At 37.7% G+C, this 52,452-nt stretch carries 44 protein-coding genes (1 of these 44 running past the window's edge); 28 read left to right on the forward strand and 16 right to left on the reverse strand.

Features of this window, described 5'->3' with window-relative positions:
• The 14 genes from recR to ftsZ all read left to right on the forward strand — a co-directional run.
• Positions 1–87: the final stretch of a recombination mediator RecR gene (recR, locus tag LC115_02535; GenBank protein ID MCZ2355558.1), read on the forward strand. The gene continues 540 nt to the left of window position 1, outside the view; 87 of the gene's 627 nt are visible here — the last part of the coding sequence; its start codon lies beyond the left edge, outside the window; the stop codon is at positions 85–87.
• Position 88: 1 nt separating this feature from the next.
• Positions 89–2,053, forward strand: a complete 1,965-nt coding sequence (locus LC115_02540; protein MCZ2355559.1) for a glycosyltransferase family 2 protein — start codon at positions 89–91, stop codon at positions 2,051–2,053.
• Positions 2,050–2,682 (forward strand): hypothetical protein, encoded by a 633-nt coding sequence (locus LC115_02545; protein ID MCZ2355560.1) that lies wholly within the window; start codon positions 2,050–2,052, stop codon positions 2,680–2,682. Before LC115_02540 ends, LC115_02545 begins: the two co-directional genes overlap by 4 nt.
• Positions 2,683–2,690: 8 nt before the next feature.
• Positions 2,691–3,395, forward strand: a complete 705-nt coding sequence (locus tag LC115_02550; protein ID MCZ2355561.1) for an SMUG2 DNA glycosylase family protein — start codon at positions 2,691–2,693, stop codon at positions 3,393–3,395.
• Between the two features lie 337 nt (positions 3,396–3,732).
• The gene (gene nirK, locus LC115_02555; GenBank protein ID MCZ2355562.1) at positions 3,733–5,139 is read left to right on the forward strand and encodes a copper-containing nitrite reductase; all 1,407 of its coding nucleotides are present in this window, start codon (positions 3,733–3,735) and stop codon (positions 5,137–5,139) included.
• 42 nt (positions 5,140–5,181) lie between these two features.
• Positions 5,182–5,958: a formylglycine-generating enzyme family protein gene (locus tag LC115_02560; GenBank protein ID MCZ2355563.1), complete on the forward strand. Its 777-nt coding sequence runs from the start codon at positions 5,182–5,184 to the stop codon at positions 5,956–5,958.
• A 20-nt stretch (positions 5,959–5,978) separates the two neighbouring features.
• A complete protein-coding gene (locus tag LC115_02565; GenBank protein ID MCZ2355564.1) occupies positions 5,979–6,569 on the forward strand; it encodes an SCO family protein in 591 nt (196 codons plus the stop codon).
• Between the two features lie 244 nt (positions 6,570–6,813).
• A complete protein-coding gene (gene clpB, locus LC115_02570) occupies positions 6,814–9,435 on the forward strand; it encodes an ATP-dependent chaperone ClpB (GenBank protein ID MCZ2355565.1) in 2,622 nt (873 codons plus the stop codon).
• 77 nt (positions 9,436–9,512) lie between these two features.
• The gene (locus LC115_02575) at positions 9,513–10,583 is read left to right on the forward strand and encodes a zinc dependent phospholipase C family protein (protein ID MCZ2355566.1); all 1,071 of its coding nucleotides are present in this window, start codon (positions 9,513–9,515) and stop codon (positions 10,581–10,583) included.
• A complete protein-coding gene (locus LC115_02580) occupies positions 10,584–11,222 on the forward strand; it encodes a thiamine phosphate synthase (protein MCZ2355567.1) in 639 nt (212 codons plus the stop codon).
• Between the two features lie 233 nt (positions 11,223–11,455).
• Positions 11,456–12,832, forward strand: a complete 1,377-nt coding sequence (gene murC, locus LC115_02585) for a UDP-N-acetylmuramate--L-alanine ligase (protein ID MCZ2355568.1) — start codon at positions 11,456–11,458, stop codon at positions 12,830–12,832.
• Positions 12,829–13,596 carry a hypothetical protein gene (locus LC115_02590; protein MCZ2355569.1) on the forward strand — a complete coding sequence of 256 codons (768 nt, stop codon included), beginning with the start codon at positions 12,829–12,831 and terminating at the stop codon, positions 13,594–13,596. The genes murC and LC115_02590 overlap by 4 nt, the downstream gene beginning before the upstream one ends.
• 29 nt (positions 13,597–13,625) lie before the next feature.
• Positions 13,626–14,999 (forward strand): cell division protein FtsA, encoded by a 1,374-nt coding sequence (gene ftsA, locus LC115_02595; GenBank protein MCZ2355570.1) that lies wholly within the window; start codon positions 13,626–13,628, stop codon positions 14,997–14,999.
• A gap of 3 nt (positions 15,000–15,002) precedes the next feature.
• The gene (gene ftsZ / locus LC115_02600; protein MCZ2355571.1) at positions 15,003–16,574 is read left to right on the forward strand and encodes a cell division protein FtsZ; all 1,572 of its coding nucleotides are present in this window, start codon (positions 15,003–15,005) and stop codon (positions 16,572–16,574) included.
• A 36-nt stretch (positions 16,575–16,610) separates the two neighbouring features.
• Here the strand turns inward: ftsZ and LC115_02605 are convergent, their stop codons facing one another.
• Positions 16,611–17,198 (reverse strand): DUF3365 domain-containing protein, encoded by a 588-nt coding sequence (locus LC115_02605; GenBank protein ID MCZ2355572.1) that lies wholly within the window; start codon positions 17,196–17,198, stop codon positions 16,611–16,613.
• Between the two features lie 186 nt (positions 17,199–17,384).
• On the opposite strand from LC115_02605, the gene LC115_02610 reads away from it, so the two are divergent.
• The 6 genes from LC115_02610 (at position 17,385) to LC115_02635 (ending at position 23,885) form a co-directional block, all read left to right on the forward strand.
• Positions 17,385–19,730, forward strand: a complete 2,346-nt coding sequence (locus LC115_02610) for a TonB-dependent receptor (GenBank protein MCZ2355573.1) — start codon at positions 17,385–17,387, stop codon at positions 19,728–19,730.
• Between the two features lie 5 nt (positions 19,731–19,735).
• The gene (locus LC115_02615; GenBank protein MCZ2355574.1) at positions 19,736–20,563 is read left to right on the forward strand and encodes a DUF4249 domain-containing protein; all 828 of its coding nucleotides are present in this window, start codon (positions 19,736–19,738) and stop codon (positions 20,561–20,563) included.
• A gap of 122 nt (positions 20,564–20,685) precedes the next feature.
• Positions 20,686–21,135: a hypothetical protein gene (locus LC115_02620; protein ID MCZ2355575.1), complete on the forward strand. Its 450-nt coding sequence runs from the start codon at positions 20,686–20,688 to the stop codon at positions 21,133–21,135.
• Positions 21,136–21,607: 472 nt separating this feature from the next.
• Positions 21,608–21,901 (forward strand): helix-turn-helix domain-containing protein, encoded by a 294-nt coding sequence (locus tag LC115_02625; GenBank protein ID MCZ2355576.1) that lies wholly within the window; start codon positions 21,608–21,610, stop codon positions 21,899–21,901.
• 38 nt (positions 21,902–21,939) lie between these two features.
• Entirely contained in the window at positions 21,940–23,265 is a 1,326-nt protein-coding gene (locus tag LC115_02630) for an oligosaccharide flippase family protein (protein MCZ2355577.1), read from the forward strand.
• A 107-nt stretch (positions 23,266–23,372) separates the two neighbouring features.
• Positions 23,373–23,885, forward strand: coding sequence for an acyltransferase (locus tag LC115_02635; protein ID MCZ2355578.1), 513 nt, complete (start codon positions 23,373–23,375; stop codon positions 23,883–23,885).
• A gap of 123 nt (positions 23,886–24,008) precedes the next feature.
• Here the strand turns inward: LC115_02635 and rsmH are convergent, their stop codons facing one another.
• From rsmH to LC115_02655, 4 genes are read right to left on the reverse strand one after another with little or no spacing between them, the layout of a single operon-like run.
• The gene (gene rsmH, locus LC115_02640; protein MCZ2355579.1) at positions 24,009–24,908 is read right to left on the reverse strand and encodes a 16S rRNA (cytosine(1402)-N(4))-methyltransferase RsmH; all 900 of its coding nucleotides are present in this window, start codon (positions 24,906–24,908) and stop codon (positions 24,009–24,011) included.
• Positions 24,909–24,916: 8 nt separating this feature from the next.
• Positions 24,917–25,519 carry a Holliday junction branch migration protein RuvA gene (gene ruvA, locus LC115_02645; GenBank protein MCZ2355580.1) on the reverse strand — a complete coding sequence of 201 codons (603 nt, stop codon included), beginning with the start codon at positions 25,517–25,519 and terminating at the stop codon, positions 24,917–24,919.
• Positions 25,516–28,065: a GAF domain-containing protein gene (locus LC115_02650; GenBank protein MCZ2355581.1), complete on the reverse strand. Its 2,550-nt coding sequence runs from the start codon at positions 28,063–28,065 to the stop codon at positions 25,516–25,518. The genes ruvA and LC115_02650 overlap by 4 nt, the downstream gene beginning before the upstream one ends.
• 12 nt (positions 28,066–28,077) lie before the next feature.
• Complete coding sequence (locus LC115_02655; protein MCZ2355582.1) at positions 28,078–28,857, reverse strand: enoyl-CoA hydratase/isomerase family protein; 780 nt, start codon at positions 28,855–28,857, stop codon at positions 28,078–28,080.
• Between the two features lie 267 nt (positions 28,858–29,124).
• On the opposite strand from LC115_02655, the gene LC115_02660 reads away from it, so the two are divergent.
• Entirely contained in the window at positions 29,125–31,833 is a 2,709-nt protein-coding gene (locus LC115_02660; GenBank protein MCZ2355583.1) for a tetratricopeptide repeat protein, read from the forward strand.
• 21 nt (positions 31,834–31,854) lie between these two features.
• Here LC115_02660 and LC115_02665 read toward each other — a convergent pair whose 3' ends face one another.
• Positions 31,855–32,586: a rhomboid family intramembrane serine protease gene (locus tag LC115_02665; protein ID MCZ2355584.1), complete on the reverse strand. Its 732-nt coding sequence runs from the start codon at positions 32,584–32,586 to the stop codon at positions 31,855–31,857.
• Between the two features lie 339 nt (positions 32,587–32,925).
• On the opposite strand from LC115_02665, the gene LC115_02670 reads away from it, so the two are divergent.
• Positions 32,926–33,171, forward strand: coding sequence for a hypothetical protein (locus tag LC115_02670; protein ID MCZ2355585.1), 246 nt, complete (start codon positions 32,926–32,928; stop codon positions 33,169–33,171).
• A 53-nt stretch (positions 33,172–33,224) separates the two neighbouring features.
• Here LC115_02670 and LC115_02675 read toward each other — a convergent pair whose 3' ends face one another.
• Positions 33,225–34,067, reverse strand: coding sequence for an alpha/beta hydrolase (locus LC115_02675; GenBank protein ID MCZ2355586.1), 843 nt, complete (start codon positions 34,065–34,067; stop codon positions 33,225–33,227).
• A 182-nt stretch (positions 34,068–34,249) separates the two neighbouring features.
• Between LC115_02675 and LC115_02680 the strand changes: the two genes are divergently transcribed.
• The 6 genes from LC115_02680 (at position 34,250) to glmS (ending at position 41,398) form a co-directional block, all read left to right on the forward strand.
• Complete coding sequence (locus tag LC115_02680; protein MCZ2355587.1) at positions 34,250–35,746, forward strand: metal ABC transporter permease; 1,497 nt, start codon at positions 34,250–34,252, stop codon at positions 35,744–35,746.
• Between the two features lie 17 nt (positions 35,747–35,763).
• The gene (locus LC115_02685) at positions 35,764–36,936 is read left to right on the forward strand and encodes a glycosyltransferase (GenBank protein ID MCZ2355588.1); all 1,173 of its coding nucleotides are present in this window, start codon (positions 35,764–35,766) and stop codon (positions 36,934–36,936) included.
• A gap of 175 nt (positions 36,937–37,111) precedes the next feature.
• Positions 37,112–37,753, forward strand: coding sequence for a DUF697 domain-containing protein (locus tag LC115_02690; GenBank protein MCZ2355589.1), 642 nt, complete (start codon positions 37,112–37,114; stop codon positions 37,751–37,753).
• Between the two features lie 90 nt (positions 37,754–37,843).
• A complete protein-coding gene (locus tag LC115_02695) occupies positions 37,844–38,665 on the forward strand; it encodes a hypothetical protein (protein ID MCZ2355590.1) in 822 nt (273 codons plus the stop codon).
• On the forward strand, positions 38,665–39,504 hold the full coding sequence (gene bamD / locus LC115_02700) for an outer membrane protein assembly factor BamD (GenBank protein MCZ2355591.1): 840 nt from the start codon (positions 38,665–38,667) through the stop codon (positions 39,502–39,504). Before LC115_02695 ends, bamD begins: the two co-directional genes overlap by 1 nt.
• 49 nt (positions 39,505–39,553) lie before the next feature.
• Complete coding sequence (gene glmS / locus LC115_02705; protein ID MCZ2355592.1) at positions 39,554–41,398, forward strand: glutamine--fructose-6-phosphate transaminase (isomerizing); 1,845 nt, start codon at positions 39,554–39,556, stop codon at positions 41,396–41,398.
• A gap of 47 nt (positions 41,399–41,445) precedes the next feature.
• On the opposite strand, the gene LC115_02710 is transcribed toward glmS, so the two are convergent.
• From LC115_02710 to LC115_02750, 9 genes are all read right to left on the reverse strand, one after another.
• Entirely contained in the window at positions 41,446–42,099 is a 654-nt protein-coding gene (locus LC115_02710) for a methyltransferase domain-containing protein (GenBank protein ID MCZ2355593.1), read from the reverse strand.
• Positions 42,100–42,396 (reverse strand): Asp-tRNA(Asn)/Glu-tRNA(Gln) amidotransferase subunit GatC, encoded by a 297-nt coding sequence (gene gatC / locus LC115_02715; protein ID MCZ2355594.1) that lies wholly within the window; start codon positions 42,394–42,396, stop codon positions 42,100–42,102.
• Positions 42,386–43,177 carry a 1-acyl-sn-glycerol-3-phosphate acyltransferase gene (locus tag LC115_02720; GenBank protein MCZ2355595.1) on the reverse strand — a complete coding sequence of 264 codons (792 nt, stop codon included), beginning with the start codon at positions 43,175–43,177 and terminating at the stop codon, positions 42,386–42,388. Before LC115_02720 ends, gatC begins: the two co-directional genes overlap by 11 nt.
• A 30-nt stretch (positions 43,178–43,207) precedes the next feature.
• A complete protein-coding gene (locus tag LC115_02725) occupies positions 43,208–44,071 on the reverse strand; it encodes a permease-like cell division protein FtsX (protein ID MCZ2355596.1) in 864 nt (287 codons plus the stop codon).
• Between the two features lie 12 nt (positions 44,072–44,083).
• Positions 44,084–44,824: an ATP-binding cassette domain-containing protein gene (locus LC115_02730; GenBank protein MCZ2355597.1), complete on the reverse strand. Its 741-nt coding sequence runs from the start codon at positions 44,822–44,824 to the stop codon at positions 44,084–44,086.
• Positions 44,821–45,867: a tRNA preQ1(34) S-adenosylmethionine ribosyltransferase-isomerase QueA gene (gene queA / locus LC115_02735; protein ID MCZ2355598.1), complete on the reverse strand. Its 1,047-nt coding sequence runs from the start codon at positions 45,865–45,867 to the stop codon at positions 44,821–44,823. Before queA ends, LC115_02730 begins: the two co-directional genes overlap by 4 nt.
• Before the next feature lie 209 nt (positions 45,868–46,076).
• Positions 46,077–47,120: a T9SS type A sorting domain-containing protein gene (locus LC115_02740; protein ID MCZ2355599.1), complete on the reverse strand. Its 1,044-nt coding sequence runs from the start codon at positions 47,118–47,120 to the stop codon at positions 46,077–46,079.
• Between the two features lie 284 nt (positions 47,121–47,404).
• Positions 47,405–48,790 carry a SusD/RagB family nutrient-binding outer membrane lipoprotein gene (locus tag LC115_02745; protein MCZ2355600.1) on the reverse strand — a complete coding sequence of 462 codons (1,386 nt, stop codon included), beginning with the start codon at positions 48,788–48,790 and terminating at the stop codon, positions 47,405–47,407.
• 11 nt (positions 48,791–48,801) lie between these two features.
• On the reverse strand, positions 48,802–51,978 hold the full coding sequence (locus tag LC115_02750; protein ID MCZ2355601.1) for a SusC/RagA family TonB-linked outer membrane protein: 3,177 nt from the start codon (positions 51,976–51,978) through the stop codon (positions 48,802–48,804).
• Between the last annotated feature and the right edge of the window lie 474 nt (positions 51,979–52,452).

A 52,452-nucleotide genomic window follows, 5' to 3' on the forward strand; every position in this document is an offset into this window, starting at 1 on the left:
GCTCCACTTGAATATGTTGATGAAATCACCTTAGCACGTGCATTGCAACAAAGAACAGATTATTTGCTCCCATTATCCAACTCATAATATGCTGCTGTCCATTGTAATTGTAAACTATAATGTAAAGCATTTTTTAGCACAAACACTAAATTCTGTTCAAAAAGCTATTCAAAATATTGAAGCAGAAGTATTTGTAGTTGATAATAACTCGGTAGATGGTAGCACTGCATTTGTTCAAGAAAAGTTTCCTTGGGTAAAACTAATAGCCAGCACGGAAAATTTAGGATTTTCTAAGGGAAATAACTTAGCTATTCGGAGAGCTTTAGGGGAGTATGTTTTACTCCTAAACCCGGATACAGTTGTTGAAGAAGATACCTTCCAAAAAATTCTGGATTATTTAGACAAAAATCCGGATGTAGGAGCATTGGGAGTTCGTATGATTAACGGAGAGGGTAAATTTCTACCAGAATCAAAACGTTCAATACCAACTCCTTGGGTTGCATTTAATAAGATATTTGGCTTATCCAAACTTTTTCCTAAAAGTAAGCGATTTGGAAAATATCATTTAACATATCTTCCTGAGAATCAAACAAATGACGTAGAGGTATTATCCGGTGCATTTATGATGCTTCGGAAAAAAGTCTTAGATGAGGTTGGCCTCTTAGATGAAGATTATTTCATGTATGGCGAAGATATAGACTTGTCTTATAGGGTTTTAAAGGCAGGCTATCGAGTTGTTTACTTTGCAGATACACGCATTATTCACTACAAAGGCGAAAGTACTAAGAAAGGAAGTTTAAATTATGTAGTTGTTTTTTATCAGGCGATGCTCATTTTTGCGCGTAAGCATTTTTCTGGAGGGAGGCAGTCTGTATTTTTAGGAATTATTCAGGCTGCTGTATTCATACGGGCGGCATTGGCGATTTTTAGGCGGGTTATTTCATCAATAGGTTTGGCTGTTGCAGATTTTACCGGCTTTTTGCTGATAGCATTATTGGTTAAAGATATATGGGAATATTTTGTGCATCTGCCTAATGGCATTCCGTATCCGGCGGTATTTTCAACGATAGTAGCTCCTTTGTATGCGTTTATTTTTACGGCACTATTATACCTAACCGGCGGGTATCGCCGGCCTTATCAACTGCGTTCCATCACTTTTGGTGTCTTGTTAGGCTTTATAGGTATTGCTACACTCAGTTTCTTGTTTCCAGATATTAATTTTTCTCGGGGGATTGTCTTTTTTACGGCAATAGGAGCCTTTATGAGTAGCTCTTTATTCCGGATGTTAGATAGTTATTTTCGGTTTGGAGTTCCTTTTTTTACGGAAAAGGTTCACCAGAAAGTAGTGCTTGTGGGAGATGCACAAGAAGTGCAGCGTGTTTGGCAACTGTTGAAGTATGATATTAAATATCCGGCAGATATTATTGGTTGGGTACATACTGAGTCTCAGACAATTCCGGCCTTAGAGTGGCTTGGGAATTTAGCACAACTTCCTGAAATTTGCCGGTTTTACAACTTAGATGATTTGATTTTTTGCAACAAAAGCCTAACAGCCCAGCAGATTATGGAATGGATGCAGGTGCTTGCTCCAATGGGTGTGAATTACAAAATCGCTCCGGCAGATGGTAACTATCTCATCGGGCCAAACATCATTTTGATGGGTAATCATAGCTATGAATATTTTAGGATTAATAATCAGGTAATTAGCTTACAGAAGAAGATTTTTGATTTGGTGGCCGGCCTTATCTTGTTATGTTTATTTCCGGCTATTTTTTGGGTATTTCAGTCTCCGCAGTTAGCTTTAAAACAACTGTTTTTTACATTAATTGGTCGCTTTCATATTGTTTCGTTTACGAACTTAAATAACCCCAAACTCCCTAAGTTGAAACCCGGCTTGCTGACGCCGGCAGTAGCTTCTTCGTTTCCTAACCGTTTAACACAGCAAGAACTTGATGACCTTGATTTAGATTATGCTTTACATTACTCATTGGGCTTAGATTGTAGAATTTTTGCCAAAGGATTTCGGCATATAGGCGATAGATCTGTTTTATGAAAAAAGATTTACACTATTGGGCTGTTTTTTTACTGTGGGGTTTTCTGGTGAATAACACCTTTGGGCAAATTATAGAGCCGATTCGGGTAAAGTTTGGAGGGTCTATCGGAGCCGGTGGGCTGCACGCTTTTTTTCAACCCAGTGCAGACGTTCATTGGCGTGGTGCCTCCCTGAGATTAAGTGCCGGAACTCATTACATAGGAATAGGTTACAGCCAAAAAATAGGATTTTACAGACCCATTCTCTGGTGGAGAAAACCCACCAGACGGCTCGATAGACCAATATTTCTATCATTTAACTATTTAGAAGACTACTGGTTAGCTAACAAAACTCCCAGAGGCACCCCCAGACGAGATAGAGATATTTTTATGCTCCTTGCCGGCGTTCATGCAAACTTAAACTATGTTGGGTCGGTTTACTTTCAGGTAGCTTTTGGAGCTATGTATCTCATTGAAAAATACAATCCAGTACTCGGAAAACCTATTAAAAATATCCATATCATAACCCCCATGGTAGAAGTTCGTCTTGGCGGAATCATCGTGAGCCATAAAACTCATGATAGAAAACCCGGATATGGTAAGACTATTTTAATAAAACGAATACCCACTCGGCACCGAATTTACCGATAAGCATTCAAATGGAAACCTTCGCAGAAAAAGTAATTGACTTCAACCGTAATTTACATTATACAGGCAAACTTCCGGCAGGCTTTCAAGTAATGAACCCATATATGGATAATCTTGAAACCATAAAGGTAATGCAACAATTTTACCATAAGTATTATAATGATAATATACGGCGTAAATTTATTATAGGAATAAACCCTGGTCGCCATGGCGCAGGAATAACCGGAATCCCATTCACAGATACGAAACGATTAGAAAATAGTTGCGGCATAAAAATGACTTCAGCACATACACACGAAATCTCTTCTGTATTTGTGTATGATATGATTGCTGATTATGGCGGAACAGATATGTTTTTTAAACACTTTTATATCAACTCTCCATTCCCATTAGCGATTATACGAAAAACAGAAACCGGAAAATACTTAAATGCAAATTATTACGATGATTCAATACTCTTTGAAATGCTGAAAGAGTTTATGATATTGTCATTAAAAAAACATATTAATTTGGGATTAGATACAGATAGAGTTTTTGTTTTGGGAAAGAAAAATGCCGATTTTATTCAACAATTAAATAATGAAGCAAATTTATTTAACCAAATTGTGGTATTAGAACACCCAAGATTTATCCAACAATACAAGTCAAAAGAAAAACAACAGTATATCAACAAATACCTACAAGCCTTTAATAGCTACGTAACCCAAGAAGGATAGACCTTTTCTGCAATAAAATTCTCTACTTTTAAATTAATTTTGGTTACCTTTACCAGCGTTGAGTGCTGACAGATTCGTCGGGTAATTAATATAATTACATTCACAAACCCTTAAATCTTTTTTACCGAAAACCAACAATCATTATTGGCAACCACAAAACACTACTAATAAGATATACTTTACTTTTTTTGTGATTTTTATCACTAAATAGTGTGATACAATACATAGTTTAGTATAATAAAAATTAAGAACTTAGTGTAAATTTTTAATAATCAACCATTAATTTTTTTATATGGAAATACCATTTAAATTCAGGAATATAGCTTTGGCTATTTGTATGTGCATCGGTGCAACGTCTTGTAAACAAGATGGCAAAGGCACTACCGATTATGCGAGTATCAAAATTCAGGGCGGGGAGGCTGTGCAGGCAGAGCTAACCTCACCACCACTTGTCCCCAAACCCATTGGAAATAGACCAGCTCAAAAGCTGAGAGTAGATTTAGAAATTATCGAAAAAGAAGGAGAATTAGATAATGGTGTAAAATATGTCTTTTGGACTTTTGGCGGAACTGTTCCAGGTTCTTTCATACGTACCCGTGTAGGCGATGAAGTAGAGTTTCACTTAAAAAATCATCCCAATAATAAATTACCGCATAATATTGACTTACACGCTGTTACGGGTCAAGGTGGCGGTGCTGAAGCTTCTTTTGTAGCACCGGGTCATGAAAAAGTTTTTGACTTTAAATTGATAAACCCGGGATTATACATTTATCACTGCGCAACAGCTCCGGTAGGGATGCACATCGCTAACGGTATGTATGGCTTGATTTTGGTAGAGCCGGAAGGCGGCCTACCCCCTGTGGATAAAGAATTTTATGTGTGCCAAGGCGACTTCTATACTGCCGGCAAGCACGGAGAAACCGGCTTGCAAGCATTTGATATGCAAAAAGCCTTTGATGAAAAACCCGAATACGTTGTATTCAATGGAAAAGTTGGCTCTATAGTCGGCGAAAATGCCTTAAAATGTAAAGTAGGCGAAACCGTAAGGCTCTTTATCGGAAACGGAGGCCCAAACCTCGTATCTTCTTTCCACGTTATCGGAGAAATATTTGACAAAGTTTATATCGAAGGCGGAAAACATATTAACGAACAAGTTCAAACAACATTAATCCCTGCTGGTGGAGCAGCTATCGTAGAGTTTAAAGTGGAAGTTCCCTCTAAGTTGATCTTAGTAGATCACTCTATATTCAGAACCTTTAACAAAGGATCTTTGGGAATGTTAGTCGTTGAAGGAGAGAAAAATGAGCATGTATTTAAAGGAGTTGTTACCGAAGGTGTTTACAACCCCGAAGGCGGTACAATCCACGAAACCCCAAAACCAGAAGAGTCAGGTAAGCCTGCAAAGGTTCTATCAAAAGCAGAAAAAATAGAGGCAGGAAAGATTCTCTACTCTAAATCATGCTTTGCTTGCCACCAAAATGACGGAGCCGGAATACCTAATGCTTTCCCGCCATTAGCTAAGTCTGACTTCTTAAATGCAGATAAAGACCGCGCTATCAACATCGTATTAAAAGGCTTAACAGGCGAAATTACCGTAAATGGTAAAAAATATAACAGCGAAATGCCTGCCCAAAAATTAACCGATGAAGAAATAGCCAACGTATTAACGTACGTCTATAACTCATGGGGAAATAATGGTACAGAAATTAAATCAGAAGACGTTAAAAAAGTACGAGCTAAATAAAAGCTAAAATCCAATAAACGTAACCGGGCGTAAACTAAATAGATTATGAAAAATATCCTTGTCGTTCTATCACTGTTCCTATCAAATGTTCTTTACAGCCAAACAAAAATGAACCTGATTAAAGGGGGAAGTTACAAACCGTTTTTTGGCTCTACAGAAACACCAGATGTTCAGGTTCAGGATTTCTATCTGGATGTTACCCCGGTTACTCATCAACAGTTTGCGGAGTTTGTCAAAAACAACCCAAAATGGCAAAAAGGAAATGTAAAAAAAATATTTGCCGATGAAAACTACCTTAATGGTTGGGCATTGCCGAATACCGCACCAGCCGAGTTTAGCAACAAACCGGTAAATTATATTTCTTGGTTCGCCGCTAAAACCTACTGTGAATGTCAAGGAAAAAGATTGCCAACCCTTGAAGAATGGGAATACGTAGCAATGGCAAGCCCCAAGAAGCGAGATGCCCGAAAAGATAGCCTGTTTATCAAAAAAATCCTAAGTGGCTATGAAACCCCCAAAACATATCTCTTTGATATAGGAAAAACAGAAGCCAATATCTGGGGAATCAAAGACTTACATGGAGTTGTTTGGGAATGGGTCTATGACTATAATTCGGTTATCTTAGGCAACGAATCCAGAAAAAGACGTGAAGATAACGCTGACTTTTGTGGCGCCGAATCAGTAGGAACTACTGACCTAATGAATTATGCCGCATTTATACGCTTCGCACTTCGCGCTAGCCTAAAAGCAAACTTTTGTATCGCTAATCTCGGTTTCAGATGCGCCAAAAGTATCCCCACAAAAACACCAAATCTGTAATTTAATTCAACGTGAAAACTATTATAACTTGCTTATTATTAATCGGAAGTTTAGCTGCTTGTAAAAAAACTGCATCTACTCCAGAAAAACAAACCATTAGTGAACTATCTATCTACAACTTAGAAACAGAGTGGGAAAACCAAGAAGGAGAAAAAATACAGTTTAAAGACCTACAAGGAAACGTCTTAGTAGTAGTGATGATTTACACATCCTGCAAAGCTGCCTGCCCAAGGCTGGTAGCCGACATGAAAAATATCCAGAAAGCAGTAGGAAAATCATCTGGAAAACCTATCCGCTATGTGTTGGTTAGCATTGACCCCAAAAAAGACACTCCCCCAAAATTAAAAGAATTTAGTATCGAAAACAACATGACAGATTCCCATTGGCTGTTTTTACGCGGAACAGAAGAAACAACCAGAGAATTTGCAAATACCTTAGCCGTTAAATATAAAGAAATTTCTCCCATAGACTTTTCGCACTCAAATATTATCAGTGTCTTTGACGAAAATGGCGATATGAAGTTTCAGCAAGAAGGACTCGGATTGGACAATAAAGAAATTGTTAAAAAAATCCAACAAACTGCTGGAGGTGAACAAAAGACTACTTCTTAGAAAGAAAATTATTTAAGGATATAAAAAAAGATTGCCAGAGTGATTCAAATCACTCTGGCAATCTTTTTTTAGCATAATCATCGTAATAATTCAAAATGATCCATAATTTAGCTTATTAATTGCATATTAATACAACCAAAAAGCCATTTTGGCATTTTCGGAAACATAAATCAGTCATTTTGGCTTGTTTGTGCGTTGTTGCATAAAGTTTGTAATAAAGGCACCGGAGAAAAACACTATAATTATGAATTTTGATCAATATACAGTCAAGTCAAGGGAGGCACTTCAACAAGCTGCCGAAATTGCCAGAGAAAAACATCAGCAAGTCGTAGAACCCGGGCATCTACTTTTAGCCTTGCTTAAATCGGAAGATACCTTAGTGCCGCATATATTTCGTAAAATGGAGGTTAATATTCCATTCCTCGCATCCAAAACCAATGAACTGATAGACAAATATCCAAAAGTTAGCGGTGCCTTTGGCGGGCAGCATTTCGGTAATGACCAATTTAAGGTCTTAGAAATAGCCAACCAAGAAGCCGGTAAGCAAAAAGATGAGTTTATCACCTTAGAGCATATCTTATTAGGATTATTATTAGCCGATAATTCCGTTTCCCGCCTCTTAAAAGACCAAGGATTACAAGAAAAAGGGTTGCGCCAGATAATAAAAGACTTACGGGGCAACAAAACCGCCACAGATTCAAATGCAGAGGATAAATTCAATACATTAAAACGTTATTGCTTGAACCTGAATGAATTAGCACGTGATGGTAAGCTGGACCCAGTAATTGGCCGTGATGAAGAAATCCGCAGAGTGATGCAAATTCTATCCCGCAGAACCAAAAATAATCCAGTCTTGATAGGGGAGCCTGGGGTCGGAAAAACCGCAATTGCCGAAGGAATAGCCCACAGAATTTTACAAGGAGACGTTCCCGAAAACCTAAAAAGTAAAATAATACTTTCGTTAGATATGGGCGCTTTGCTCGCAGGCGCAAAGTATAGAGGTGAATTTGAAGAAAGACTAAAAGCCGTAGTAGCAGACGTTACCGCCGCAGAAGGAGAGTATATCTTGTTTATTGATGAAATCCACACATTAGTAGGTGCCGGAAAGGCTGACGGAGCTATGGATGCCGCAAATATCCTGAAACCAGCCTTAGCCCGAGGAACCCTCCGAGCTATAGGAGCTACAACCCTCGATGAATATCAAAAATATATCGAAAAAGACAAAGCCTTAGAAAGACGCTTCCAGCCAATTTATGTAGATGAACCGGATGCCCAAGATGCAATCTCTATTTTGCGAGGACTTAAAGAAAAATATGAAATTCATCACGGCGTTCAAATTACCGATGCCGCTATTATCGCTGCCGTAGAGCTTTCACAACGTTATATCAATGACCGCTTTCTGCCGGATAAAGCCATTGACTTGATGGATGAAGCCGCAGCCCGCCTTCGACTCCAAATAGATTCTTTACCCGAAGAATTAGATGAATTAGAACGCAAAATCAGAACCCTTGAAATTGAACGTGAAGCTATTAGAAGAGAACAAGACGAGAAAAAAATCCATGAACTCTCAGAGCAAATTACAAACTTAGGCGAAACCAGAGACGCACTTCGTGCCCAATGGACACAAGAAAAAAACCTGATTCAGCAGATCCGTGAAGCACAAGCTACCATAGAACAGCTCCGGGCAGAAGCAGACCGCGCCGAACGCGAAGCAAACTGGGGAAAAGTAGCCGAAATACGATATGGCAGAATCGCCGAACAAGAACAGCGAGTAAAAACACTGCAACACGCCTTAGGTGAAATTCAAGGAGAAACCAGAATGTTACGCGAAGAAGTTGATAGTGAGCAAATTGCAGAAGTAGTAAGTAGATGGACAGGCATCCCCGTTCAAAAAATGCTGGAATCCGACAGGCAGAAACTCCTGCACATCGAAGATGCCTTGCACAAAAGAGTAGTAGGCCAGTCAGAAGCCATTGAAGCTATTGCGCACGCCATCCGCAGAAACGCTGCCGGCTTAAATGACCCCAAAAAACCAATCGGATCATTTATATTCTTAGGATCTACTGGAGTTGGAAAAACAGAATTAGCCCGCGCCCTCGCTGAATATCTCTTTAATGACGAACAAGCTATGGTGCGTATAGACCTCTCGGAATACCAAGAAAAACATACCGTAAGCCGCTTGATTGGTGCTCCTCCCGGATACGTTGGCTACGAAGAAGGCGGACAATTAACAGAAGCCGTCCGCAGAAGACCTTACTCCGTTATCCTTTTAGATGAACTCGAAAAAGCACATCCGGATGTATTTAATGTATTACTGCAAGTCCTTGATGATGGCCGACTTACAGATAACAAAGGTAGAACTGTCAATTTTAAGAACACCATCATAATCATGACTTCAAACTTAGGTGCTCATCTTATTGCAGAGCAATTTATGCATCTGACGGAAGACAATCGGGATAAAATCACCGCAAAAGTACGCCTCGATGTATTTGAATTGCTTCGCAAAACACTCAGACCGGAGTTCCTGAACCGAATTGATGAAGTAATACTCTTCACCCCGCTCAATAGAGAAGAGCTTTTAGAAATCGTTCGTATTCAAGCAGATATACTCACTAAACAAGCTCTACAACAAGATATTTCGGTGTCATTTACACCAGAGGCTTTGGATTGGCTTGCCCAACTTGGCTATGACCCACAATTAGGTGCAAGACCGCTTAAAAGAGTGCTTCAAAGAAAAGTAATCAACGAATTAGCAAAACAAATTCTAAGTGGCCAAGTATCAAAAGATACTCATATAGTTATTGGTTATGAGCCAAATAGCGGAATAACTTTTAATAATTCAGTAGTTCTAAACGAAGTAAAATAATTTATAAAAAAAACAACGTCAGTCGGAAATTTAAAATATTATTTTAAATTTCCGACTGACGTTTGTATATTTGGCTAATGAAATACTGTTGGCTATTTTTAAGTTTATGGATATGCTCCGCGAGTACTTCGGTGTATGGTTGGGGCTTTTGGGCGCATCCACGCATTAATCGCTTGGCTGTTTACACGCTGCCGCCGGAAATGTTGCCATTTTTCAAAGCGAACATTGAGTTTATATCTTTACATGCCGTAAAACCCGATGAACGTCGCTACGCCGTGGACGGGGAAGCTCCTAAGCATTACATAGACTTAGACCACTACGGTAAACTGCCATTTTCAAATTTCCCTAAAAAATGGCAAGACGCTACTCAAAAGTATTCCGAAGACACTATTTTGGCCTATGGAACTGTGCCTTGGACAATCCAACAGGAATATAGAAGACTGATTCAAGCATTTAAGGATAAAAATGCAGATGCAATATTGCGTATTTCATCAGAATTAGGCCATTACATTGCAGATGCTCACGTTCCTTTACATACAACGGAAAACTATAATGGCCAGTTTTCTGGCCAGTACGGTATTCACGGTTTTTGGGAATCCAGACTGCCGGAATTATTTGCCAATAATTATGATTTTTTCTTAGGCCCGGCTTATATGGTCGAAGACCCACTGGCAGAAGCATGGAAAGCAGTTTTGGAAAGCCACACCGCATTGGATTCTGTATTTCAATTTGAAAAAGACCTTACCCAGAAATCTTCAGAAGATTTAAAATATAGCTTTGAAACCAGAAATAATGCAAATATGAAAGTCTATTCTGTCCCTTTTTCTAAAATGTATCATGCTATGCTTGGCGGGCAGGTAGAAAGAAGGATGCGAATGGCTATTCTTAGGGTAGGTTCTTTTTGGTATTCTGCGTGGTTACAAGCCGGCCAGCCAGACCTTAACTCACTCATAGACCCAAGCCGTAAATTACAGGAAGACAACTACGAGAAAAAGCTAAAAATCTTAGATAGAGAAGCTGCTCGCCTTTGGAAAAACGAACGCTGGGCAGGATGCTGTGCTACCTCCTTGAATCACTCTTGCCACCGAAACGCACTGAAACCCGAAAGAAAATGGGCTAATATTCTGAAAAAAACCTTTACAGACTAAATGCAAAGCCTACCAAAACTTCACCTCATCACCGATACAAGTACCCAACAGAGATATAATCATTTTGAACTCCTACAGTTCATCCCGCAAGATAGCAATATCGTTATTCAATTTCGAGAAAAACAATTTACTTCAGAAAAATATTCTCAGTTAGAAAAAGCATATAATTTTTGTATTGAAAAAAAAATTCCGCTAATTATCAATGATTATGTGTCTATCTGCGAGAAATTTGAGAATACCGGAATTCATGTAGGAATAGAAGATACTCCTTTAGATGAAGTATGCAAACGCCTACCCAATAGGCTCATTGGAGCTACTGTTCATAATGAAGAAGAATTATACATAGCTCAAAGACAGCCTGTTAGCTATATTGGCGTGGGGCCAATATTTGCCAGTTCATCTAAAAAAATGGCGTTACCACCTATGGGTTTGCAGGGATTAGCTTCTTTTTGCCCAAAAACTTCCATACCGGTTATCGCTATTGGTGGGATTACAGAAAAAACAGCTTATGAGGTTTTGGCATCGGGCGCGTACGGAATCGCCATAATCGGTGCATGGTGTCAGGCATCTAATCCGGGAGAGGTTATATCAAAATTCCTTCGTATCATAAATGATTATCACGCCACTAAAGATACCTGATGTAATAAAATTATCTTATTAATAAATAGAAAAATATAAAAGTAGCTGATAATAAGATAGTTGATTTAATAACAGCTACTAAATTCTAATCATTAAGGTATGTTAATGCTGTGTAAATTTTAAATGATTTAATACTAAACAATTGCAAATTATATCCGCAAAAATAGGTAGATATTGCCCTTCATGAAATAACTTTGTAAAATTGTTCACAGAGGCAGTTTAGTTTTTAACAAATGTTCTTAGGGAAACGAGTTTATTTTATGGGAATCGGCGGAATCGGAATGAGTGCTTTAGCAAGGCACTTTCGGCATCTTAATTATGAGGTTTCCGGATACGACAAAACCGAAACAGCAATTACCCGCTCTTTAACCCAAGAAGGTATTGAAGTTTTTTATGAAATAGATATTAAGCATTTGCAGGAGATAAATGCGGTTATTTACACTCCAGCAATACCGGTAACTAATGAAGAGTTTGTTTATTGCCAAGAATATAACATTCCGTGCTACAAGAGGTCAGAGGTAATTGGCTGGATTTCAAAGCAGTATAAGACGATAGCTATTGCCGGCACACATGGTAAAACGACTGTTTGTAGTATGGTTACTACATTGTTGCGCGAATCAGGAATAACTTGTTCCGCTTTTGTCGGCGGAATTATGCTAAACTATGACTCTAACTATCTTTCAGGAGATTCTCCCTATTTAGTAGTTGAGGCTGATGAATATGACCGTTCATTTTTAACCCTTTCACCAAAATTTGCTGTTATTACGGCTGCCGATCCAGACCATTTGGATATTTATCATACCCACACAGAGTTTCGGGCAGCTATGGAAAAGTTTGCCAACCAAGTTACGGATACCCTCCTTACAACACCGGCAGTTTTAAACTCCTTTAAGCAAGAATTAAAGCCAAAAACGTTGATTTTTAGTAAAGAAAAAGAATCTACTATTTCATTTTCTAATTTACGTCCGGCTAAATGGGGCATTTATTTTGACTATAAGTCGGCAGACGTTTTCTGGCCGGATATTTTTCTGCCTATTCCGGGAGAGCACAATGTGTCAAACTCGGTTGCAGCAATCTCTATTGCTCGGTTGTTAGGGCTTTCAGAAAACCAAATACGGGCAGCATTATCTACCTATAAAGGTGTGAAACGTAGATACGAACTGCATTATGCACACCAAGATGTTTACTTGATTGACGACTATGCACACCATCCGGAAGAGCTACGCGCAGTTATTGAGGCTACCCGAAAACAGTTTCCAGAATATACAATCAATATTATTTTTCAGCCGCATTTATTTACCCGTACACGAGATTTTGCTGCTGAATTTGCTTCTGTGCTCTCCTTAGCCGATGAAGTCATATTAGTTCCTATCTATCCTGCAAGGGAGTTATCCATACTTAACGTTTCAAGCGCACTTATTTATCAACAAATCCAGCATGAGCATAAGCATAACCTAACTTTGCCGTCCCTTATTGAAGTATTGATGCAAGTTACCAAGCCTAAGTCAGTTTGTTTAATAACCGGTGCCGGCGATATTGATTTGATGATACCCGAAATGATTCATGCACTCAGTATAAAGTTTGGGAAACAAACATCAGAAGCATCATGAAGCAGTTGTTTTCACCTACTTTGAAGTACATTGGCTTGTCAGTTATAGCCATTCTTTTGATGGGCAAGAGCCAAATGGTTCAGTCTAACAAGATTTGTAAAGACGTAGTAGTTGAAATTTTACCCGGTGAAAATAATTTTTTCTTAGATATAGATGGGATTCGGGCAGAAGTAGGCGCATCTTCTGATGTATTAGGCCAACGAATCAGAAACATCAGTTTGCACGAAATGGAAAGTAAACTGGAACAGAATGCTTTTATTGAAAATGCAGAGGTTTGGATTGATAATTTAGACAATCTACATTTACAAGCGAAGTTTCGTGAACCTATAGCAAGGGTTATAGGAGCACAAGGTCAGGATTTTTATATTGATAAAAACAATCTAAAAATGCCGATTTGCCCAAATTTTTCGGCTCGCTGCATCTTAATCCGCGGATATTTTCAAGAAGAAGTTCAGGATAGAGATACCTTACGGCATCCATATCTGCGCGAAATGCTTCCTATTATTTACTTTTTGACCCATGAACCACTATTTAACGCGATGGTCTCTGAAATTGTTATTGACAAAAATGGAGAATATCGTCTTTTACCTCAATTGGGTAATATGGAGATTTATTTTGGGAAAGCAGATAGGATTACCGAAAAATTTAATGTGCTATTGCGGTTTTACAAATATGTAATCCCCAGAGTAGGCTGGGATTATTATACAAGTTTAAACTTATCTTACGAGAATCAAATTATTGCGACTAAAAATAACCAATCATAACCCCAAAAATTAACGAAAAAATATATAATATGAGTAAAATTGTCTGCGGATTAGATATTGGCAGTACCAAAATATGTGCTATTGTTGGGCGGCTGAACGACCTTGGCGGCATTGACGTGCTTGGAATAGGCCATGCACCGTCTGACGGCGTAAAACGCGGGATTGTCGAAAACATAGATAAAACAATAGAAGCAATCAAGCAAGCAGTTCGTGCTGCTGAACAACATTCTAACGTTGAAATTAAATTAGTTCATGTAGGAATTGCCGGAGAGCATATCAGAAGTAAGCAACACAAGGGAATTATTACACTAAATAACCCAGATGCAGAAATTACTGCTTTTGATGTAGCACGGCTACACGAAGATATGCACAAAATATCCATTCCGGCAGGTAATAAAATAATTCACGTTATCCCGATAGAGTATTGTGTTGATAATCAATATAGTATTCGTGAACCTATTGGGATGTCCGGAGTTCGTTTAGAAGGTAATTTTCATATCATAACCGGCCAAACTACCGCTATCAAGAATATTTTTAGATGTGTTAAAAAAGCTGGCCTTGAAGTAGAAGACTTGATTTTAGAGCCTATTGCCTCAAGCCATGCGGTATTAACCGAAGACGAAAAAGAAGCCGGCGTATGCTTAGTAGATATAGGAGGAGGTACTACAGATATTGCTATATTTGAAGACCATGCGATACGTCATACCGCCATCATCCCATTCGGTGGAAATATTATTACAGAAGATATTAAAGCCGGCCTCAGCATTATGAAAAGGCAAGCCGAAAAACTCAAAATAGATAGCGGCTGTGCATTAGAATCAGCCATAACCAGAGATGAAATCATTATAGTACCGGCTTTGGGGGATAAAGAACCCACAGAAATCCGTAAGTCTATTCTTGCCCGAATTATTCAGGCAAGACTATCCGAAATATTTTATGCTGTTCACCGAGAAATTGAAATCGCTGGATATAAAAGAACAAAGCTACCCGGAGGCATTGTAGTTACCGGCGGCGGATCGCAAATGGCACATTTACGGCAATTAGTTGAATATATTACAGGAATAGATTGCAGAACCGGATATGTTCAAGAACATATAAGTAGAGGTTTTACCTCAGAAGTCCGTAACCCAATGTATTCAACCGGTATGGGGCTTGTTATTTATGGCCTAAAACATAACCCAATCATTAGTGAAACCAATATAGAGAGTTTAAATCAAGATAGCATAAGCGGCGGGCAGGATAACTTACTGTTATCTACACTTTCCCGCCAAAAACAAAAAGTAACAGCAGCAGAAGAAGTTGCAGAACAAAATCAACCGGAGAATAAAAAAGCCGGATTTTTTGGCAAAATTCGCGGCTTTTTAGAAGATACAGTTTCAGGCGCAAATCAATTATTAGACTAAGTTATGGCAATAGATTTTGCTTTACCCACTTCAGATAGTTCGATAATTAAAGTTTTCGGAGTAGGCGGCGGCGGAAGTAACGCTGTAAACAATATGTTTACAAAAGGAATTAAAGGTGTTGAGTTCTATGTCTTTAATACAGATATACAGGATTTAAACCGTAGCCCGGTTGTAAATCGGGTAGCTTTGGGGGCGAAATTAACCAATGGTTTGGGGGCTGGTTCAAAACCCGAAGTTGGGAAAAATGCTGCCTTAGAAAGTGTTGATGTGATTCGGGAAATCTTGAAAAAAAGTGATACCCGCATGGTATTCATCACTGCCGGTATGGGAGGCGGAACAGGAACCGGTGCTGCGCCGGTTATCGCTGCCTTAGCCAAAGAATTAGGAATACTAACCGTAGGTATCGTAACGACCCCATTTTCTTTTGAAGGCCCGTGGCGTACCAACCTCGCTAAAGCAGGCATAGAACAAATGGAACGGTCAGTAGATACGCTTATCGTCATCAACAATCAAAACCTTCTTAAAATCAGTTCACGCGGTCTTAAACAACGTGAAGCCTTCATAATGGCAGACAAAGTGCTTTGTGATGCAGCAAAAGGAATCTCCGAATTAGTTACCGGCAGCGGCTACATTAACTTAGACTTTGCTGATGTTGAAACAATTATGAAAGATGGCGGTACTGCTATCATGGGCACAGCTACTTTTGAAGGAGAAAATAGAGCAATCCAAGCTATTGAAGAAGCCCTAAATTGCCCGCTCCTCGAAAATACAGAAATTAACGGTGCAAGTGGCGTATTGATAAATATCAGCGCATCCGAAGAATCCTTAGCCTTGGACGAAGTTGATGTTATTATGGATTATGTCTATAAAGCTGTTGGAGAAGATGCCAGAATTATATTCGGAACTGTCTATGACGAAACTATGCAGGATAGACTTGCCGTAACAATCATCGCAACCGGATTTAATAAAAAAAAAGACGAATTACCGCTACCCAACTCCAAATATTCGAATAAATCCCTCTTAGATTCATTATCTACCCAAAAAGAAGATTTTCAAAATAATATTCCAAAACACTTAGAATCACCGTCTTATAATCGAAACTTTTTGGCAGAGCCTCTAAAGTACCCGGAAACAGAACCTATTGCAGAACACTTAGTTCCCAAAGTAAATCCGGTTATAGAAGAAATTCAGGCCAGTAAACCACCTCAGATAATATCAGAAACTCCTCCCGAAAAACCGGCAAAAAACATCATCCAAAAGTCAGAACCCGTTGAAAAACAGGATATTCCGGTATTTCCCCAAAAACAGGACTTAGACATAACGATAAAAGAAGAGATTGTTATAGCCGGCATTAATAAAAAGAGTTTGGACACCACATTCACCACTTTAAGCTATCACAGTACAGAAGACTTAGTAGAGTTTGAAAAACCTGCTTATCTACGCTATAATCTTCCATTAGAGAAAAGAGAACGGTCTCCTAACATCTATTCTACATTTTCTATTAGTGAAGATAATGAAGGCGGATGCGGCCTAACCAATAATAGTAACCCAATTATTTACCGAAGCCCTGATTAACAATAAGATACTCTGATTTAAACAGGGTATCTATGATTATTTACTAAAAACAATTTTAAACAAACCGCGCAGTTCTCCTTGCGCAAAGCCTGTAGCTTTGTCATTTGGATATAGTTTTTGAAGCGTTTCTTGCACGTCCGGTTGAAGGTCTTGACCCAGTTTTCCATGGCATTTTAAGCAAGTAGGCATCGCAATTACGATGGGAGAATAAAAAATAGTTTGGCTACCGTTGGCTTTTAGGGTAGGAGAGAGAGTACTTCCAGCATTTATTTGCGAGATATATCGGTTGATTAGCTCTGATTCTGCTGCGTTCGCTATATTATTGGGATTTCGGTTTCGGTGGGAAATGCGGCTTATCGTAACTTTTTCTTGTTTAGAAATACTATCTGTGGTGGGAATTGCCTGAACAGAGCAATATTTAATTGCCTGACTGGGGCCATTTTGCTGGACTTCGGGAATCAATTTGCTCATCAGCGCGGCAGTTACCTGCTGGGTGATTGCCGTTCCACGTTGAATAAACGTTTGCTTTTGGGCTTCGGTTAGATTTTGATTTGATTTACAGGAAGTTAAGTATCCTGAGAGTGCTAAAAAAGCGATAAAACCTATTTTTAAAAAAGTATCCATAAATTTAAGAGTGAGTTTTTTAAAGAAAATATGATATTTTTTAGGAAACTTTTAAAACAAAAAAAGTTTCTTTTGTTTTAATTCTCGGAACCAATTTAATTTGCATTTGGTTTCCTTATACTGATTTTACGTATGTTATTTTTTCGTTTTCGGGTTATATTTTTTCTTTTATTTTGTCTATTAACTGTGTATTCTGATGTTCTTGCACAAAAATACACTATTTCAGGATATGTAAAAGACGCTAAGAACGGAGAAGAGCTAATTGGAGCTTCTATTTTTATAGTGGAGCGTAACACGGGAGTTTATACCAATGAATATGGTTTTTACTCAATTACTTTACCAGCAGGAAGTTATACATTGTTGTATCGTTATGTTAGTTTTCAAGAACAAAAGAAAATTATTGAATTAAATAAAAATCAGCAACTTAACATTGAGCTTTCCGGCGAAGGAAGTGTGGTAGAAGATGTGGTTATTGAGGAAAAACGCAGCGATATAGATATTAAGGATCCAGGGATGAGCGTTTTAAGTGTGGATGTTGCGAAGATCAAGACTGTACCGGTTTTATTTGGGGAAACAGATATTCTAAAAACGATACAACTTTTGCCAGGGATTCAAACGGCAGGTGAAGGAAGCACCGGTTTTAATGTACGGGGAGGAGGAACAGACCAAAATCTAATATTACTTGACGAAGCAACCGTTTACAATGCCTCTCACTTAATGGGTTTTTTTTCTGTGTTTAATGCAGATGCAATCAAAGATATTGACGTTTACAAGGGTGGGATTCCGGCAAAATATGGAGGCCGGTTGTCCTCTTTGTTAGACATTCGGATGCGAGAGGGAAACTTAAAAAAATATTCCGGAACCGGAGGCATCGGAACTATAGCCAGCCGATTCACGTTTGAAGGCCCAATCGTTAAGGATAAAGGCTCTTTTATAGTTTCTGCCAGAAGAACTTACGGAGATTTATTTTTAAAATTATCTCCCAAAGAGAGTATTCGGAAGAACCAATTGTATTTCTATGATTTTAATGTTAAAGCAAATTACCGCATCAATGATAACAACCGTATTTTTTTAAGCGGTTACTTTGGCAGAGATGTGTTTAAATTTGGAAACGCATTTAAGTTTGACTGGGGTAATGCAACGGCAACTGCCCGCTGGAATCACCTATTTACAGAAAAACTATTTTCTAATATCACGCTGATTTATAGCAACTTTGATTATGGATTTGGCGTTAATTTTTCTGAATCTCAAAACTTTACGGCTATTTCTCGTATTCAAGATTATAGTATTAAAGGAGATTTAAGCTATTTTATTACTCCTAAGCATAAGCTGTATTTTGGGGCAATTTCTACCTATCATCGTTTTAATCCGGGTGCTATTAAGCCGTCTGGTGATATTTCGATAGTAAACTCAACCCAAATGGACGTTAAAGATGCCTTAGAAACAGCTATTTATGGTGATTTTGACTTTAAGATAAACGACCGTTTTGCCGTGAGAGCCGGCTTACGAGGGACTATATTCCATAACTTTGGTCCCGGTACAGAATATACATACAACCCCAATAACCCCGCAGATATAGACACCCTTAAATTCAAAAGGGGAGAACTCATTAATTCCTTTGTTGGGCTTGAACCGAGGGTTTCTGCTGCCTATAATTTTAATGAAAATCAATCTATTAAAGCATCTTATGGCAGAACGTTGCAATTCGTTCATCAAATTTCAAATTCTGCTACTACACTGCCCGTTGATGTCTGGATGCCAAGCGGATACCATATCAAGCCCCAAATAGGCGATCAGTACGCAATAGGCTACTTTATTAATTTTAATAAAATGTTCGATGGCTCTATTGAAACATATTATAAGTTTATGCAAAACCAAATAGATTACCGAGATGGAGCCAACTTGTTTTATAATGATACGTTAGAGCGGGAGCTTCGTGTGGGAACGGGGCAGAGCTATGGCGTTGAGTTATTTTTTCGGAAAAACACCGGAAAGCTAAATGGCTGGATTTCATATACTTTGGCAAAAACAACACGTACTATTCCGGGAATTAACAACGGAGAGACTTACCCTGTTAAGAATGACCGCCGCCATAACTTATCCATTGTAGCTTCCTATAACCTGAATAAACGCCATGCTTTTGGTGCTACGTTTGTACTTATGTCCGGAACTCCAGCAACATTTCCAGTTGGTAGCTATATCTACGATAATCGTTTGGTTCCTGTGTATGGCTATCGTAACCAATATCGTATGCCGGCGTACCACCGTTTGGATATTTCTTATACGCTTTATAGTAAAGAGAAACCCAATCGAAAATGGTCTCATTACTGGAATTTCTCTATCTACAATGTTTATAATCGCGCTAACGCTTATTCTATCACTTTGAGAGAAAAGGATACCGCAGATAGACCTATATTTTATGATCCTCCCACAAATACAAACCCACCGCCACCCCCAGTTCTAAAAAGCGAAGCGGTTAAGGTTACATTGTTTAAGATTATTCCTGCTATTACTTGGAACTTTCAGTTTTAACAGCCATGAAAAATGTATTAAGATACCTCTCGATTTGGCTAATTATAGGCTCTTTAAGTAGCTTATTAGTTGGTTGTGAAGAAGTTATTGATTTAAAATTACGTGAAGCCGATCCTCGTCTGGTGGTGGAAGGCTACATAACAACGGATACTATCCCTTGGCGTATTCGTCTAACACGAACCCAAGAATATTATTCGGATCACCAAAATTCCGGAGAAGCTGGTGCCATAGTTATTGTTTCAGATAGTCTGTTTGGTATAAAAGATACTCTACCCTATCGGCAAAATGGATACTATCAGTCAAATACGTTACGTTCTGGAATACCCGGAAACCGCTATAGTCTATACATCCGTACTGCTGACGGCCAAGAATATACTGCCCAAGATTATATGCCTACGTTACTATCAGTAGATTCTGTTAATTTTCAATATGTTCCACCGGGAACAATCTTTCGGGAAGGTTATTATTTGTGTATTTACGCCCAAGAACCTCCCGAACTTGGTAATGCCTATCGGTTTACATTTTACAAAAATGATACCTTAGCCAGAAAACCTATAGAATACTTTGCTGATGACGATAGATTTATCAATGGTCAATATCTTAATGGCGTGCGTACTATGTTTAAGGCAGAACCGGGGGATACGTTTTTATTTGAACTGTATTCTATCAATCACAGACAATTACATTATTATCAGCAACTAACAGACCAGATTAACCACGGTGGTAGTCCTTTTGATTCTCCGCCGGTGAATGTTCCGAGCAATATTTCAAATAATGCGCTGGGCTATTTTATGGTTACTGCGGTTTCTCGAAAGGGGGGCATCGTTCCTTGATTTTTAGGGGGAGAGATGTATTAGCGGGCGCGCATGCGGCGCATTGCGCGCCTTGTAAGGCATGCGGCGGTGCGAAGCACCGCGCGCCCCCGCTAATACATTACATACTGATACTATCCTCATTGTTACTAATCTCTACAACCCCAAAACATGACTTCCATATATCCACCACAGAAGTAACCCTAAACACAAAAGCACAAAAAACAGAATGGCTCATCAGAGTTTTTCAAGATGACCTCGAAATCGCCCTTAAAAAAGAATTTAACACCAAAGTGGACCTCCAAAAACAACCGGAAACCAATATTTTATTAAAGCAATTTTTTAATAATCATCTGATTATTAAAAAGAACGCCCTAAAAATTCCCTTAAACTATCTGGGTTATGAACTACAAGATCAGTCTTGTTGGATTTATATAGAAACTGAAACCTTATTACCACCTTTTTCCATAAAAGCTACTTGGCTACAGGATGTCTATGCTGACCAAAAAAACTTATTTCGGGTTCAGTTTAGTGAAAATAAGTCCTTTTTTTGCTGCGACACCCAAAATCCGGAAGTCCTGATTCCTAAATAAAATAGATTTACTTGTTAAATAAGTATAGATTTGTAAGAAAAAAGATGAATTGTCCAAAAGATAATAACTCTAATTATAGACGTTATGTACAAAAGGTTTTTCTATGAAAAACTACTATAAAGCACCATTGAAAATCAGATAGTTAATTACATATAAACTTATTGTTCATAACCGCTATTGTAAAAACGGAAAACTATTAGAGAGGCAAAGATACAAATGCAGAGATTGTAAATACAGCTATTCTATAGAACAACGTATAGATGCAAAGCCGAAAGAGAAACGGAAAATTAACCTTATCTATGCATTTGGAAGGCTTAGGTTTTAGGGCTATAAAAAAACACTTGATATGAAGCTAAAGTAACTCAGATTTAGGAATATCGAGGAATTAATTTTGATAAAAATTGGAGAAGATAGTTGAAAATAAGTGAAAGGGCAGTAATTTTGACCCATTAAACAATCGGATAAATATTTTTTGGCTTTGCAAGAAGTCCTTGCCCTACAACGTACCCACGATCAGCGGAAGGAAAAACGATTAGCCGACCGGTTCAAAGCGATTCTTTGTTTAAATAAGGGATTCAGCTATGCACAAACAGCAGATTTGTTAATGTTGGACGACAACACTGTTTGTTCGATTTATGAATTGTATAAGAGCAAAGAAGTAGATGGATTGTCGCAACTCAATTACCGAAGTAAGCCGATAGCTGAATACACCAGAAAACATCGACAATTTCTATTTCCCCCTACCTCAACATTCCTTAATTCCTGAGTTAGTTTAATATAACTATTTAGTATTAGTTCAATTTTATGAGTATTTTCAAAAAAGCAAGTTTACTAATGTTTGGACAAGGAATCAACACATTAATAAACTTTGTTTTTATGCCATATATGGCAAGAAGTTTAAGCTATGAAGATTATGGTTCATATGGTCAGACATTAGTCGTGATTGGGTTGTTTGCTGGTGTGTTTTCATTTGGTTTATCCCAAATAGTTTACATTTTTTTTTCTCAAGACAACGAATCAAACAAACATGTACTTACAAACAATTTATTAATAACATTATTATCCTCAATTACTGCTTATGCCATTATATTATCTTTTTCTAACATCCTTGCTGGAGTCATGGGAAATCAACTTATACAAAAGCTTATCAAGATATATGGCTTCTCATTACTTTTTTCACCAATTAATGCTAGCTTTCATTCTAACTATATATATCAAAACAAAGTAAAAATCAGCATTTTTATACTAATATTGGTTAACCTATTAAGAATTTCCTTAGTAATTTTAGTTATTGGTATTTATAATGACATAGTGTTGGTTTTTTATGTGCTTACTTTTATATCATTATTAGAAACACTTTTTCACTTAGTAGCTAGTAAAAACTATTTAAAGAAAACATTTGATTTTAAATCAATGCGGTCGCAATTAAAAACTGGCTTTCCAATTGGCCTTACTTCGTTATTTGGTATAGGAATAATATATTCTGATTCAGTTATGGTAAGTAATTTACTTGGTGTCAAAGAATATGCTGTTTACCGCAACGGTGCTTTTGAAGTACCTTTTATTTCTACAATTTACGGTTCAATAGCAGCAATAATATTGCCTGAAATCTCAAAATTATGGGTAAATAGGAATAATAGTGATATCATTAAACTAAAGAAAAAAGTAATAACTAATACAGTATCAATTATTTATCCAATAGTATTTTTTTTATTTTTTAATTCAAAAGACATAATAGTACTTTATTTAGGCAGTAATTATGAAAAAAGTGCTATTATTTTTTCAGTTTTTAATCTAACCCTACTGTATAGGGTCAACGATTACACAGATATATTAATAATAGCCAATAAAACAAAGTTCATTCTACTTTCAAACTTATTAGTATTCATAATTAATTTAATTTTAAATTATATTTTGATTCAATTATTAGGGTCGTCAGTTGGAGCTGCGTATGCAACTGTGATAAGTATTTTTTTTCTTGCTTTTATATTACTTAAAAAAAGCTTAAAATATCTAAACTGTAAATTTAAAGATATTGTTGAGATTGAGAAAATATTAAAGTTATCAATTTTAAGTATTACATCAGTAATTGCCATTAAGTTTTATTCTTTCAAATTGAAAACTCATTAATAAGATTATTTTATTTTTTCATACACCTTTGTTACGATTGTAATAATTAATTATGTAAACAAAGATGTATTACTGTTAATAAAAAATAAAATTTTAAAACATAAAAAATGAAATTTGGTATTTTTAAAGCCTTTTTGAAATATTTTGGTAAAACTTATTATGTTCATATACCTTTTGGATTATTAGTCGTTAATTTTATTTTTCAAAGAATTTTTAGAATAAATACCGATGTTCCTTTTTCTGTAAACTATACAAATAGAATTAATGGCTATAAATATATAAAAATTGATGAAAGCTCTATGGTTTCGTTTACCGTTTCTGGTGGAGCATATATCGTTGCACATGAAAAAGCTGAAATATCAATAGGGAAAAATGTGATTTTTGCGAATAACTGCTGTATTCAGACAATTAATCATGGTTACATTGATAGAAATAATTTTACTTATGCTGCTGTACATATTGGTGATAACTGTTGGTTAGGCAATTCTGTAAGTATATTGGCTGGAGTGAGTTTGGGAGAAAATGTTACAGTTGGTGCAAATTCTGTAGTAACTAAATCATTTCCTTCAAATGTAGTTATTGCTGGAGTGCCAGCTAAAATCATAAAAACTATTTCGTAATTGTGGTATTGCTGGCCTATTATTTTTTAAAAAAGCCTGTTGAGATAAATTAGAGATATAACTAATTCTTAGTTCATAGAGATACAGATAGTAAAAATAATAGAGATTATGGATTGTTTACACTTATCTCTTACGTGCAGCGCGCAGTTTAGCACTTCGGGAACGTGGGTTTACGGCAATTTCAGATTCACTTGGGGGCATTGCCTTTTTGGTCAATACCTCAAAAACATTCCCTTTACTTCCTCCAAAAACTTGATCCGCATTATCATCTGAGTAATTTTTAGATTTCATAAAGTGTTTTACGATTCTATCTTCAATAGAATGATAGGTCAAAACCACCAGTTTTCCATTGGTTTCCAGTAGCTTGGCAGCTTGTTCTAAAAATAGTATTAGATGCTTCATCTCCTCATTTGTTTCAATTCGGATAGCTTGAAAAATGGGTGCTAAAAACTGATAACTGTGGAATTTTGGGGTTAATGGTTCGAGGGCTGCAACTAAGTCTTGGGTCGTTTGAAATGGCTTAAACTGCTTGTAGTTAAATATTAAACGCGCTATTTTTTGGCTGTTTGAAACATCTCCATATTGGTTGAGCATTTTTTCAATCGCGGATTCTGAATATTCATTTAGGATAGAAGCAGCGGATTTCGGTTGATTCTTATTCATACGCATATCCAGTGGGCCGTCATACCGAAAAGAAAAGCCTCGTTCCGGAATATCTATTTGATGTGAAGAAACCCCCAAGTCCGCTAAGATTCCAGAAACCGAAAAGATATTGCGTTTAGTAAGTTCTGTGGCGATGTCGCTAAAGTTTGCTGTAACAGCAACTACATTCGGATGACCGGAAAAATTTTTAATAGCATCAATATCTTGGTCAAAGGCAAAGATTAATCCGGTAGTTAGCTGCTTAGCGATGGCCAATGTATGGCCGCCGCCACCTAAGGTTGCGTCTATATAGATTTTTTCAGGGTGTATTTGTAGCGCTTCCAAACATTCTGAAAGCATTACACTTCGATGATACTCCACGGCGTTCTTCAACGATTTTGTAAAGCTGATTTAATTACTTCATCCACAGCAAATTGCGGATTCTTAGCTAAAACTTGATCAACCAATTTTTCCGTCGAATTACGGGGAAAGCCCAAGTTTACCAATGCCAAAATACTATCCAAACGAACGGATTTTGCGCTTATAATATCTATACTCTGCTGTTTGTGAGTAGTTTGAGTCTGGGTTGCCGGTAAAATAAGTTTGCCTTGTAATTCTAAGATAATTCTGGCAGCCGTTTTTTCGCCAATACCTTTAATGGATTTCAAAACCGAAACATTACCTTGGCTGATAGCCGTAGAAAGTTCACTAACAGGAAGTTTGGAAAGCATTGTGAGGGCTGTATTCCCACCAACGCCACTGACAGTTAGTAGTGAGTTGAATAATTGTTTTTCGGTGTAGTTCCAAAAACCATACAGATGAACATCATTTTCGCGTATAACTAATTGTGTATAAAGCCGAACACGTTCTCCAATTTTAAGTTCAGAGTAGGTATGTAACGATATTTTTAATTCAAAACCAATTTCTTGGCTTAAAATAACCGTTAGAGTTGGTTCTGCTGTTATTACTTCACCGTCAATGAAAGCAATCATAGCTGTTTGGGCAGGGTTACTGTAAATGTTGTTTTTCCCGGAATAGTTTGGAAACTGATTTTCCCGTCATGTTTTTGTACGATTTTTCTGCAAATATCTAAACCAAGTCCGCTACCTTCTCCTTGCGCTTTTGTGGTAAAGAAAGCATCAAAGATTTTTCCTTGAATTTCAGGCGGTATTCCCGGCCCGGAATCTGTGATATTAACGACAATATTTTCTGGTTGGTCTAAAATATCTATTTGTAACGTACCATGATAATTCATAGCTTGAATTGCATTATGAATCAAGTTTGTCCAAATCTGACCAAGTTCGTCAGGATAAGTAGGAACCTCTGGTATATCCTCATAGTTTCGAACTATTTCGATACCGTATTTAATCTGATTATGATATAATGTTAAAATAATCTCAATAGAATCTTTAACATTAGTCATCGTTTTTGCCTCTTGATTTTGAACGTAGGAGTAATTTTTTAGGGCAAATACTATTTTTTTTGTTTTTTCTGCAGCTATGTTGATATTATCTAAATTTACCTTTAGCTGCCCTAAGGAATACACTACATCTAAGATAGCATGACTTTCTTGGGCATCAAACAAGGGTAGATATTTTTCGATGCGGTCAATAACGCCTACTTCAACTAATTTTCGGGAGATTTCTTCTGCATCAGTGATTCCTAAATCCTCGAGTTGGCGCATCAGCTCTTTTCGCTTTATGCGTTCTTCTTTGGATGTCAATATTTGGTCATTCAGCAAAACATCTTCTAAAATGTGTGCTAAGAGTACTTGGTGTTTGTCATCAAAACGGAAAGACGGTAGCTGTTTGATGATAACCGGCAGAATATCAGCCATATTAGTAGCTGAGGCTTTAATAGCTCCGATGGGTGTGTTAATTTCATGGGCAACGCCGGATACTAATTGCCCTAATGAAGCCATTTTTTCGGATTGAATGAGCTGTGCTTGGGTGGTTTCTAAATCCGTAAGGGTAGCTCTCAGTTCTTGGGTACGTTCGGTAACAATAGATTCTAAGTTTTCATTAAGACCTTTAAGTTGATGCTCACTGGAGCGAAGTTCACCCTCTACGCGGCGCATTTCTTCTTGGGTAGCCTCCAATTCCTCAATATTTTGGCGCATTTCTTCTTCTTGTGCCATCAACATTTCGGTTTTTTCTTGCGCTTCATACAGTAGGTTTCGGATATTTTCTTTGTTCACTAAATTTGTTAATGAACTGGCTATAAATGAACGAATTCTTTCTAAGAAATCTAATTGCTCTTCGGTATATTGGTCTAAGCTACTTAACTCTAAGATACCAACCGATTCATCGTTAGAAACAATAGGAACGATAAGAATAGAATTTGGATGTAATTGGGTTGCAGAACTTAAAACGCGGAACTGCCCGACTTCTTCTGTTTTTAAATGAATTATCTGATTTTGTTTTAAGGCTACTGAACCCAGCCCATCTCTTTCATCGTAAATAGTAGAAACTTGTGTAGAAAGTGTATAGTTATAGCTACCAATTAACTGTAAGTTTTTATTGCCGGAGTCAAAGGAAAATAAAGCGCCTTGAATACTATTCGTTTGTTGGGTAATACTATCCAGAATCTGCTGCCCCCATTCTTGCAGGGAGCGCTGCTGAGCCTGTAAAATGTTATTAAATTGCGTAACGGCTATCTCTATAAACTGGCTTTTTTGTAATGATGCTACCTCGGATTCTAAGGTTTCTATCTCTTCATATAGTACATCAGATTTGAATTTTATTTCTTCAACCTCCTTATTAGTAGTTTGTTGTGAAAGTTCAAGCTCCCGTATTTTATTCTCTGATTGTTCCCGTAGTATTTCAAAAGAATCTTTAAAGGTAGAAACCTTCAGTCTTAATATTTGTTGGATTGTTTCAACATAAGCAAAGTCTATTACCTTAACAGATTTTTCTTCATAACTTAGATTTGCAGAGGTGTCGTCAAATATAGGATCCATAGAATCAATCACTTGTCGCTGTAAGTTTTGGTATGAAATTCGCAACATCTGGTAAATCAAACCGGTTATTAAAACAACAAAAACGATAATTAGGATAAAATTAAACCTTACCTGCTTATGTAAGGTATTGCTCTCTGCAACGTTTGTTCCTAAAATATACTGTATCGTTCCATAATTAGTTGTAAAACTTTTGAAATAAAAATATTCATCATCTTTCAAAAAGTTTATTGAATCTTGGATATTTTGGAAGTCAAGTTTATGTTGGGATTGGCTTCTTTGGTAGAGTAGTTTTTGGTTACGAAATATCGCTAAGGTTGTAATCTTTGCCTTAGACAGTAATTCGGGTGAGAGTGCCGGAAGTTGTAGGTCTGAATTATATTGATTTGAGGTTAATTCATTGGTTACCAAGCTATGTATAAATGCTAAGGTAGCATTACTTTCGTAGTTTAGTTGGGTTTCAAATTTTCGCTCATTAAGCGGAATTATAGAAAAAATCAGTACAGTAAAGATAGCCACAACAGTTAGCATAACTATTGAGAACCCAAATTTACTTCGTAAAATAGATAGTAAACGCTCCATCGCGTTGTTGGGCTAAATATCTTGGAATTGAGCCGCTCTTTTTTCTAAGAATGCGGTTGTCCCTTCTTTAAAATCCGAGTAATGACAGCAGTTACCGAAAAGAGTAGCCTCTACTTCATAGCCATTTACGCCGGTTTCATGGCAGGCATTTACTGCTGTAATGGTATTGGCTAATGCTCTGGGGGATTTTTTATAGCATTTTTGGAGCATAGCTAAGGCCGTTTCAATTAGCTGGTCAATGGGGACGACTGCGTTTACCAATCCCAAACCTTGTGCTTGAGCGGCGGTTATCATATCGGTTGTGAGTAATAGCTCTAATGCCTTTGTTTTTCCAATTAGCCGTGTAAGGCGTTGAGTGCCTCCGTATCCGGCAATAATTCCCAGATTAACTTCCGGTTGGCCAAATTTAGCATTTTCGGAAGCTATTCTAAGGTGGCAAGCCATAGCTAATTCGCAGCCTCCGCCTAAGGCAAAGCCATTTACGGCAGCTACTACCGGCTTGGGAAAGTTCTCTATTTTGGCAAAAACCGCTTGGCCACGTTTGCTTAATACCACAGCAGTTGGCTCTGTTAAAGCAGCTAATTCGCTAATATCCGCTCCAGCAACAAATGACTTCTGGCCTGCACCGGTTAATATTACTCCTTTATAGTTTGAATTACCCAGAATCTCCGTAAATACAGCATCTATTTCAGCAATAACACCCGTATTTAAAGCATTTAAAACATCAGGACGGTTAATCGTTACAAGCGCAGTACGATTACGCTCTTCAATCGTAAGATATTGATATGACATAGTTAATATTCGACACAAATCTACGTGAATTTTACCCGAATAGTATAACCTTGTCCGTAAATTTATTGTTTTGTTGAAACCTTACTACCTAAATTGAACTGTATTTTAACGTTTTATTAGTTATTTTTAATTGATTTAGAGATAGTTAGTATTTTTATGATGTTTTTGGGTGCTAAATATTTGGCTTGAAGTAGAGCAAGCAATGGTTAGTATCCATACTTTTATACTAAAAGAGTGATTACTTTCGTACTTTTGTAGGTTGAATTAATGTTTCGGGAAAAACTTCATAAGATTTGGTGTAGCGGAAGTGTAGCTGCTATCTACATAGTTTTGTCAGTAATTTTATTTGGTTGTGGTGCAGACCGAAAAAACTTTATTGCCAGAACCTATCATAACACAACTTCTTTATTTAATGGTTATTACAATGCTAACATACGGTACAAAGACGGTGTTAAACAGGTAGAGGCTAATATGCCGGTACCGCAGGATGAATTTATCCCGCTTTTGGCTGTCTTAGACCCCCAAAAATCCGGCGGCTCACTTTCTTTGTTTGATGAAGCAATCAATAAATGCGACCTTGTTTTGTATAAACATAAAAATAGCAAATGGGCCGATAACTGCCGATTTTTAATAGGTCGTTCATGGTTTTACAAAAAAAACTACAGCCTTGCTATACAAAATTTTGAATACGTTTTATCTGCCTACCCTAAATCAAATCTAAAACCGGCCGTTACTTTGTGGTTAGCTAAAACCTACTTTCTAAATGGAAGTATCTTCCGCGCTCGAGAAGTCCTAAACCAATTAGCACAAGATAAGTTATTAAAAAAGAACTTATTAGGAGAATTAACGCTCTTGCAAGCTACTTTAGCCATCCAGCAAGAAGATTATCCTGGAGCTATTACAGCTATTGAAAACAATATTGAAATCATCAAACCTAAAAAAATGCGTGCCCGATGCTATTTTTTGCTGGCACAGCTATATGATACCCAAAAATCTTTCCCCAAAGCCTACGAAAACTACCAAAAAGTAGTTTCTATGAATACCGAAAACAATATCACTTTTCAAGCTAAAATCAATATTGCTAAGCTATTTACCAATTATCAAGAAGGGCATGACGAATCAGCCTCTATCACCAAACTGCTACGCCAGCTTTCAAAAGATGTTAAATATGAAGAATTTTTAGATCAAATTTATTACCAATGGGCTTTGGTAGAGCTAAAAAAGAAAGATGAAGCTAAAGCAATAGAATATTTAAACCTTTCATTGCGAAAAAATAAAGACAACGTTCGCCAAAAAGCATTATCTTATTATCAAATAGGTAGGATTTATTTTTACAATCAACGCAAGTTCACCGATGCTCAAGCCTATTTTGATAGTGCAGCTACCATCATAAAGCCAGAAGCAAAAGAATATGATGAAATAAAATCGCTGGCCGCTACACTAAAAGAATATGTGAAGCACTTGAATAACATGGTTTTACAAGATTCTTTATTGGCCCTAAGTGCTTTAAGCCCAGAACAATTAGAGGCCAAAATAGATCAAATTATATCTGCCGAAGAAGAAAAAAAACGCCAAGAAGCTGCCAAAAAAGCCCAAGACGAGCAAGACCAGTTAGCTAAAAATTTTAACACTCCTCCCGTTGATAATCAAAGTGCGACCAATCGAGGAAGTTTTTATTTTGATAACGTAAGTATGGTCGCAATGGGGCGGCAAGAATTTACCAGAATATGGGGAAATAGAAATAATGAAGATAACTGGCGGCGTAAAAATAAAGATATTATCATAGCTTCCGCAGGAGATAATGCAGGCGACCAAGCCGAAGATATTCCCAAAGACCCCGTAGAAGCCAGAAAAGTAAAGCGCGAAAAAATGAAAACGGCTGTTCCGAAAACACCCAAAGAAAAAACCGATGCCGAAAATAAACTTATCGAATCTATGGTAGCATTAGCTCAAATCTACGACCAAAAACTAAATCAGCCGGATTCCGCAATAGCTTTATACAACCGTATCGTAACACGCTTCCCCGATTCTGACTTCGCCCCCAAAGCCTATTACGGTCTCTATACTTTATTGCTCAAAAAAGATCCCAATAAAGCCGAAGAATATAAACAAACTATCATTAAAAAATTTCCCGGAAGCATGTATGCTAAACTTGCCAATAAAGAAATTGCCGGAGAAGAAGACGCTAACGACACAGCATTCTTAGCAGCTTATAACGCTCTCTATGACACCTACTTACAAGAACAATATAGTTCCGTAATCTCTTTTGCCGGCCAAATTATAGCCCAACACCCAACCCAAAAGCTAATCCCAAACGTTTATTATCTGCGTGGTATGAGTTTTGGATTTTTACAACAATATGATAGCTTAAAAACCACTTTTCTATTCATTAAGAAAAATTTCCCGGACGCAGGAATCATTACGCAGGTGAATCAAACACTGGCATTGCTAAATAAAGGAGTCGCAGAATCAGGAACACAGGGAGAAAATAAAACCCAAAACTCAGCATCTCAAAACGAAGGAAAAACCGACAACAAAACAGAACATTCTGATACAGCTACAACCAATGCAAATGACCCCAGATTCGCTATCTTTAACGCCAAAAAACAGGCAAATGAAATTGTGCTGGTAATTGCCTTAATAGACAAATCTATCGTTACTAACGACCAATTAAAAATAGAAATATCCCGATTTAATTCGGAATCATTTAAGAATGAGAGACTTACAACAAACGTATTTTTGTATCATAACCAACACCATTTGGTTTATATCAGCCAGTTTTTAGATTTCAAAAGTGCAGATACTTACATACGAGTATTACGCAATGACCCCAAAATAAAACAATGGTTAGTTAAGCCCGAACAAGACGTGATGTTTATAACCCCCTCTAATTTCTCACAGGCTTATCGAAACAAAAAGATAAACGATTATCAAGATTTCTTCCTAATAAATTACAAAGAAATGCTGGCCGAATAAGTAATTCTAAAAACAATATAGCTAAGCAAGGTCTTCGGTTTTATGTTTGACCATTAACTCATTGTCTTCATTTTGAACAGAATAGCTTGTTCCTAATTCCTTTGGCGTTACAACCACCTTTGGATAAATAGGAACGACCTCCTCCGGAAAATCAACTAAATCTGTGGATATATTGATATTTTGACGAGGATAACGGTTAAAGTAGATAAGTGCGGTGAACGTGCCCACAACAATACCGGCGGCATGACTTTCATAAGAAACCTTGTAATCTAATGGTAACCAACCAATTATCATCGTTGATTGGGTAAGCAAAACGAGTAAGGAAATTACCATAGCACTTCTGTCTTTACGCAATAAGCCAATAAAAAACAGAAAAGAGATAAGTCCATACCCAACGCCGCTACTCCCGATATGATAGGCCGGCCTGCCGGTGAACCAAACCAATATTCCCGTAGCAATCCAAATAATTGATAGCACCCGCAAAGCAATATCAGGATACAACAGTCCAACTAAAAAAAAACCACCGCATACCGGCAATAAATTTCCCAGCAGATGATTAAAGTTGCTGTGAATCAGCGGAGAAACAAAAATGCCAACGATTCCGAGCCACGTTTTGGGATAATTTCCCAGATTGGCCAAAGATTGGTTAGACACCGTTTCCATAAACAAGGTCAGAAACAGCACTAACATCAAAATCCCCGCCCAAAAACCGGCTCGTAAACTAATTCTGAATGTTTCTGAATCTTCCTGCACACCAAACTAACGAGAATCTAACTATAAAAGTTTCAAAATAACAGGATATAAATTTTCCGAAAAAGACTTTATAGCGATTCAAAATCAGGCATTCAATAGGAACTCAATTATTTGTCAAGAACACGCATTTTAAAATATTAAAACTTAAATATTAACTATTTAAGTTTTTTTTCGTGTACAGAACTCTTTGTATTGAAACGGTTGATTTCAGTTGATTCCGATTCAAAAACTAAGTTTTCATCCTGTTCTAAATCACAACCAAAATTATTATATCAAAATCCAATTTTTCTCTTGACAAAGGGCTAAATAATTTCGTAGATTGCCTGTTTCTTTAACACGATGTTTAACATTAATGAACTCGAAACACGTATCTCTGTTGTCAAACATTTTCTGAATTCAGAAATGACCCAAGTTCGGGTTAATCGCCTGAATAACAAAACGAACCTTCATGAAATAGGTTTTTCATTAGATACTATTCATGAAGCAGAGCGCACCGGAATTAGAAATCTGAATGAAGCAGAATATTCTCGCATTCATCGGGTACTTACTTCGGTAGAAGCTCGGATGAACTTATTCGGCAATTGAGATACTCCTTTTATAAGGTAACCTCTCCTTAGGGAGAGGTTTTTTTTTGCTATTTAGTTGGTATCTAAAAAATTAACGATAAGTTTATTTACAACCGAAGAATGTGTTTGAGGGCAATAATGAGTGGCTTGAGGTATGATTTCGAGTTTAGAATTCGGTATTTTACGGTTTAACTCGATTGGATGATCCGGCAAAACAATATCATTTTCACCAAAAATCAACAATACCGGGCAAACTATTTTTTGTAACTGTGCATCTGTTATTTGAGGATACTTTTGGTACATAACTCCCATTCTTTTGGCAAAAGCCGGAAATGATTTAGGGTTAGGATGTTTGGGATACAATAAACTACACTTTTGGGCAACTTTGTCGTTATCCCAATTCTTGAAGTTGGCTACAATTCTGGGTTGTAAGGCAGTGGAATCCGGACGGCTATTTACACCGATAGCTACTAATGATAGAATCCTTTCGGGATACAAAAAGGCTAAGTATAAGCCGGTTATGCCACCATCGCTCCAGCCCACAACGTGGGTTTTGGTAATTTTGAATTTATCTAATAGTTGAATGGCATCATGGGTAAAGACTTCATAACTCAATGAAGAATCCACAAAAGAAGAACGTCCGTGCCCGCGTGTATCCATTGCTATAACTCGGTATTTGGGTTCTAAGGCTTTAATCTGAGATTTCATTTCGGCTATTTCTTGAAATCCCCCATGCAATACAAGCACAAACGGAGCACCCGCTTTTCCGCTGATTTGTGCATGAACCTTGATTTTTCCAATACTAACGGTGGTATCTTTTACCTGAGTATATCCCCCGAAAACAACACCTATCAGCGTAATAAACAACACACATTGCTTAATAATACGGCTGTTAGAAAGAATATTAAAACGCATTAAATAAATATCTGGATAGACTTTACCCAAAAGTAAATTCTTAAAATCAACTTAGTTTTGAAAAAGTTGCCGGCAAAAATAGTAAAAATCAGTGTTTACTTAAAAGGGACAATGTTATCCAAAATATTCCCTACATTTGCTTATCGGATTTTTAGTGGGAGAATCTACTAAATAATGGAATAATGGATTTAATAGAGTCGTTTTTTTTTCAGCCGTATGCTTGGCGGGCTTTAACAACGGCAGTATTAGTTGGTTATACCTGCGGGTTGTTGGGGCCGTTTATACTCTTACGCAGAATGGCTTTGGTAGGGGATGCGCTTTCCCATGCGATATTGCCGGGTGTGGTGGTAGCCTTTATGCTTGTCGGTTATAGCACTACGGCATTGTTTACGGGTTCCGTAATTGCCGGACTTGTCGCCGCATTGTTGATTACTTGGATTCAACGGAAGACCAATACACGTGAAGATGCAGCTATCGGCATTATTTTTTCGGTGATGTTTGCTGCCGGAGTAATGGGAATCTCTTGGCTTACGCACCAACGAGGGGTTCATTTAGACCTAAAAGACTTTCTCTTTGGAAACCTATTAAGCAGCACATTTCAGGATACATTGCTTTCATTAGCTATTGGCGTTTATGTAACGGTTGCGATTCTAGTTTTTTACCGATATTTTTTAATCAGCACCTTTCAGCCGCAAGTTGCTGAAACAATGGGAATTTCTACCAGCAGTATTCATTATTTTTTGATGTTATTACTTTCGTTCACCATAGTTTCGGCATTGCAGTCTGTGGGAGTCATTTTGGTTGTAGGGATGTTGGTTATTCCGGCTTCTGCTGCCCAGTTGATTAGCAAACGGCTTTCGGCTGTTTTAGCGTGGTCTGTCGGGATTGGTATTTTTTCTACTGTGGTTGGAATGCTACTTTCTGTTTGGGTGCAAACTACTCCCGGCCCGGCGATGATTATCGTAGCCGGAATCGTTTACAGCTTTACCGTCTTATTCTCTCCTAATCATGGAATCTTGATAGTATTAAAACGTAACTATTTGAATAACAATAGGATTTGCCAAGAAGATATTTTGAAACAACTTGCTTTATTAGGGCCTGATGCAGAAATATCTTTTGCAGAATTACAAAAACAGCTAAAATGGCCACGCAGTAAATTAAAAAGACATTCTAAATCTTTAGAATCCCAAAATATTATTTTGAGGAATAGAAATAATCTACGCTTAACCCACAAAGGAGTTGAAAAGGCGTTTTTTATGATTCGGGCACACCGGCTGTGGGAGCATTTTTTGGTTCATGAACTTGGGCAGCACCAAGATAACGTCCACATAGAAGCAGAAGAATACGAACATTTTTTACCCCCCCTGTTTATCAATGAGTTAGAAAATTCATTGGGGAATCCGCAAACAGACCCACATGGGTCAATCATTCCTAAGTTTTCCCAAGAAGCTGAAGTTCAAACTCTTGCCCAAGCTCAAGAAGAGAAAAAACTTGTATTACTGTTAAACCAACCCAACAACAACATCGTAGCTACCTATTGGGAGTTAGGTATCGCCCCCAACCAACTAATTACGGTTTGCAGGAAAACAGACTCCCAAATTGAAGTGAAAACTTTAGATAAATCGGTTTCTATACCTATCGAAATAGCTAACCAAACTTGGGTAAAATTTTTTAACTGAACCTCATTTTATTTTTGATGCGTGTAGCTATTTTATCCCAAGCAAGTAATTTTCACTGCCAAAAATGGGCGCAAGCTCTGGCTGATTTAGGAGCAGATGTTTTTGTCTATGGCTTTACACATCATGATATTAAAAATGTAACAGTCAGAACGTTAAATACATTTTTCGGCTATCGGTATCCTGATTTTTGGCTTACTGCCGGAAAACTCAATCGGTTATTTTTGCAGGATAAGATTCAAATTGTTCATCCTTTACATTTAACGCCTTTTGGGACTTGGGGGATATTAGCAACAGGAAACCTGCCTATTGTAGCGGCTGCCATTGGTGCAGATGTGTTAGAATACCGTTCTGATATTCAACCTAATAGCCGTTCATGGGAAGGTCCAGAACAAGCTAAGATTTCTTATTGGGGAAAAATGAAACACTATTTTTTTAAGCATGAAGTACAGCGTGTAGTAAATCAAGCTAATTTAATAACTGCTGATAATCAGGAAATTATCAGAACATTACAACTTGATTTTGGAGTAAACCCTGAAAAACTGCGCCATCTTCGGTGGGGGATAGAGCCGGAGTTATTTCAACTTACAGAGGCTGAAAAAGAATCTGAACGCAAGAAATGGAGTTTAAAGGCGGGGCAAAATCTCTGCCTCATCCCGCGCGGCGCAAACTACTTTTATCAGGCGGATATTATTCTGGAAGCCGTACAGCAAGCACTCCATAAAGGATTAACAAATTGGAAATTTATCATGCTTTCCGCAGGTTATTCCATCGCAGAATACATAAAAGATTTAGCCCAAAAAATTGAATATCAATATCCTGAAAGTTTTACTTGGATACCTCATCAAATTTCCAGAGTTGATGTGCTTAAAATATGGCAGATTACAGATGCTTTTATCAATGCTCCAAGCTATGACGGTTTTTCTTCAACGCTTAATGAAGGCCGTTTTGTGGGAGCTATTCCTATATACAACCACATTCCGGCACATACAGAACTGATGCAAGATGGCTATAACGGAATCTTGGTTCACCCATTTGAACCACAATTACTTTCAAAAACACTCTTAAAACTTCCCCAACTACTTGAAAATAAGGATACTTTTAAGCAAAGGAATCAACAATGGGTTCTTAAAAATGCACAATTAAAACCGGCTGCCGAAGCTATGATTGCTGATTTTGAAAAATTACTATAACACATTCTAAATCATAACCCCCAAAGCCTTCTATTAATAATGCCTAATTTAGCCTCTTTTATTTTGAGCGGAAAAAGTATCAAACTGTAAACGTTCTATTTTTTTTTATATTTGTCAAAACTTTCGTTCCGGTTTTTACGTAAGAACGAAAGATTAATAATTAACACTTAGAAATATGTTAGACCCGTTGTTAAAATATGCTGAAGATACTATCAAAAACACATTTAAGCCTATGAGTAAGTCAGAAGAAGCACAAGCGATTGTACGTCGCCATGTTTTGTTTTCATTGGGGGCTGGTTTAGTACCGATTCCTGTTTTAGATATTGCTGCTGTAACGATAGTTCAATTAGATATGGTTCGGCAATTAAGTCTTTTATATGGCAAAGAATATTCTGAAAACAATGGAAAGGCAATAGTATCTTCATTAGCGGGTTCTACGTTAGCAAGATTGGGAGCTAGTTTTATGAAAGGGATTCCATTAGTAGGGTCTTTTATCGGCGGAGTTTCTATGGCGGTGCTTTCGGGAGCATCTACCTATGCGTTAGGACAAGTATTTGTAAAGCATTTTGAGAGCAATGGTGAGCTATTTAACTTTGACACAAACGCCTTTAAAAAGATGTATGAAGATGAATTTGAAAAAGGGAAAAAAGTAGCCTCCAAAATGCAGGAAGAAAAAACAAAAACAACTCCGGTAACCAAAGAACAAGCTGATGATGTTTTTTCTAAAATAGAAAAATTAAATCAAATGCGTGTTAATGGGCTTATTAGCGACGAAGAATTTCAATCACAGAAAAGCAAACTATTAGAACGCTTATAGCCAAAATATCCCCAAAGTCTTATCTGGGGAAAAAAAATATCGTTAGAAACAAAAAAGCAGTAAATTCGCAAACAAATCAAACACTTAGAGATGTTTAAACTCTACGGCAGCTTATCTATTTTTTTATTTGTAATTAGCTGGGTATTATTAGGTTGTAAAAAGGAAGAAGATCGTGCCATAGACAGGGCGTGCTATCCGTTGGTATATAAAATAAATGGAACTACGGTGGCCAGTATTAAGTTAGATAGAGATAACTTACCGATTAACAACTACTTAAAAGATTCGCTTGGGAATGAATTGGGCTACGCCTCATATCGTTGGGATGCATCTGGTAGAATGATTCGTTACCAACATTTTACCAGCGATACACAATCATTAGCTTTTTTGACCTTTACTTGGAATGAGCTTGGAAGACTATCACGAGCAAGTAGCTTTGAGCCGACTTCCGGAGGCCAATCTCTGGAAGAAGTTCTATACGAAACTTATGAATACGATGATTTAGGTAGAATCATCCGCCGGAACTTATTTGACAACCATACCGGAATACCGAAATTAGCTGGATACACCAAATTCAACTTTAACACCTATGGAAACGTTGTTCGAGATAGCACCTTTAATAAGGTAGGCTCAATATTTAAATTTGTAATTACGCGTGAATATGAGTCTGACTTTAAAAACAATCCTTCTCGACACCACATTCGCCCAATAAAAGTTCCTTTTGTAAACGCTTATTACCTTTCCCGCTATAACTTAAACAAAATGAGTGTCAGGGACTCTACCGGCCTCTTATCAATAGAGTCTTATACAACAGTAACAGACTATAACTCAGATAATTATCCCATAAAAGAACTCCAAACTGATTTATCAGGAAAAGTAACAACCTACGAGTTTGACTATAATTGTCGCCCTTAATGCGTTTACAATTACCTCAAAAACTGACATATAGGAGTGTATTTATTGCTTGGAGCATCTTAGCGGTAATTACTATGGCCTGCGACCCATACGCTAAGTTAGCTAAAAGTCGAAAAATAAGCGATAAAGACTCTGCAGCTGCGCATTATCACAGTAAAAAAAACTATCAATCAGCATCTTTTATTTATGAAGAATTGCTTAGTTACTACCGAGGGTCAGCCAAATACGAAACTACGCTGTATCGGTATGCAGATTGTAAATACTATATGGGTGAATATATTAGCGCCGCACATTACTTTGAAGAGTTTACCAATATGTTCCCGTCAAGCCCGCTATATGAAGAATGTACTTATCGGGTAGCCTATTGCCATTATCAGCAAACTCTTGATTATGAGTTAGATCAAACTGAAACAGCTAAAACAATAGACTATTTTCAGCTATTTTTAGCCCAGTTTCCCAACTCCCAAAAAGCAGAGGAAACCAATAAAATTATCCATGAATTACGGGAGCGTCTATCCGAAAAAGCCTTTAAACAAGCAAATTTGTATTATAAAATTGGATATTACAAAGCAGCTGTTATTTCATTCAAAAATGTTTTAGCTGATTATCCCGATTCAAAGTTTCGGGAAGAATCTCAATTTAAAATATTTAAAGCATCTGTGCTAATGGCTCAAAATAGCATTGACGAAAAAAAAGAAACCCGATACTTAGATGCCGTAAGTTATTATGACCGTTTTAAAACTCGATTTAAGGAGAGTAAATATACCAAAGAGGCTGAAAATCTACACGAAGATATTCAGCGTGAATTAAATAAGTTTCAAAAAAAATCGAAACCGTAACTATACTCATTTTTATCCGTATGAACTCTGAATCCTCATTATTTCTCTTATGTGTGGAATTGTAGGTTATATTGGCAGCCGAGATGCTGCCCCGCTTCTGATTAAGGGGCTAAAACGTTTGGAATACCGCGGCTATGATTCAGCAGGTATTGCCGTGCTAAATGGAAATATCCAAATGTTCAAGAAAAAAGGAAAAGTTCTTGATTTAGAGGATTTTATATCTCAGAAAGGATTACACGCAAGTATCGGAATTGGGCATACCCGCTGGGCTACACATGGAGAACCCAATGACGCGAATGCACACCCACACCTAAGCGGTAGCCGTAAATTTGCGATAATTCACAATGGAATTATTGAAAACTACGCTATACTAAAAAAACGGCTACTCAACCGTGGATATGTGTTTCAAAGTGATACAGATACCGAAGTCTTAGCACATCTTATTGACGAAATCTACAAAGTAGGAAAAGATGTATCCCCCGTTGATGCTGTTCGTTTAGCTCTTAGAAAAGTAGAAGGTGCTTATGCGCTGTTGATTTTATGTATAGACCAACCGGATACCATTATCGCAGCCAGACGTGCCAGCCCGTTAGTCATCGGAATAGGTGAAGGAGAATACTTCATTGCCTCTGACGCAACACCAATTATAGAATACACAAAAAATGTTATTTATCTGAATGACAATGACATAGCTGTCATTAAAAGAGATGAACTAACTATAAAAACGGTAAAAAGTGATTCAGCACGTACACCAGAAGTCAGCATTTTAGACTTAGAAATAGATGCTATAGAAAAAGGAGGTTACCCTCACTTTATGCTGAAAGAGATTTTTGAGCAGTCAAAATCTCTCAATGATTGTATGCGTGGAAGGGTTTCTATTGAAAAAATGGAAATTCAATTAGGTGGTTTACAGCGTGTTATTGATAAATTGATTACTGCGCGCCGGTTCATTATCGTAGCTTGTGGTACGAGTTGGCACGCCGGTTTAGTAGGTGAATATTTACTTGAAGAGATTGCTCGGCTACCCGTAGAGGTAGAATATGCCTCAGAATTTCGGTATCGCAATCCGATTATTGGGCCAGGAGATGTGGTTATTGCTATTAGCCAGAGCGGAGAAACAGCGGACACATTGGCTGCTATTCAGTTGGCTAAATCTATGGGAGCAATCGTATTGGGAATCTCTAATGTCGTAGGTGCAAGTATTCCCCGCGAAACTCATGCAGGCGTTTATACCCACGCAGGACCAGAAATTGGAGTAGCTTCTACCAAAGCATTTACAGCCCAAGTATTAGTCCTATCTTTGATTGCAATAGCACTCGGAAAAGAAAGAAACACCATTTCGCTAAGCCGTTATCATAAATTGATTCAAGGGCTAACCAATTTACCGGAACAAATAGAAACTACGCTTCAAAAACTGCATGATTCTATTCAAGAAATTGCAAAAGTTTTTAAAGATGCAGCAAACTTTTTATATCTCGGACGCGGTTCTAATTTCCCAATAGCTTTAGAAGGAGCCTTAAAACTCAAAGAAATTTCATATATTCACGCAGAAGGGTATCCGGCTGCCGAAATGAAACATGGGCCAATCGCTCTTATAGACGAAAATATGCCCGTGGTAGTGATTGCACCCAAAGATAAATCTTATGATAAAATAGTTTCTAATATTCAAGAAGTAAAGGCACGAAAAGGTAGCATCATCGCAGTTGTAACAGAAGGAGACAGCACCATTGACCCACTGGCCAGCTATGTATTGGAAATACCACCGGTTGATGAAGCTCTCAGCCCACTATTAACTGTATTGCCTCTACAGCTATTATCATATCACATTGCAGTATTACGCGGCTGCAATGTAGATCAGCCCAGAAATCTGGCAAAATCTGTAACTGTTGAATAAAGAGTTACAGATTTATCTAAAAGACTTAATACTTTAACGTAAAGTCGTTACTTTTTTCCTACGATAATTATATTGTCTTGACAAAAGACAGTCTGAACCTCAGTAAATAGCTGCTGGGCATAAGCAAGGCTTTCATTGTATCGTTCACGGGTTTGTGGTTTTGTGGGCATCCAATTCATCAAACAATAACCTCCCGGGAGTAGTTTGCGGTTTAGATTTTTCCAAAAAACCTCAGAACTACCATATTCCGGTACTTCATCATGAATAAAAACATCAACCAAAATAAGGTCGTATTGTAGCGTTGTTTCTGATAAGAACAAAAACGCATTATCCTGAAAAACAGTTAGATTTGGAACTTTCGGCCAGCTAAAAAAATGTTTTCCCAGTTCTATAACGCAAGGATCAATTTCTACTCCGGTTATTTTTAGGTCGTTATGCTTTTTTAATAATTCAAGGATACTACCTGTTCCGAAGCCCAAAATCAGAACAGAATGAAATATAATTTGCTTAAGTCCAAGTTCTTCAAAGACATGGTCAAATACAAAGAATAAACTTCCACCGGAATAATTTACCTTATCTGAGTTTAGGAGCAGTCGTCCTTGTTCTAAGCTTACCTCAAGTTTACCCGAAATAGCAGAATGCTGTTGGGCTACGATGATAGGTTTAAAATAGCTAATTAGGTAGCTAAACCATGTAACCACCTATTTATCAACAACTTTTGGGACACGGATATAGTCAGTATCTTTTTTCGGGGCATTTTGTAGTATATCTGATACAGCTAACGAAGATTCCGGAATATCCAGCCGTAAGTGATTGTGTTCTTGGGTGATATGTACTAAAGGTTCTACTTTTGAAGTATCAAGCTCATTTAGACGCTCAATCATTCCTAAAATCTTCATTAAATCTTGTTTAGCTGTTAGCCTTTGCTCAGGGCTGATGTTTAACTTAGCTAAAGAACATAGACGGTTTAATAGTTCGTCATTTACTTCAACTGGCATAGCGTTTGATATTTTGTTCAAATAAATTGTGAATAGATTGTTTGGCTTCATCCAGATATTCATCGCTCCAATTGTCGGTTTCTATGGGCGGGTCTATAATAACTTTAACAGTTCCGGGATTTAGGATAAAGTTTCGGTCTAAGATATTTCTGGAATTTATGATGGTTACTGGTAAGATTGGTATTTTAGTCTGAATAGCCAATCGGAATGCGCCATTTTTTAGATTACCTATGGGCAATGGATGTTTGGTTGTTCCTTCAGGAAAAATAACGATAGAAGTTCCTTCTAAGAGGTGTTTTTTTACTTGCTCCATAGCTGCGGCAGTTTGCTGGGAGTCTTTACGGTTAATCAGGACGTGTAATCTTGCATACATCCAGCCGAAAAGGGGTATTTTTTTAAATTCAATGCGACCCAAAAAGCGTAACTGCCGCCAAACAGCCCAGCTAATAACCGGTATATCTAAAAAACTATTGTGATTTGCTGCGATAATATAGGGTTTATTGGGTAGGTTCGAAGTATTGTTAATCACTACAACGCGGGTAAAGCTACCTACATACAAAGTAAAAAATGACCAAATCCGGTTTAATATTCCGTGTGCTAAGTCCTGAGTAAATTTCTTTGGCTGAATTAATAAGACAAAGAAGCATGGAAATAATATCAAAAAGATTCCCCAAAATACTAAAATTGCCCATAGAGTTATGATTAATCTTGGTATAAGTGCCCAAATCGGAATGTCTGGGTCGGGTTGTTTATAGGCATTATTTGCAGAAATAGCCGACATAACAGTTAGATTAAAAATAGCTCTACAAAGCTACGCAATTTCATCGAGACTTTTATTTAAATACCGTTTTACAGCTACTCTGCTTCCGCCCCAACCTAAGCTAACTCCCAAAATTAAGATAAAGCTACATAATATCACGAAACCAAAATTTGTCAGTAAAAAATTTATCGGGATAAAATAGTAGGAAACAATCTGTATAAGAGTGATTAGCAGCAAAATAGCAATTATTCCGCCCAAAATTCCCTGCGTAATGCCAATGGTTATAAAGGGAGCTAAAATAGTTTTATCTGTAGCCCCAACAAGCTGCATCGTTCTGATTATTAATCGTTTAGAATAAATAGATAATCGAACGGTATTTAAAATCAATAAAAAGGTAATGATTACCAATACAATAGCCATCAGCACTGCTAATTGAACCAGTTTGCCTGTTCTATTTTGAACCTGCTCTATCAAGTGTATTGGATAATCCACTTCTTGCACAATCGGGAACTGCAAAACAGCAGTTGTTAGCCGCTGAATACTATCAGGTGTAACAAAACTTGCTTCAAAACGTAGGTTTAAGGATGCTAAAAAAGGGTTAAAACCTTCCATTACCTCTTTAAAATCTTCACCAACTGACTGAAAATCATTGAAAGCATCCGTCTTACTGCGGTAAGTAATTGAGCGTATTGCTTTATTTTTAACAAGTGCCGATTTAAGCTGGGCTAAACTTTGCTCACTGGCATTATCAACCAACATGATTTTATAGTCAAGTTGCTCTTGGGCTTGCTCTACCACAACTTTTCCGGCTAAGGCAAATAAAGCAAATAAGCCAAAGAAAAATAAAGCCAAAGAAATGGTTAGTGTAGAGGTAAAAAATGTAGTCCGAACTTGTTTTTGATGCAAAATAATCACGGTACGGCAAAGTTAATAACTGTGTTGGACAAATTGCTGTATTTCCGGATGTGGATGCCCCCAATAATCAGAGGTATTACCACAAAAAATAAATTTTCCTTGATATAAATGTGCTACATGAGTAGCTACGGTACGAATGGATTGGATAAAATGTGTAACTAAAATGGTTGTTAGTTTCTGTTTTTGGGATAATTCAAGGATCAAGGTGTCTATAGCTTTTGCTGTAACGGGGTCTAAGCCGCTGGTAGGTTCATCGCATAGCAGTAAATTTGGCTGATGCGCAATTGCACGGGCTATTCCCACCCGCTTACGCATCCCACCGGAAAGCTCTGCCGGATACCGGTGAATGATAGAACTATCTAAGCCAACTTCTGCTAACAAACGAAGTGCTATCTGATAACGCATTGATTCATCGTAAGTATTTTCTTCGGCTAAGCGAATGGTGATGTTTTCCAACACAGTCATAGAGTCAAATAAAGCAGCTTGCTGAAAGACAAAACCAATTTTTTGGGCAATCGTAATTCCAGATTTTGTGTTTAATGGTAGTACTTTTACCCCGTCTATTTGTATATCGCCGGAATCTGCCGGCGTTAGGCCAATCATAATTCTCAGTAAAACAGATTTTCCTTCACCGCTTCGCCCGACTATAGCCCAACGCTCATTCGGTTTTATCAGCAAAGAAACTTTTGATAGAACCTGCTTTGTACCAAAAGTCTTTGAGACGGAATTTAGCTCTATTTTATTGGTAATCACAAAATTAGCATCGCATCTCCGTAGCAATAGAATCGGTATTTTTCATTAACGGCTTCTTTGTAAACCTTTAAGAAAAAATCATAACCCAAAAAAGCAGCTACCATCATAGCCATTGTGGAGCGAGGGGGCTGAAAATTTGTCAAAAAAGCGTTGGCAATGTTAAAATCATACGGAGGAAAAATAAACTTATCCGTCCAGTTAGCGTTCGGTTTTAATGTTTTGCTGGCAGAAACAGAGGATTCTAAGGTACGCATCACCGTTGAGCCTACGGCACAAATTTTCTTACGCTTTTGTTTTGCTTTATTAACCATTTCTACGGTAGCTTCCGGGATTCTAAAATGTTCAGAATCCATCTTATGTTTAGAGAGATCTTCAACTTCTACGTCCCTAAAGATAGACATTCCAGTTTGAAGTGTAATATAAACCTGCTCAACACCTTGTAGTTCTAAGCGTTTTAAAAGTTCTTTGGTAAAATGGAATCCGGCATAGGGAGCTGTTACTGACCCCTTTGACTCTGCATATACCGTTTGATACGCAGTTAGGTCTGAGGGTTCTGGATCTCGTGTAATGTATCTTGGCAAAGGAGTGTGCCCCAACAAGTTAATCTTGTTTAGAAACTGCTCTTCGTTTCCGTCAAATAGGAAGCGAATGGTTCTACCTCTGGCCGTTGTGTTATCTACAACTTCGGCTACTAAGTTTCCATCTCCAAAATACAATTTATTGCCAACTCGAATTTTACGTGCCGGATCTACCACTACGTCCCATAATTTACTGTCTTTATTTAGCTCTCGCAGTAAAAAGACATCAATCAGGGCACCTGTTTTTTCTTTACTGCCGAAAAGCCTCGCCGGAAAAACTTTTGTATCATTTAAAACTAACAAATCCCCATCCTCAAAGTAGCCTAAAATATCCCGAAAAGTTTTATGCTCAATTTCTTTTGTCTTTCGGTGGATGACCATTAAACGTGATTCATCACGTTTTTCTAATGGATATTGAGCAATTAGTTCGTTTGGAACAGGATAGTCAAAGTCTGATAATTTCATGAGATAAAAAAACGTGCTAAGTAACAACTTTTAGGTAGGCTATGTCAAGTAGTATTTTTGAAATGTAGATATTTTTTAGCTATAAAATTGATATAAAATAGATTTTGAAGTTTGTGAAGCCTAAACAAGCTCGCTTAAAATGGAAAAAAGAGGCTCATGCCTCTTTTTTCCAAAAATAAATTTATTTTAAAACTTAGTTTTAGATTATTTTATTGGGAAACAATAAAACTTCCACCTAAATAAGCAGCTTCTGAGCTAATGATGTAGTTATAGCTTCCCGGTGCAAAGGTATGAGTATCAATTGTATGGGTATGCTCACCAGATGATAAGTTATTTAATAACTGCTTAGAAACAATTCTTCCATTAACATCATAAACAGCAATTTCTAAATTACCGGCGTTTGCTAAGTCGAATTTTATAGTTGTGTGGTCTGCTGAAGGATTTGGGAAAGCCGGGTATAATTTTAAATCATTTTTGGCAACATACAAATTTGGGTTGCTGGTAGTAAAATCAACGACCGGAACGATTGCTAATGAAGTCTCAATAGAGGCATTAATATCGAGATAATCAACCCAGTTATTATTGTAAACTACACAGTTACGTCCGTATCCGTCTGTTGCGGGGCGTGCTCCGAATCTTTTTGACCAAAGGCTTAACGTATCTGCACTATTAAAGTTCATTAACTCAAAGGTTACAAAGAAAGAATCATCAACAGCTATTGGGGTTGTAAGATTTGCAAAATTAGCAACATCATTTAAGGTAGAAACACCCGGGATAAATTCTACGGCTAAATCATTATAGGCAATTTTCTTTCCACCTAACGCAATTTCTGGTGTATAGGTTACGGGACTTACTGTAAATACACGATAATTTACACTATCATTAGTAGTACCGCTAAGGTAGCCATAATTGTATGTAACAATACTTTTTACATACATATTAGCTCCTACTTGTGAAGCATTTGTGTTGTATTTTTCTGCCATTCTTGGGCTTAATCCTAAAGATTCAAAGTTATTGTGACCAAACAAAAAGCCGTATCCTGATGCCAAATAAACCATATAAGTCATACTATCAGGGAAGTTTATTAACGCAGAATCTACTTGGGTTTTGTGTATCCCTCCTGACGGAATCATCGGGGCGGATACTAACTCTTTAAATGTAGCATTCTGCAAAACGGGGGACTTCTGTGCATAAGTGCAAGTAAAGCCAAAGGCTAATAAGCCAATTGTAAAGAATAATTTCATTCCTTTCATGATAATTTTAATCTATGTTGCAAACATAAGTTGATTTTGAATTAAGTACAAGAAAATATTCATAAGTTATCCGAAAAAAATATATTCTGGTAAAATTTATGGCTTAATGGTTTACCCTAAAAGAAAAAGAAAAACAGCTTTGAAAGCAGTTTTGGCCACTATTTACAAAAGCTACTTAGCTAACTATTTGTTTCGGTTTAGAGTTAAATTGGGTTAAAGTTTATCAATCAAGAGAGGCTATCCTTTTGGGATAGCCTCTCTTGATTAAAGATGATTAGGATAGCTTACAGATCCCACCAGACGGGAGTTTTGGGGTTAGATATAACCACTGCGTTTTGATTATTCAAGCGTTCTGCTTGGGTTGTAGGAAGGCGGCGCGGAACGGCTCTACTCGTTACACTTGGAGTAATTTGCGGATAACCCGTTCTTCTGTAATCTGTCCATGTTTCTATATGTAGATACATGGCGATATATTTTTGCAGCATAATATCTTTTATTGTGATTGTGGAGGCATTACGGGCTTGGGCTGTCAAGTAATTTGCGGCGGCAGAGCCGGTAACGCCTACTGCCGATAAACTTGCCTGTATGCCATTGCTATATGCTGTTGCGGCACGAGCAGCGTTTCCGGCACGCAGTGCAGCCTCTGCCTCGTTGAAGAAAGTCTCATAAGCAGTAACTAACGGCATCGGAGAATTTGGCTGTAAGAAGAAACTTCCAATACGGCTTGCACCTGGGTTAGCATCTCCCGGATCTGCTGCTATAACAGCACCGGTAGCAGTATCACGCTCCACATCATAGTAAACATCTACACGTGGGTCTGAAAGGCTATCTAATAAATTAGCCATAAAGCTATTCGCAGCTAAATAACCACGCTGAGACTCAAATTGATACCAGAAATTAGCATTAGAAGCATTGGTACCAAAGTTAGCTATCATATCATTAGATGCACTCAAGTCTGTACCCAATAAATCTATTTGAGCTAAAACTTTACTGGCTGAGCCTGTCGGATCTTTTTTGGATAGATGATTTTCATAGCGAACAATGAGCATACGGGCAGCGGCTGTCCATTTGGCTACATCGCCTCCAAAAACAACATCATCAGAGCCGGGCAAAAGTACATTATCGGCTTCGGCAGCTTCAAAATGAACTATTGCTTCTTTTAGAAAACGGATAATATCCTGATAAACAGCTTGCTGTGGGTCATATTTAGGATTTATGAACTCTAAACCCTTAGCAGCTTGGGAGCATGGAACATCGCCCCAAGTGTCAGTAGCTATACCCAAAGCCATTGCTTTAAGAACCTTAGCCATACCAATATAATAGGGATCTCCTTTGGAAGTAGCCATATCAATCAAGTCATCTAAGTCTTTAATTGCGTCAGAATAAATAGTAGTCCATTCATTTTCGGCAACTGTTTCATCTATTGTATATACGTCATAACCAACAAATTGTGAAGATCCGTCTGATACGCCTACTTGTTGTGTCCATAATGCACCCATTCTGGCTAAGTTGCTTCCATAAAGTGAGTACAAGGTAATTTCACTATTGGTTAGTAATAGCGATTCTGTAACTTTGGTCGGACTGTTTGGAGACACATTTTTATCCTCCGTGAACTTACAACTGGGTAAGAGTATTACGGTTAGGATTATTAGAAATATGATATTTTTCATTTTTTTATAGTTTAAAATTTGAATTTAGCACCAACTAAGAAAGAGCGTGAATTAGGCATATTAAAGTATTCAAAACCTACAATGTTAGATCCGGCTCCCGTTAAGCTTGTTTCTGGGTCATTACCTTTGTAGTTTGGTGTGTATAGCAGTAGATTGCGTCCGGTGAGTGAAAATTCTACTCCACGAATCCATTTTGTATCTAATTTAAGGTTGTAGGCAAAAGATAACTCACGTAAGCGCACCCAAGTAGCATCTTGGATAAAGGCTTCACTGGGGCCGCCAACGGTGTTATAGCTATAACGGTAGTAATCCATGCGAGAAACTTTTACGTTATTAGGTTCACCTGTTTCTGTAACGCCATTAAAAATAAAGGAATCGGCACGGTCTTCGGTTATCTTAGCAGTTCCTTGGAAAATTAAACGACCTAATGTACCATTCCAAACAGAGCCGCCTTTTCGGTAATCCAATAATGCTGATACGGTAAAATCTTTGAAGATAGTAAACGTATTACGGAAACCTAATAAGAACTTTGGATACGGATTAGCGATAGCTTTTAACTGTTCGTCTTTGATTGGAAGTCCGTCTGCATCAACTACAATGTTTCCGGAAGCATCTCTGCGGTAAGCAGTTCCGTATAGCATCCCATAAGGTTGGCCAACGGCAGCAAAGGCACCGGGGTCTCCAAAGCCAGTTTCTACCTCCATTTTATCTACTCCTTTGATAAGTTCTTTTACCTCGTTCTTGTTTCGGGTAAAGTTGATGTCAGCATCCCAAATAAAATTCTTTAATTGAACTGGGCGGGCACCTAACATAATTTCCCAACCTTTATTTTGCATTTTTCCGGCATTTTGTAGCTGGTCACGATAGCCTGATGAAGGTGCTAACTGAACATAAACCAACATATCGGTAGTAACTTGTGAATAATAAGTAACATCTAAAGAGATTCTATTTTTCAGTAGCTTAAATTCACCGCCAAATTCAACACTACTGATTCTTTCAGGTTTTAGGTTTGGATTTCCAAGTAAATCTGAGTTTGTGAATGCATTATTTCCCAAAAATGGGCTGCTAATACCACTAACGAAGCCGTCTCCATAGGTTTTGGTGGTATAGTAGCTGCGGGTTGCATACGGAAAAGGCTCATGACCGGCCTGCGAATAAGCAACTCTCACTTTACCATAGGAAAGTATTTTGTTATCTTTTAGGGGAGCTAATTCCGTAAAGGCAAAAGCTAAGTTTACCGAAGGAAAGAAGTATCCTTTGTTTTGGCCAAAGGTAGAGGAATATTCATTCCGTCCTTTTACGTTGAAAAATACCATGTTGTTATATTCTACATTAGCATCCATCCAGAAAGCGGCGGTGCGAATCATTGTTTCTGAATTTGAAGCGTAAAAAGTAGAACCGTTGCTGATGTTGTTAAAGTCAGGTATTGTAAGTCCTTCTCCGCGTGCATACGTACGATTGGTTGAACGTTGATTGATGTTATTGGCAAAAGTAACGCTGCCAAATATCTTTTCGGTAAATGACTTCCGCAAACTCAACAACACGTCAGAGTAAATTTCTCGGTGGTTTAGTACGTCTTGGGTGATTTTTCCTTGTTCAAAGTCATTAGAGCCAATAGCCTTAATTCCCTTACGGTTGTCAGAGTAAAAATCTGTTCCTACACGGTAGGTTAGGTCAATCCAAGGGGCAAACATATATTTAGCAGAAACATTTCCCAGCATACGATTAACGTTACTGCGATAGGTGTTTTTATGAACTGTCCAATAAGGATTATCATACACGGCATAGTAAGTCCGTTGGGAGCCATCGGTATTTTCGTAACCGTTACTGAGGTCAAAAGAAGCAGGGGAGCGCATTAAACCCAGCATTACACCGGAGAGATTAGAGCCATTCTGGGCAGATAAACCTCCTGAATTAATATAGTTAGCCGTTCCATTAATAGAAAGTTTATCAGAGAGTTTGCTTTCTCCGGTAACCCGAACTGTATAACGGTGAAAATCAGTATTCGGAACGATACCGGTTTGCTCTGTTTGGCCAAAAGAAACCCGGAATCCTGAGTTATCATTACCGCCGGAAAGGCTGATGTTATTGGTCATTGTGGTTCCGGTGCGGAAAAAGTTTTTTATATTGTCATAGGCTTTGGCCGGCTGTCCATTAATTTTGAGTGTATCAATACGAGCACCATAAGACGTTGAAGCACGTGGGTTGTAGCGATTTCCGCTACCTTGTGAAAATATATTTTGGGTTTCAATCAAGCGGTTATAGTGGTCAAAGCCCCAGGTGGTTCCTACTTCTACTTTCATTTTGCCATGAGCGCCTTTTTTGGTAGTGATGACGATAGCACCATAACCGGCGCGGGTTCCATAAAGAGCTGCCGCAGCAGGTCCTTTCAAAACGGTGATACTTTCGATATCGTCGGGGTTAATGTCAATAGCACGGTTAGAGTAGGTAGTATTAGATAGTAGGGAGTTATAGGGGTCATCTGCATCCCCACCGTCCATAGTGGAGTTATCCATAGGAACCCCGTCAATGACGAATAGGGGTTGGTTATCTCCATTAATAGAACTTGCCCCTCTAAGAAGTATCTTGGAAGAAGCTCCCGGTACGCCGGCGGATGAAATCGTTTGAACTCCGGCAACTTTTGCAGAAAGACCATTTACCAAATTTACTTCACCGGATTTTACCACAGCATCACCGGATATATCTTGAACAGAGTATCCCAATTTTGCTTTCTTCTCAGCTTGGCCAAAAGAAGTGATAACTACCTCTTCTAAGCCCAATACGTCTTCGGTCATTGTTATCGCTAAGTCTTTGGTATTACCGCTGGTAAGCTCTAATAACACAGACTTCATTCCTACATAGCTGACTTTCAACTGTAATGATTTTGATAAATCAGCCATCAGGTTAAACTCTCCGGAGGCATTTGTGTAGGCACCGCCAACAACACCTCCGCTGCCTTTATCAACTAGGCTAACAGACGCCCCGATTAGGGCTTCATTTGTACCCTCTTGGGTTACTTTTCCACTAACCAACGTAAGGGCTTTTTCGGCCTTTGGCGTAGTTGTGTTCTCCTTTTCCGGCTTGGTGGTTCCCTTGTTGCCTTTGTTGCCCTTATTTCTGATGTCGGGCTGCGCATTTACAACAAAGTAAAACCCTACCAGCACAAATAGCAAAAACTTTCTTTTCATGTGACTAACGTTTATTGGTTTTACATTAAGGCAAAACTAATAATATTATTTTTAATCTTGTATAACCTCTAAGCAACTTTTTTTCCGAATTTTCGTAGAACCAAGTTACAGAAAGCCGTTGATTTTGTTCGTATTTGCTTGTTATCAGTAGTTTAGATATTATCTTTATTGCTATTAATCTGATAAAAAAATATTCAAAAAAAGTATAAAAAACTGCTTATCTCTGAGATTTTCTTACTGCTTAATCGGGATTTTTGAGTGATATTTTACATATAGATAAGAGTTTTACGCAGTTCTTTTGAGTGAATATCAGATTGTGGTTCAGAAAGCATAAGGTTATAGCTTTATACTTTCTGAACCACAACTACTTAGTTTAGTTTAATTTATAGAGCGCGTTGCATAACCTCTAATTTTTAAAAAAGCCCAAATTTTCTCCCGTTCAAAATAAATTTTGATTTTTTGGGGAGTTTTTTT

It is taken from the genome of Bacteroidia bacterium, from assembly GCA_026932145.1.
GTDB lineage: Bacteria > Bacteroidota > Bacteroidia > J057 > JAIXKT01 > JAIXKT01.

What these genes read in the sequence shown, in the direction of transcription:
- LC115_02540 (MCZ2355559.1), top strand. Translation starts at nt 89, where the DNA reads ATGCTGCTGTCCATTGTAATTGTAAACTATAATGTAAAGCATTTTTTA.
- LC115_02545 (MCZ2355560.1), top strand. Translation starts at nt 2,050, where the DNA reads ATGAAAAAAGATTTACACTATTGGGCTGTTTTTTTACTGTGGGGTTTT.
- LC115_02550 (MCZ2355561.1), top strand. Translation starts at nt 2,691, where the DNA reads ATGGAAACCTTCGCAGAAAAAGTAATTGACTTCAACCGTAATTTACAT.
- nirK (MCZ2355562.1), top strand. Translation starts at nt 3,733, where the DNA reads ATGTGCATCGGTGCAACGTCTTGTAAACAAGATGGCAAAGGCACTACC.
- clpB (MCZ2355565.1), top strand. Translation starts at nt 6,814, where the DNA reads ATGAATTTTGATCAATATACAGTCAAGTCAAGGGAGGCACTTCAACAA.
- LC115_02575 (MCZ2355566.1), top strand. Translation starts at nt 9,513, where the DNA reads ATGAAATACTGTTGGCTATTTTTAAGTTTATGGATATGCTCCGCGAGT.
- LC115_02580 (MCZ2355567.1), top strand. Translation starts at nt 10,584, where the DNA reads ATGCAAAGCCTACCAAAACTTCACCTCATCACCGATACAAGTACCCAA.
- murC (MCZ2355568.1), top strand. Translation starts at nt 11,456, where the DNA reads ATGTTCTTAGGGAAACGAGTTTATTTTATGGGAATCGGCGGAATCGGA.
- LC115_02590 (MCZ2355569.1), top strand. Translation starts at nt 12,829, where the DNA reads ATGAAGCAGTTGTTTTCACCTACTTTGAAGTACATTGGCTTGTCAGTT.
- ftsA (MCZ2355570.1), top strand. Translation starts at nt 13,626, where the DNA reads ATGAGTAAAATTGTCTGCGGATTAGATATTGGCAGTACCAAAATATGT.
- ftsZ (MCZ2355571.1), top strand. Translation starts at nt 15,003, where the DNA reads ATGGCAATAGATTTTGCTTTACCCACTTCAGATAGTTCGATAATTAAA.
- LC115_02605 (MCZ2355572.1), bottom strand. Translation starts at nt 17,198, where the DNA reads ATGGATACTTTTTTAAAAATAGGTTTTATCGCTTTTTTAGCACTCTCA.
- LC115_02615 (MCZ2355574.1), top strand. Translation starts at nt 19,736, where the DNA reads ATGAAAAATGTATTAAGATACCTCTCGATTTGGCTAATTATAGGCTCT.
- LC115_02630 (MCZ2355577.1), top strand. Translation starts at nt 21,940, where the DNA reads ATGAGTATTTTCAAAAAAGCAAGTTTACTAATGTTTGGACAAGGAATC.
- LC115_02635 (MCZ2355578.1), top strand. Translation starts at nt 23,373, where the DNA reads ATGAAATTTGGTATTTTTAAAGCCTTTTTGAAATATTTTGGTAAAACT.
- ruvA (MCZ2355580.1), bottom strand. Translation starts at nt 25,519, where the DNA reads ATGATTGCTTTCATTGACGGTGAAGTAATAACAGCAGAACCAACTCTA.
- LC115_02650 (MCZ2355581.1), bottom strand. Translation starts at nt 28,065, where the DNA reads ATGGAGCGTTTACTATCTATTTTACGAAGTAAATTTGGGTTCTCAATA.
- LC115_02655 (MCZ2355582.1), bottom strand. Translation starts at nt 28,857, where the DNA reads ATGTCATATCAATATCTTACGATTGAAGAGCGTAATCGTACTGCGCTT.
- LC115_02660 (MCZ2355583.1), top strand. Translation starts at nt 29,125, where the DNA reads ATGTTTCGGGAAAAACTTCATAAGATTTGGTGTAGCGGAAGTGTAGCT.
- LC115_02670 (MCZ2355585.1), top strand. Translation starts at nt 32,926, where the DNA reads ATGTTTAACATTAATGAACTCGAAACACGTATCTCTGTTGTCAAACAT.
- LC115_02675 (MCZ2355586.1), bottom strand. Translation starts at nt 34,067, where the DNA reads ATGCGTTTTAATATTCTTTCTAACAGCCGTATTATTAAGCAATGTGTG.
- LC115_02680 (MCZ2355587.1), top strand. Translation starts at nt 34,250, where the DNA reads ATGGATTTAATAGAGTCGTTTTTTTTTCAGCCGTATGCTTGGCGGGCT.
- LC115_02685 (MCZ2355588.1), top strand. Translation starts at nt 35,764, where the DNA reads ATGCGTGTAGCTATTTTATCCCAAGCAAGTAATTTTCACTGCCAAAAA.
- LC115_02690 (MCZ2355589.1), top strand. Translation starts at nt 37,112, where the DNA reads ATGTTAGACCCGTTGTTAAAATATGCTGAAGATACTATCAAAAACACA.
- LC115_02695 (MCZ2355590.1), top strand. Translation starts at nt 37,844, where the DNA reads ATGTTTAAACTCTACGGCAGCTTATCTATTTTTTTATTTGTAATTAGC.
- bamD (MCZ2355591.1), top strand. Translation starts at nt 38,665, where the DNA reads ATGCGTTTACAATTACCTCAAAAACTGACATATAGGAGTGTATTTATT.
- glmS (MCZ2355592.1), top strand. Translation starts at nt 39,554, where the DNA reads ATGTGTGGAATTGTAGGTTATATTGGCAGCCGAGATGCTGCCCCGCTT.
- gatC (MCZ2355594.1), bottom strand. Translation starts at nt 42,396, where the DNA reads ATGCCAGTTGAAGTAAATGACGAACTATTAAACCGTCTATGTTCTTTA.
- LC115_02720 (MCZ2355595.1), bottom strand. Translation starts at nt 43,177, where the DNA reads ATGTCGGCTATTTCTGCAAATAATGCCTATAAACAACCCGACCCAGAC.
- queA (MCZ2355598.1), bottom strand. Translation starts at nt 45,867, where the DNA reads ATGAAATTATCAGACTTTGACTATCCTGTTCCAAACGAACTAATTGCT.
- LC115_02740 (MCZ2355599.1), bottom strand. Translation starts at nt 47,120, where the DNA reads ATGAAAGGAATGAAATTATTCTTTACAATTGGCTTATTAGCCTTTGGC.
- LC115_02745 (MCZ2355600.1), bottom strand. Translation starts at nt 48,790, where the DNA reads ATGAAAAATATCATATTTCTAATAATCCTAACCGTAATACTCTTACCC.
- LC115_02750 (MCZ2355601.1), bottom strand. Translation starts at nt 51,978, where the DNA reads ATGAAAAGAAAGTTTTTGCTATTTGTGCTGGTAGGGTTTTACTTTGTT.